The organism is Iningainema tapete BLCC-T55, from assembly GCF_014698965.1.
Classification (GTDB): Bacteria; Cyanobacteriota; Cyanobacteriia; order Cyanobacteriales; family Nostocaceae; genus Iningainema; species Iningainema tapete.
This window is the reverse complement of sequence record NZ_JACXAE010000104.1, coordinates 1-55,861: the sequence shown is the minus strand read 5'-3', so window position 1 is coordinate 55,861 and position 55,861 is coordinate 1. Positions and strand designations below refer to the sequence as shown.

At 40.6% G+C, this 55,861-nt stretch carries 65 protein-coding genes and 1 tRNA gene (1 of these 66 cut by a window edge); 27 read left to right on the top strand and 39 right to left on the bottom strand.

Annotated features, from left to right (window positions below; all coding sequences use genetic code 11):
* Together ICL16_RS34670 and ICL16_RS34665 are read right to left on the bottom strand one after the other, a co-directional pair.
* Window positions 1–226 carry the 5' end (the start) of a globin family protein gene (locus ICL16_RS34670; protein WP_190836119.1) on the bottom strand. Its footprint begins 260 nt before the window's first position, so the window shows 226 of its 486 coding nt (coding positions 1–226); the start codon lies at window positions 224–226; its stop codon lies off the left edge, out of view.
* Window positions 227–407: 181 nt separating this feature from the next.
* Window positions 408–656, bottom strand: coding sequence for a hypothetical protein (locus tag ICL16_RS34665; RefSeq protein ID WP_190836118.1), 249 nt, complete (start codon window positions 654–656; stop codon window positions 408–410).
* A 481-nt stretch (window positions 657–1,137) separates the two neighbouring features.
* On the opposite strand from ICL16_RS34665, the gene ICL16_RS34660 reads away from it, so the two are divergent.
* A complete protein-coding gene (locus tag ICL16_RS34660; protein ID WP_190836117.1) occupies window positions 1,138–2,727 on the top strand; it encodes a B12-binding domain-containing radical SAM protein in 1,590 nt (529 codons plus the stop codon).
* 38 nt (window positions 2,728–2,765) lie between these two features.
* Here the strand turns inward: ICL16_RS34660 and ICL16_RS34655 are convergent, their stop codons facing one another.
* From ICL16_RS34655 to ICL16_RS34640, 5 genes are all read right to left on the bottom strand, one after another.
* Window positions 2,766–3,197, bottom strand: coding sequence for a response regulator (locus tag ICL16_RS34655; protein ID WP_190836116.1), 432 nt, complete (start codon window positions 3,195–3,197; stop codon window positions 2,766–2,768).
* 118 nt (window positions 3,198–3,315) lie between these two features.
* A complete protein-coding gene (locus ICL16_RS34650; protein ID WP_190836115.1) occupies window positions 3,316–3,579 on the bottom strand; it encodes an RNA recognition motif domain-containing protein in 264 nt (87 codons plus the stop codon).
* Between the two features lie 1,213 nt (window positions 3,580–4,792).
* Window positions 4,793–4,945: a hypothetical protein gene (locus tag ICL16_RS46325; protein ID WP_238361087.1), complete on the bottom strand. Its 153-nt coding sequence runs from the start codon at window positions 4,943–4,945 to the stop codon at window positions 4,793–4,795.
* Window positions 4,946–5,011: 66 nt separating this feature from the next.
* Window positions 5,012–5,398, bottom strand: a complete 387-nt coding sequence (locus tag ICL16_RS45045) for a PIN domain-containing protein (RefSeq protein ID WP_202895870.1) — start codon at window positions 5,396–5,398, stop codon at window positions 5,012–5,014.
* 422 nt (window positions 5,399–5,820) lie between these two features.
* On the bottom strand, window positions 5,821–6,147 hold the full coding sequence (locus ICL16_RS34640) for a DUF4351 domain-containing protein (RefSeq protein WP_190836114.1): 327 nt from the start codon (window positions 6,145–6,147) through the stop codon (window positions 5,821–5,823).
* 149 nt (window positions 6,148–6,296) lie between these two features.
* Here ICL16_RS34640 and ICL16_RS34635 point away from each other — a divergent pair, with 149 nt between their 5' ends.
* The 3 genes from ICL16_RS34635 (at window position 6,297) to ICL16_RS34625 (ending at window position 7,411) form a co-directional block, all read left to right on the top strand.
* Entirely contained in the window at window positions 6,297–6,521 is a 225-nt protein-coding gene (locus ICL16_RS34635) for a hypothetical protein (protein WP_190836113.1), read from the top strand.
* An 86-nt stretch (window positions 6,522–6,607) separates the two neighbouring features.
* Entirely contained in the window at window positions 6,608–7,135 is a 528-nt protein-coding gene (locus ICL16_RS34630; RefSeq protein ID WP_190836112.1) for a GNAT family N-acetyltransferase, read from the top strand.
* Window positions 7,136–7,189: 54 nt separating this feature from the next.
* Entirely contained in the window at window positions 7,190–7,411 is a 222-nt protein-coding gene (locus ICL16_RS34625) for a hypothetical protein (RefSeq protein WP_190836111.1), read from the top strand.
* On the opposite strand, the gene ICL16_RS34620 is transcribed toward ICL16_RS34625, so the two are convergent.
* Window positions 7,368–7,670 carry a DUF4351 domain-containing protein gene (locus ICL16_RS34620; protein ID WP_337907187.1) on the bottom strand — a complete coding sequence of 101 codons (303 nt, stop codon included), beginning with the start codon at window positions 7,668–7,670 and terminating at the stop codon, window positions 7,368–7,370. The two genes, ICL16_RS34625 and ICL16_RS34620, sit on opposite strands and share 44 nt — an antisense overlap.
* A 44-nt stretch (window positions 7,671–7,714) precedes the next feature.
* Between ICL16_RS34620 and ICL16_RS34615 the strand changes: the two genes are divergently transcribed.
* The 3 genes from ICL16_RS34615 (at window position 7,715) to ICL16_RS46320 (ending at window position 9,216) form a co-directional block, all read left to right on the top strand.
* Window positions 7,715–7,903, top strand: a complete 189-nt coding sequence (locus ICL16_RS34615; RefSeq protein WP_190836110.1) for a hypothetical protein — start codon at window positions 7,715–7,717, stop codon at window positions 7,901–7,903.
* Between the two features lie 461 nt (window positions 7,904–8,364).
* The gene (locus tag ICL16_RS34610; protein WP_190836109.1) at window positions 8,365–8,844 is read left to right on the top strand and encodes a type II toxin-antitoxin system antitoxin SocA domain-containing protein; all 480 of its coding nucleotides are present in this window, start codon (window positions 8,365–8,367) and stop codon (window positions 8,842–8,844) included.
* A gap of 183 nt (window positions 8,845–9,027) precedes the next feature.
* Window positions 9,028–9,216, top strand: a complete 189-nt coding sequence (locus ICL16_RS46320) for a hypothetical protein (RefSeq protein ID WP_238361086.1) — start codon at window positions 9,028–9,030, stop codon at window positions 9,214–9,216.
* Between the two features lie 14 nt (window positions 9,217–9,230).
* Here the strand turns inward: ICL16_RS46320 and ICL16_RS34600 are convergent.
* The 3 genes from ICL16_RS34600 to ICL16_RS34590 all read right to left on the bottom strand — a co-directional run bounded on the left by ICL16_RS34600 (window position 9,231) and on the right by ICL16_RS34590 (window position 14,165).
* Window positions 9,231–9,302, bottom strand: a tRNA-Gly gene (locus ICL16_RS34600).
* Between the two features lie 40 nt (window positions 9,303–9,342).
* On the bottom strand, window positions 9,343–12,537 hold the full coding sequence (locus ICL16_RS34595; protein ID WP_190836108.1) for an efflux RND transporter permease subunit: 3,195 nt from the start codon (window positions 12,535–12,537) through the stop codon (window positions 9,343–9,345).
* Window positions 12,538–12,644: 107 nt separating this feature from the next.
* Complete coding sequence (locus ICL16_RS34590; RefSeq protein ID WP_190836107.1) at window positions 12,645–14,165, bottom strand: efflux RND transporter periplasmic adaptor subunit; 1,521 nt, start codon at window positions 14,163–14,165, stop codon at window positions 12,645–12,647.
* Between the two features lie 395 nt (window positions 14,166–14,560).
* On the opposite strand from ICL16_RS34590, the gene ICL16_RS34585 reads away from it, so the two are divergent.
* The 3 genes from ICL16_RS34585 to ICL16_RS34575 all read left to right on the top strand — a co-directional run bounded on the left by ICL16_RS34585 (window position 14,561) and on the right by ICL16_RS34575 (window position 17,584).
* The gene (locus ICL16_RS34585; protein WP_190836106.1) at window positions 14,561–15,433 is read left to right on the top strand and encodes an Npun_R2479 family HD domain-containing metalloprotein; all 873 of its coding nucleotides are present in this window, start codon (window positions 14,561–14,563) and stop codon (window positions 15,431–15,433) included.
* A gap of 129 nt (window positions 15,434–15,562) precedes the next feature.
* A complete protein-coding gene (locus tag ICL16_RS34580) occupies window positions 15,563–16,678 on the top strand; it encodes an ABC transporter permease (protein WP_190836105.1) in 1,116 nt (371 codons plus the stop codon).
* Window positions 16,679–16,963: 285 nt separating this feature from the next.
* The gene (locus ICL16_RS34575) at window positions 16,964–17,584 is read left to right on the top strand and encodes a pentapeptide repeat-containing protein (RefSeq protein ID WP_190836135.1); all 621 of its coding nucleotides are present in this window, start codon (window positions 16,964–16,966) and stop codon (window positions 17,582–17,584) included.
* Here ICL16_RS34575 and ICL16_RS34570 read toward each other — a convergent pair.
* From ICL16_RS34570 to ICL16_RS34550, 5 genes are read right to left on the bottom strand one after another with little or no spacing between them, the layout of a single operon-like run.
* A complete protein-coding gene (locus tag ICL16_RS34570; protein ID WP_190836104.1) occupies window positions 17,569–18,492 on the bottom strand; it encodes a DNA polymerase III subunit delta' in 924 nt (307 codons plus the stop codon). The two genes, ICL16_RS34575 and ICL16_RS34570, sit on opposite strands and share 16 nt — an antisense overlap.
* A gap of 20 nt (window positions 18,493–18,512) precedes the next feature.
* On the bottom strand, window positions 18,513–19,040 hold the full coding sequence (locus ICL16_RS34565) for a HEAT repeat domain-containing protein (RefSeq protein ID WP_190836103.1): 528 nt from the start codon (window positions 19,038–19,040) through the stop codon (window positions 18,513–18,515).
* Window positions 19,041–19,061: 21 nt separating this feature from the next.
* Window positions 19,062–19,280 (bottom strand): hypothetical protein, encoded by a 219-nt coding sequence (locus ICL16_RS34560; protein WP_190836102.1) that lies wholly within the window; start codon window positions 19,278–19,280, stop codon window positions 19,062–19,064.
* Entirely contained in the window at window positions 19,273–19,926 is a 654-nt protein-coding gene (gene tmk, locus ICL16_RS34555) for a dTMP kinase (protein WP_190836101.1), read from the bottom strand. The genes ICL16_RS34560 and tmk overlap by 8 nt, the downstream gene beginning before the upstream one ends.
* A gap of 53 nt (window positions 19,927–19,979) precedes the next feature.
* On the bottom strand, window positions 19,980–21,227 hold the full coding sequence (locus ICL16_RS34550; RefSeq protein ID WP_190836100.1) for a vWA domain-containing protein: 1,248 nt from the start codon (window positions 21,225–21,227) through the stop codon (window positions 19,980–19,982).
* Between the two features lie 318 nt (window positions 21,228–21,545).
* Between ICL16_RS34550 and ICL16_RS34545 the strand changes: the two genes are divergently transcribed.
* The 7 genes from ICL16_RS34545 (at window position 21,546) to ICL16_RS34515 (ending at window position 28,429) form a co-directional block, all read left to right on the top strand.
* Window positions 21,546–22,208: an ATP-dependent Clp protease proteolytic subunit gene (locus ICL16_RS34545; protein ID WP_190836099.1), complete on the top strand. Its 663-nt coding sequence runs from the start codon at window positions 21,546–21,548 to the stop codon at window positions 22,206–22,208.
* 37 nt (window positions 22,209–22,245) lie between these two features.
* Window positions 22,246–22,839 (top strand): ATP-dependent Clp protease proteolytic subunit, encoded by a 594-nt coding sequence (locus ICL16_RS34540; protein WP_190836098.1) that lies wholly within the window; start codon window positions 22,246–22,248, stop codon window positions 22,837–22,839.
* Window positions 22,840–22,977: 138 nt separating this feature from the next.
* Entirely contained in the window at window positions 22,978–23,586 is a 609-nt protein-coding gene (locus ICL16_RS34535) for a J domain-containing protein (RefSeq protein ID WP_190836097.1), read from the top strand.
* A gap of 161 nt (window positions 23,587–23,747) precedes the next feature.
* Complete coding sequence (locus tag ICL16_RS34530) at window positions 23,748–24,227, top strand: hypothetical protein (RefSeq protein WP_190836096.1); 480 nt, start codon at window positions 23,748–23,750, stop codon at window positions 24,225–24,227.
* A gap of 46 nt (window positions 24,228–24,273) precedes the next feature.
* Window positions 24,274–24,771 carry a hypothetical protein gene (locus tag ICL16_RS34525; protein ID WP_190836095.1) on the top strand — a complete coding sequence of 166 codons (498 nt, stop codon included), beginning with the start codon at window positions 24,274–24,276 and terminating at the stop codon, window positions 24,769–24,771.
* 15 nt (window positions 24,772–24,786) lie between these two features.
* Window positions 24,787–25,650 (top strand): fimbrial biogenesis chaperone, encoded by an 864-nt coding sequence (locus ICL16_RS34520; RefSeq protein ID WP_420485323.1) that lies wholly within the window; start codon window positions 24,787–24,789, stop codon window positions 25,648–25,650.
* A complete protein-coding gene (locus tag ICL16_RS34515) occupies window positions 25,607–28,429 on the top strand; it encodes a carboxypeptidase-like regulatory domain-containing protein (protein ID WP_238361085.1) in 2,823 nt (940 codons plus the stop codon). The genes ICL16_RS34520 and ICL16_RS34515 overlap by 44 nt, the downstream gene beginning before the upstream one ends.
* Before the next feature lie 132 nt (window positions 28,430–28,561).
* Here ICL16_RS34515 and tumE read toward each other — a convergent pair whose 3' ends face one another.
* The 3 genes from tumE to ICL16_RS34500 form a co-directional block, all read right to left on the bottom strand.
* Window positions 28,562–28,957, bottom strand: coding sequence for a toxin TumE (gene tumE, locus ICL16_RS34510; RefSeq protein ID WP_238361084.1), 396 nt, complete (start codon window positions 28,955–28,957; stop codon window positions 28,562–28,564).
* The gene (gene tumA, locus ICL16_RS34505; RefSeq protein ID WP_190836094.1) at window positions 28,944–29,174 is read right to left on the bottom strand and encodes an antitoxin TumA; all 231 of its coding nucleotides are present in this window, start codon (window positions 29,172–29,174) and stop codon (window positions 28,944–28,946) included. The genes tumE and tumA overlap by 14 nt, the downstream gene beginning before the upstream one ends.
* 228 nt (window positions 29,175–29,402) lie before the next feature.
* Window positions 29,403–29,666, bottom strand: a complete 264-nt coding sequence (locus tag ICL16_RS34500; protein ID WP_190836093.1) for a hypothetical protein — start codon at window positions 29,664–29,666, stop codon at window positions 29,403–29,405.
* Window positions 29,667–29,863: 197 nt separating this feature from the next.
* Here ICL16_RS34500 and ICL16_RS47885 point away from each other — a divergent pair, with 197 nt between their 5' ends.
* The 3 genes from ICL16_RS47885 (at window position 29,864) to ICL16_RS47480 (ending at window position 32,551) form a co-directional block, all read left to right on the top strand.
* Window positions 29,864–29,944, top strand: coding sequence for a hypothetical protein (locus ICL16_RS47885; RefSeq protein WP_238361090.1), 81 nt, complete (start codon window positions 29,864–29,866; stop codon window positions 29,942–29,944).
* 74 nt (window positions 29,945–30,018) lie between these two features.
* On the top strand, window positions 30,019–30,405 hold the full coding sequence (locus ICL16_RS34490) for a Pepco domain-containing protein (protein ID WP_190836092.1): 387 nt from the start codon (window positions 30,019–30,021) through the stop codon (window positions 30,403–30,405).
* Window position 30,406: 1 nt separating this feature from the next.
* Window positions 30,407–32,551 (top strand): GUN4 domain-containing protein, encoded by a 2,145-nt coding sequence (locus ICL16_RS47480; protein WP_337907186.1) that lies wholly within the window; start codon window positions 30,407–30,409, stop codon window positions 32,549–32,551.
* Window positions 32,552–33,133: 582 nt separating this feature from the next.
* On the opposite strand, the gene ICL16_RS45040 is transcribed toward ICL16_RS47480, so the two are convergent.
* The 3 genes from ICL16_RS45040 to ICL16_RS34465 form a co-directional block, all read right to left on the bottom strand.
* Window positions 33,134–33,460, bottom strand: a complete 327-nt coding sequence (locus ICL16_RS45040) for an AAA family ATPase (protein ID WP_202895868.1) — start codon at window positions 33,458–33,460, stop codon at window positions 33,134–33,136.
* Between the two features lie 96 nt (window positions 33,461–33,556).
* A complete protein-coding gene (locus ICL16_RS34470) occupies window positions 33,557–33,742 on the bottom strand; it encodes a hypothetical protein (RefSeq protein WP_190836091.1) in 186 nt (61 codons plus the stop codon).
* 259 nt (window positions 33,743–34,001) lie between these two features.
* Entirely contained in the window at window positions 34,002–36,257 is a 2,256-nt protein-coding gene (locus tag ICL16_RS34465; RefSeq protein WP_202895867.1) for a RelA/SpoT family protein, read from the bottom strand.
* A 342-nt stretch (window positions 36,258–36,599) separates the two neighbouring features.
* On the opposite strand from ICL16_RS34465, the gene patD reads away from it, so the two are divergent.
* Entirely contained in the window at window positions 36,600–36,983 is a 384-nt protein-coding gene (gene patD / locus ICL16_RS34460; protein ID WP_190836090.1) for a heterocyst frequency control protein PatD, read from the top strand.
* Window positions 36,984–37,044: 61 nt separating this feature from the next.
* Window positions 37,045–38,703 (top strand): dipeptide ABC transporter ATP-binding protein, encoded by a 1,659-nt coding sequence (locus ICL16_RS34455; RefSeq protein WP_190836089.1) that lies wholly within the window; start codon window positions 37,045–37,047, stop codon window positions 38,701–38,703.
* 7 nt (window positions 38,704–38,710) lie between these two features.
* Here the strand turns inward: ICL16_RS34455 and ICL16_RS34450 are convergent, their stop codons facing one another.
* The 4 genes from ICL16_RS34450 to ICL16_RS34435 all read right to left on the bottom strand — a co-directional run bounded on the left by ICL16_RS34450 (window position 38,711) and on the right by ICL16_RS34435 (window position 40,818).
* A complete protein-coding gene (locus ICL16_RS34450) occupies window positions 38,711–38,974 on the bottom strand; it encodes a hypothetical protein (protein WP_190836088.1) in 264 nt (87 codons plus the stop codon).
* A 114-nt stretch (window positions 38,975–39,088) separates the two neighbouring features.
* Complete coding sequence (locus tag ICL16_RS34445; RefSeq protein ID WP_190836129.1) at window positions 39,089–39,301, bottom strand: type II toxin-antitoxin system HicB family antitoxin; 213 nt, start codon at window positions 39,299–39,301, stop codon at window positions 39,089–39,091.
* 1 nt (window position 39,302) lies between these two features.
* A complete protein-coding gene (locus ICL16_RS34440; RefSeq protein WP_190836087.1) occupies window positions 39,303–39,551 on the bottom strand; it encodes a type II toxin-antitoxin system HicA family toxin in 249 nt (82 codons plus the stop codon).
* A gap of 349 nt (window positions 39,552–39,900) precedes the next feature.
* Window positions 39,901–40,818, bottom strand: coding sequence for a LysR family transcriptional regulator (locus tag ICL16_RS34435; protein ID WP_190836086.1), 918 nt, complete (start codon window positions 40,816–40,818; stop codon window positions 39,901–39,903).
* A gap of 89 nt (window positions 40,819–40,907) precedes the next feature.
* Here ICL16_RS34435 and ICL16_RS34430 point away from each other — a divergent pair, with 89 nt between their 5' ends.
* From ICL16_RS34430 to ICL16_RS34415, 4 genes are all read left to right on the top strand, one after another.
* Window positions 40,908–41,558, top strand: a complete 651-nt coding sequence (locus ICL16_RS34430; protein ID WP_190836085.1) for an SDR family NAD(P)-dependent oxidoreductase — start codon at window positions 40,908–40,910, stop codon at window positions 41,556–41,558.
* Window positions 41,559–41,580: 22 nt separating this feature from the next.
* Complete coding sequence (locus tag ICL16_RS34425; RefSeq protein ID WP_190836084.1) at window positions 41,581–42,033, top strand: ester cyclase; 453 nt, start codon at window positions 41,581–41,583, stop codon at window positions 42,031–42,033.
* A gap of 174 nt (window positions 42,034–42,207) precedes the next feature.
* Window positions 42,208–42,414 (top strand): HepT-like ribonuclease domain-containing protein, encoded by a 207-nt coding sequence (locus ICL16_RS34420; RefSeq protein ID WP_190836083.1) that lies wholly within the window; start codon window positions 42,208–42,210, stop codon window positions 42,412–42,414.
* 62 nt (window positions 42,415–42,476) lie between these two features.
* Window positions 42,477–42,773 (top strand): antibiotic biosynthesis monooxygenase, encoded by a 297-nt coding sequence (locus ICL16_RS34415; protein ID WP_190836082.1) that lies wholly within the window; start codon window positions 42,477–42,479, stop codon window positions 42,771–42,773.
* A gap of 1 nt (window position 42,774) precedes the next feature.
* Here the strand turns inward: ICL16_RS34415 and ICL16_RS34410 are convergent, their stop codons facing one another.
* The 10 genes from ICL16_RS34410 to ICL16_RS34370 all read right to left on the bottom strand — a co-directional run bounded on the left by ICL16_RS34410 (window position 42,775) and on the right by ICL16_RS34370 (window position 48,727).
* On the bottom strand, window positions 42,775–43,203 hold the full coding sequence (locus ICL16_RS34410) for a hypothetical protein (RefSeq protein ID WP_337907185.1): 429 nt from the start codon (window positions 43,201–43,203) through the stop codon (window positions 42,775–42,777).
* Window positions 43,193–43,540 (bottom strand): hypothetical protein, encoded by a 348-nt coding sequence (locus ICL16_RS34405; protein ID WP_190836081.1) that lies wholly within the window; start codon window positions 43,538–43,540, stop codon window positions 43,193–43,195. Before ICL16_RS34405 ends, ICL16_RS34410 begins: the two co-directional genes overlap by 11 nt.
* Window positions 43,541–43,678: 138 nt before the next feature.
* The gene (locus ICL16_RS34400) at window positions 43,679–44,149 is read right to left on the bottom strand and encodes a hypothetical protein (protein WP_190836080.1); all 471 of its coding nucleotides are present in this window, start codon (window positions 44,147–44,149) and stop codon (window positions 43,679–43,681) included.
* Window positions 44,150–44,153: 4 nt separating this feature from the next.
* Window positions 44,154–44,498 (bottom strand): hypothetical protein, encoded by a 345-nt coding sequence (locus tag ICL16_RS34395; protein ID WP_190836079.1) that lies wholly within the window; start codon window positions 44,496–44,498, stop codon window positions 44,154–44,156.
* A gap of 47 nt (window positions 44,499–44,545) precedes the next feature.
* A complete protein-coding gene (locus ICL16_RS34390; protein WP_190836078.1) occupies window positions 44,546–44,827 on the bottom strand; it encodes a hypothetical protein in 282 nt (93 codons plus the stop codon).
* A gap of 184 nt (window positions 44,828–45,011) precedes the next feature.
* A complete protein-coding gene (locus ICL16_RS47015) occupies window positions 45,012–45,134 on the bottom strand; it encodes a hypothetical protein (RefSeq protein ID WP_273039896.1) in 123 nt (40 codons plus the stop codon).
* Window positions 45,135–45,177: 43 nt separating this feature from the next.
* Window positions 45,178–45,333 carry a hypothetical protein gene (locus ICL16_RS34385; protein ID WP_190836077.1) on the bottom strand — a complete coding sequence of 52 codons (156 nt, stop codon included), beginning with the start codon at window positions 45,331–45,333 and terminating at the stop codon, window positions 45,178–45,180.
* Between the two features lie 54 nt (window positions 45,334–45,387).
* On the bottom strand, window positions 45,388–47,016 hold the full coding sequence (locus ICL16_RS34380) for a cyclic peptide export ABC transporter (RefSeq protein ID WP_190836076.1): 1,629 nt from the start codon (window positions 47,014–47,016) through the stop codon (window positions 45,388–45,390).
* An 18-nt stretch (window positions 47,017–47,034) separates the two neighbouring features.
* Window positions 47,035–47,658 (bottom strand): DNA-3-methyladenine glycosylase 2 family protein, encoded by a 624-nt coding sequence (locus tag ICL16_RS34375; protein WP_190836127.1) that lies wholly within the window; start codon window positions 47,656–47,658, stop codon window positions 47,035–47,037.
* Window positions 47,659–47,686: 28 nt separating this feature from the next.
* Complete coding sequence (locus ICL16_RS34370) at window positions 47,687–48,727, bottom strand: hypothetical protein (protein ID WP_190836075.1); 1,041 nt, start codon at window positions 48,725–48,727, stop codon at window positions 47,687–47,689.
* A 342-nt stretch (window positions 48,728–49,069) separates the two neighbouring features.
* On the opposite strand from ICL16_RS34370, the gene ICL16_RS34365 reads away from it, so the two are divergent.
* A complete protein-coding gene (locus ICL16_RS34365) occupies window positions 49,070–49,585 on the top strand; it encodes a hypothetical protein (protein ID WP_190836074.1) in 516 nt (171 codons plus the stop codon).
* Between the two features lie 75 nt (window positions 49,586–49,660).
* On the opposite strand, the gene ICL16_RS34360 is transcribed toward ICL16_RS34365, so the two are convergent.
* The 3 genes from ICL16_RS34360 to ICL16_RS34350 all read right to left on the bottom strand — a co-directional run bounded on the left by ICL16_RS34360 (window position 49,661) and on the right by ICL16_RS34350 (window position 55,695).
* Entirely contained in the window at window positions 49,661–53,437 is a 3,777-nt protein-coding gene (locus ICL16_RS34360; RefSeq protein WP_190836073.1) for a CHAT domain-containing protein, read from the bottom strand.
* Window positions 53,438–53,577: 140 nt separating this feature from the next.
* On the bottom strand, window positions 53,578–54,372 hold the full coding sequence (gene ssuC, locus ICL16_RS34355) for an aliphatic sulfonate ABC transporter permease SsuC (RefSeq protein WP_190836072.1): 795 nt from the start codon (window positions 54,370–54,372) through the stop codon (window positions 53,578–53,580).
* A 243-nt stretch (window positions 54,373–54,615) separates the two neighbouring features.
* Window positions 54,616–55,695 carry an aliphatic sulfonate ABC transporter substrate-binding protein gene (locus ICL16_RS34350; RefSeq protein ID WP_190836071.1) on the bottom strand — a complete coding sequence of 360 codons (1,080 nt, stop codon included), beginning with the start codon at window positions 55,693–55,695 and terminating at the stop codon, window positions 54,616–54,618.
* Window positions 55,696–55,861: the final 166 nt, after the last annotated feature.

The window sequence follows — 55,861 nt, the reverse complement described above, 5'->3', positions numbered from 1 at the left end:
CTTGCCCAAAGGCGTTGCCACCGGGCGAAACAATATCTGGACGCTTCTGAAATAGCTGGTTTCCAGATTGCCTAACAATGCGCTCCCGATTTTCTGTCAAAATCTGAACAATGCGCAAACGGCGCTCACCACTTTTAGCAAAGCTCTTAATTTGCTCAATCTCACCTATGGTAAGATAGCGGGCTTGAGCGTCCGCATTTAAAATCGACTCTATAATCAGACTCATTAACAAACTCCTTCAAAAAATGAAATCAATTTGATCTAAAGCTGTAGCGACTCATTAAATATGGTGGTATTATGTGCAATTCAATTTAATTCGCTTATAGATTAAGCTAAGAATTAATCTCAGTAATAGATGCCTCGCTACGAGTAGTGTTGTCAACGATATTCCTATTACTTCTATTTGTTTAAGGTGACTCACTTTCCACTTGCTCTACTCCGGCATCTAGGGCTTGCGCTGGTGTGCCGTAGCACCCAAACAGGCACGAGTCAAAGTCAGCAATGGGATCTGGGTTACGCTCTAAGACGTAATAGATGGCGATCAAGTATGAGTATTTTTGTTTGAGTAGAGGGTGGGGATGCACCGCCACGTACCACGGTGTATGAGTCCCAGACTCAGATTTAGTACCAATTTTTTCCAGGATTGGTTTGTTCATGTCGTCAGGGCGTAAAGGTTAGGCTCAATTGGCATATTTAATACTTACACCCACCAAAGATATCTTTAAACTATAACCCGATTTTTCTGTTGTTTTAACCATCTCAAGAGAGAGAAGTAGTTAAAAGTAGTTATAAGATGTAGCCAGATTTACACATAAACTTCATATTTATTACTTCTTTTAGTAGATGTTGAAGGGAGTAAAAAAAGATTAACCTTTTGAAGTAATAAATTGTAAATAATAAATAATATTCAATTACAAAATAATCCAGATTTTTTAAAATTGCATAATAATTTGATTGAAATATATAGAAAGTTTCTATACCACCTCGTTAGTCTGGTCAGAATACCTCTTTCATCAATACTGGATTTGGATTTGAATAGTTAATTTTTGCGTTGCACTCAACTAAAGCAAAAAGTTTTATGCATTTGGTTGTACCAGCGACCAAAACTGCACTTAGCTTCTTATGGAGTTGGCTTCTATGAAAACACTGTTGCTCTACCCCCAATTTCCCCAGTCCTTTTGGTCTTACGATCGCGCTATGGAAATGGTAGGAATAAAAGCAGTCATTCCGCCCTTGGGAATTATTACGGTTGCAGCACTTCTACCTGAAGATTGGGAAATCAGATTTTATGACCGCAATGTTAGCCTTGAGACAAAGGCAGATTGGGAGTGGTGTGACCTGGTTATTCTCTCTGCCATGCTAGTGCAGAAACCGGATTTCCATGCTCTAATTCAAAAAGCCGTGCAGTTAGGCAAGAAGGTGGCAGTAGGCGGTCCCTACCCTACGTCTGTACCGCAAGATGCCCTTGACTCTGGAGCGCATTACCTAATTCTAGATGAAGGAGAGATGACGGTTCCACAGTTCCTGGAAGCGATCTGTGTTGGCAAAACTCAAGGAATCTTCCGCTCCACCGAGAAGCCAGATGTTACTACTAGCCCTATGCCCCGCTTTGACTTGCTGAAGCGGGATGCTTACTTCATGATGGCGATTCAGTTTTCTCGCGGTTGTCCCTTCAATTGCGAATTTTGTGATATAATCTCCCTCTACGGTCGCAAACCGCGCACAAAAGAACCGAATCAAACCTTAGCAGAGTTGCAAATGCTTTATGATTTGGGCTGGCGCGGGTCGCTGTTCATAGTCGATGACAATTTTATTGGGAATCAGCGCAATGTCAAACGCCTCTTACGAGAATTGATTCCTTGGATGAAACAACACAATCATCCCTTCACCTTCATGACCGAAGCCTCTGTGAATTTAGCAGAAGATGATGAATTGCTAGAGCTGATGGTAGAAGCAGGATTCTATGCTGTTTTTCTCGGCATTGAAACTCCTGACCAAGACAGTCTCGTAGTGACGCGCAAAATGCAAAATACGCGCAACCCCCTAGTAGAAGCCTGTCGCAAGATAAACGAAGCGGGACTGCTGATTTATGCAGGGTTCATCCTTGGCTTTGATGGAGAACGCTCCGGTGCGGGTGAACGGATTCAAGCCTTTGTTGAACAAACCAGTATTCCTCAACCCATGCTGGGCATCCTCCAAGCTTTGCCGAACACTGCCCTCTGGAACAGACTCCAAACAGAGCAGCGTTTAATTGAGGGCGTCGGCGTTACAGCTACGGGGGACCAGAATACCTTGATGAATTTCGTCCCAACCCGCCCCATTGCCGAAATTGCTAAAGAGTATGTGGAAGGCTTCTGGACGTTGTACGAACCCGCGAATTATCTCAGGCGATGTTTTCAGCAGTGCCTCAATATTGTTCCTCCAGATCGGCGATCGCAGACCATGCAACTTCCTTTGGGTAAGGAGTTGCGGCTATTTGCCCAGTTAATCTGGCATCAGGGCTTACGACGACCTTCCATTCGAGTGCAGTTTTGGCGACAACTGTGGACGCTTTTACTGAAAAAGCCCCAAGTTATCAATATGTACTTGGGGTTATGCGCTATGGGAGAGCATTTTTGGGAGTACCGAGTTTTAGCCAGAGAACGGATGACTCAACAGCTAGGCTACGATCCATTAGAAGTCTCTAAGCTAAGAGAGCTTGAACCAATGGTTCTTAGGAACATCTGAAGTCGGATGTTTCAGAGATCTCGAATGCCTATCGCCATTTAGCGGTTTTGTCTGGCGAGATAATCAATAGATGCTAATAATGCATCAAGGTTAAAAGGTTTTTCTACGTACATAGAGAACCCACAGTCAAGAGCTTGTATACATGCTTTTTCTGTAATCAAAGTTGTGATGGCGATCGCGGCAAGAGGTTTAGCCTGTTGACTTTCTTCAAGAATTCTTATCTGCCTCATCAATGAGTAACCATCCTCACCTGGCAAGGCGATACTGCTAATCAAAATATCTGGTTGCCATTGTCCCAAGACGAGCAGAGCCTCTTGAACTGATGTTGCTATCTTGACGACCACAAAAAACTCTTCAAGAAGAAACTTTAGCAAATCTCGGCAATCAGCATTATCATCTACTACAAGCACTTGCAAACCATTGAGATTTGAAAAATTATTCTGTTCCGTAAAGCTAGTGGTTGCCGTCATAAGAAGTTTTTTAAAAAAAATAAAAACTGAATCTACTCCACTTAGGTCTGCATTATATACATCTGCCCCATGTAGTTTGACCACATGAAAGGCAAACGCTCGTTTTTTTACAGTCTTGTCAAGATGATGAACTTGTGTCTAACCTAGTAATAGCTTTATTCACTTTGAGGCTACGACCCATCCACTCAGTACCCAAGAGCGCCTGAATCGCCGCTGCTTCTTCAGCATCTGTTTCCATTTCTACGAAAGCAAATCCTCTCTTCTCACCTGTTTTCTTGTCGATAGGCAATCGAACTCTTTTCACAGATCCATATTCTGAAAATATCTGTTTGAGATCTAATTCTTTAACTTCATTAGATAGATTGCTGACATAAACTGACATATAAAACCTCTCGAATTATTTACAAATTATCTAGACGCGGTACTGCAGCATTTGCCTAACCTGCATATATTAAGTCTGAGCATCAGCTGCTGTGGCTCCAACAACTTAGGCTTGTTGATTAAATCCTGAGACTGGTTAATTATCTGTTGGAGTTCTCGGCTGTGAATAGTGTTTTTTTCCCGCTTAAGATTTATCTCTATTGTAATAGTTAATAAACTGGCATTTCTTGGTAACAGTGACTACAACGCCAATAAATTCCTTTCAAGTCTATATGACGAAGCAAAGTGTATGAGCAGCAAGGACAAAAAGATTTACCGAGCATGGTTTGCCGGGTATGTATGGCTATATTTTTCTGGCTGCGCCGAGTTATAGAAAGAGATAGCGCTGGAAGAGATTTATTTAAAAGTAATTGCATTTTTTAACCTAATTTGTGTTAATATAAGGAGCAATCCCTATAGACACCAACAATTTGTATTTAGAGTTATGGTAATTTTGATTAAATAATCGTAGGGGCAACCCTGCGGAAAGTCAAAATTCATGTCGCTTTGCGACTGGTGGGGTTACTTTTGAATGCGTGAATGCGTGATTTTTGAGAACCAGAAGGGACGTGACTTTAACTCTAACTCTAAAGCCACAAAACAAGCTTTTATAAGATGAGATAACTATAGGGATTAAAGCAAAATTCATCTAAACGGTAAGGGAGGATTGAACCCGCTCACCTAAACATGGCAATTGTATAATTAAACGTCGTACTATCGATTACCTAAATAAACTGACATACAGCACCTCTCGAACCTAATAGGGTGTAGAGATTTAGATCCGGAAAGGCTTCTATGACAATGTGTCTATGGCGTAGTCACGTAGCCGAAAATATTTCTCTTTGCTTTAATCATAACATGGAATATTTGATTACAGTGCCAGTCCCCAAAAGTCGAAAGCCTTAATCACAGAATATTCCTGTCCAGTTTGTCAAAAACCTATAGAAAAGTGTTAGCTCAATAGGGGCGTTTGGCTATGTGCCCCTACAAAAAGTTGGGGTTTTACTGACTTTTTGTTGCCGATGCTACCTTAGTGTTAGAAACGGGAAGAAGTGCGTTACCTGTTTCATTTAAATTTGCCAAGACTAGATCGTTAAAAACTGCCTGTCTTCTTGCGATCGCCACATCGTAAAGGCGTTGAAGTTCAGCTTGACGAGTTGCTTGGTTGCTTTTATTCAGTTTTTGAGCGATAGTGTTTCTATAAACTTGAATCCGACTTTTAGTATTTGTAGAGGATTGTTGCTCTTAAGAATCGTGAGGAATTCACCTGCTGTTGAATTATTTGGTGGATTTGCTTGGATAATAGCTGCAATGACTTTTCGGGTCAAATCATCTGGATACAGTTTGAGATTAACGGAGTATTGACCGGAATTTTGCGGCTGAAAGCTAAATTTTTATGGAATAAACTGCAACAATTTTTGTCTTTTTGATGAGAAGACTGGCGTTTCCAAATCAATATTTAAGACAGTTATGACCTTGATAAATTCAGTAGTTTCCCAGAGCTTAGTATAAATTTGGGTAAGATTTTTTGCTTGGACTGGGTTATTCAATCTCCCAACCCAACCGTTAAATAGTTCTTGAACAGTAATTACTGTAATTGCCACATCCGTAGAATATTTGGCAACAGCAGTAATTATTGATTTATTTCCAGCTAAAAACAGTGACGCATGGTCAGTATCAAGAATCCATGTCATATATCGCCCAAATCTCTCTGGTGCTCTTATTTCTTTCATGATTTCCATAAAATCTGGGTCGTCCTGAAAAATTCCCGCAAACTTCATGAGAGGGCTTTGGGAAGTAGCTGGTTGTATCGGCACTGGAATCTGAATTATTTCAGCTTTAGCTAGACGCTTCTGTAACAACTGCTGAACTTTTTCGACTGCACCAAGTTTAGTTTCGTCACTTATTTGGCAATCAGGAACTTCTAAGACGGTGGCTGTAGTAAAGCCATCGGCTCTACTTTCTAATAAAATATTCTAATTATCCACTTTTATTTACCTAGCGCAAGTTTAACAAGTTAAATTTATATTGCATTCTAATTATACCTGATTTTTTGGGAAATTAATTCTCAGCTTGTTCATAGGTGTAATACCAAGCATCGCTCAAGGACAATGTGAGACGATCTGGTTCATGGCGTTCAGATAGACTTAATTGGATGAGAAACATCCCATCTTCTTTGATAGGTAAGCTATTCTCGCATAGTTCACGATATTCCTTCTCTGTTATCCGCCATTATATGAAACTTAGTTTCGAGCCGCTTTAAATTAATGTACTTGCGATTATTCATAATTTTCTCACTGATCGCTTCAGTTTCTGCACTAGTGCGATCGCGCTCCAACCAGTTCACCAAATCAGACATCTCTCTAAAGTCTAGTATATCATCGCACAAAGCTTCGAGCCTGACTAATAGTAATTCAAGAATACGTTTCGCGACATGTGGTTCAATCCCTACGCGACGATTTAATTGTCGCAGCACCAGCCTTTGAGCCGCCCGCAGCATAGCAGTCTCCATCCAACTTGTGACTTGCATAACTTGTTCCTATTCCCTCCATCTGATCGTATAGCTATTTAACAACCGCAGTACCAGCTTTTGTACTTCCTAAGCGATCGTCTAAAATGAAGATAAAAAGCCTGATAAATACAGAGCATAAAACTTCTGAATAAGTTGGTAAGTGAAAAATGGGACAGTATTACAAGTTTATAAATACTACAAAAAAAGTTGAATCAACTGTTTCACTTCCATTTAATTTTGGACTGCCTTGGGCAAAAAACTTAGAATCTTACTCACAAGAAGAACTTAAAGAGAAATTTGATTATGTTAAAAAAAATAACAATTGGAGTGAAAATGATGAAGTTATAGCTATAGGTGATTATGGAAATATTTTATACTACCCAAATAAATAAAATAGCTCGTCTCTAAGGAGTATTTGAACACAAACATTTGTAAATGAGGAATATTTCACAAATAGTTCAATGTTGAGGTCAAAGTAATGAGAATTCTAGAAACCCATCGACTTATCCTGAGACACCAAATGCGGGAAGATTTAGACAGTCTTTACGCGCTTTACTGCGATACAGAAGTGAAACGATACATTCCTGATGCTCCCCGAACTTACCAAGAAGCGAAGGAAGAACTGGAGTGGTTTCTCCACGGCCATCCGAAGCACACTCAATTAGGTTTGTGGGCAACCATTCACAAAGAAACAAATCGGTTTATTGGACGCTGTGGACTTCTACCCTGGACGATTGATGGACGCGAGGAAGTGGAGGTAGCTTATTTACTGGCTAGAGAATATTGGGGGCAAGGATTGGGGACAGAGGTAGCGCAGGCGATCGCCCAATATGCTTTCGATCAATTACATCTAACACGGTTGATTTGTCTAATTGAACCTGAAAATGTGGCATCGCTTCAAGTAGCACGCAAGCTTGGTATGGAATTTGAGAAAGAACACGAAGATGATTATGGACGGTGTTTAGTGTACGCAACTTCATTGCTGATGCAGCCCTGCTGGGATTGAGCAACACTGATTTGATCACCCTCAGTGCAGTTTTACCAGAACCTGAAACAAGGTATGAGCAAGGGTGAAGCGTTACGCCAAGCTAAGCTAAGCCAGATTAATAGTCATCCTTTCTTCTGGTCACATCCTTTGTCCTCATCGGTGATGCCCAGTAGGTGGTTTTGGGCAGATGCAATGCACGTCGAACCATTCTGCATCAATGCGATCGCTAACCACCTCTGTGCGAATCTGATTAAGCCTGCTCCAACCAGTTCACCAAATCAGACATCTCGCTAAAGTCTAGTATATCCTCGCCTAAAGCTTCCAAACGCTCCAATGGTAATTCACGCACACGCTGCTCCAAGGGTGGCTCAATCGCGCCCAACCGACGATTTAACAACCGCAGCACAAACTTTTGTGCCTCCTGCTGCATCCCAGTTTCCATCCAACTTGTGACTATTTGCATAACTTGTTCCTCCTCCTTCAATCCCATCGTATCAAGTTCACGCTGAAAAACCTGCTCCTCTGTGGCATTTAACCGTAGGTACGTATCCACAATCAATAATTTGTACACCTTATGAGCTAATGGGAGATTAAGCTATGTGGCAAGATGAAATTCTAGAGGAAATTCATAGAATTCGTGAAGAACATGCTAAGTCTTTTAACTATGACTTAGATGCTATGTTTGAAGATTGGCAGAAGAAGCAAGCTACAAGTGGTAGAGAAATTGTCACGTTGTCGCCAAAACAATTATCCAAAAACTCTTTAGGACAAATGGAGCAGAAATAGTGGGTGAGTTGCCAATCAGTGTAAGTAAAAAACGCCAAACTCTGATATGTGCTAGGATTCTGTATTAAATAGGACATAGTGCGAGTCAAGTTATGGAACGAGTTACATTACCATTCTGAAGTTGATGAGTCATTGGAACGTAAATGTACTTGCTTGATACTGGTACTCTAACCTACCTCTATGCTGGAAATACAAATGTTATTGCCAGATTAAACGCTGTTGAATGGTAATTGAAGGTGACACAAATCGCCTTTTATAGTACAATAGTACTGTAAAGGTTGTGTGGTACTAGCGAGTCAGCCAACAAATTGTCAAGTAATGGACAAAAAAACTATAATTAAGCGATATAAACTTAGAAAACATCTCTGGAAAGTTTTACCTAAAAATGATTATGAATACTTATAACCATTTATATTTGTTAATTAATTTAGCCTATTTTACTAATAGTAGAGAGAAGGGTTATGTTGGATAAACTCATCAAATATTTTGTCTACGCGACCAAGGGGTATATTACAAAAACACAGCTAATTAAATTTTTGTATTTAGCTGATCTTTACTCTGTTAAGTGGACAGGAAAGCATCTGACTGAGCTAGATTGGTGTTATTATCAATTTGGACCTTGGAATGAGGGTATAGATACTGCTTTAAATCAAATGAATGGAAAAGAGATTATTCAAGAATCTCTTGATAATGCAACATATATTAGACCTGTCAATGAAGCTACTCAGGGTGATGATTTGCAAATACCTCTAAGTATTAAGTTGGTGCTGGATAATATTAGGAGGGAATGGGCTGGCGCAGATAAACTGAATCAGTTACTAGATTACGTATATAACACTGCTCCAATGCTGGAAGTAAAAAATGCCTATCAACCAGAAGAAAAAGTTAAACTTAACTTACAGGCAGAAAGAGAAAAATTAGTTGGTGAATTAGGATTGTAAAGTGGGTGGACAAAGACCTAGACAAGGTTGGATTTATTCCATAAATCCCTACAGGGTTTCTCTTCGTTGTAAACTGGGTCATGTTCATATTTATAATTTAGATGAGCCAGGTGAAGTAGAAGTACTGTTGATGCTAATTGCTTTAAAGACTCATCAGAAAATTGGTTAAATCGAATTGGACAATTGGATAAAGCAGATAAAGAAGCTATAGAGTTACGTTTAAAATATTATTTAAATATTACAGAAAATCCTAGTGAAGACTGGTTTCTTCAAAATGCGTCTCCAGAACTTTTAAAAAAAGTCTTTGATTATCTACCTGAAGATACAAAGAATTTAGCAATAGAAGAATTAATCAACAATTTAGACTCTTAATACATTTTTTTGAAAGCGGGCGATGGGACTCGAACCCACGACGGTCTGCATGGGAAGCAGAAATTCTACCACTGAATTACACCCGCGAAAATGTTAGCCAAAATAAGGCTAACATTTATTATAGCACTATTTCCTCACTGAGTAAGATGGTGGTTCTTCTGTTGCAGATGGCATAACCACGACTTCTTCAACAACCTTGTGCCGCTTGTCGCCATCGGGGCGGAATAGCTTGAGAATCCAATTTTGCAAGTTGTCAAAGAAGCTGAAAATTACGGGTACTACCACCAGAGTCAGTAGAGTGGAAGTTGTAAAACCTCCGAGAATTGCCACACCCATTGGTTGGCGAACTTCTGCACCAGCACCAATCCCTAAAGCTAGGGGAATGATCCCAGCAATTGTTGCCAAAGAAGTCATCATAATTGGGCGCAGTCGCGAAACACCAGCTTCTAGTAGGGCATCTCTTTGGGATTTGCCTTCTTCCAAACCAATAATTGCATGATCTACCAACAGAATTGAGTTTTTCGTCACAATACCCATTAATAGCACTATACCAATCAATGCATATATCCCTAAAGCTTTTTGTGCCACCATCAAGGCTACAAGTGCGCCACCTAAACAGAAGGGCAATGCCGCCATAATCGAGAGGGGATGGAGGAAGTTGTTATAGAGTAAGACGAGGATGGCGTAGATAGACATTACTGCCAGCCCTAATGCTCCACCAAACCGACCAAAAATTTCTCCCAGAATTTTGGCATCACCAGAGTTGCGCTGTGCTACTCCATCTGGCAATTTTAACAGTGCAGGTAGCTGGTTGACTTTATTGAGTGCCTCTCCCAAAGAAGTACCTTGGAGGTTTGCTTCTACAGAAACTTGACGGGCGCGATCGTAACGGTTAATTGTAGCAGGACCACTACCAAACTTGATATCTGCTACTGCTACAAGGGGAACCAAGTTGCCATTCTGACTGGGAACTTGAAGATCCTTAATTGTATTGATGTCCTCACGGGCTTTAGGATCGATTTGGACACGAATAGGGATTTGGCGATCAGGAAGATTGTATTTTGCCAAATTCGCATCGTTATCTCCGATAGTCGCAAGGGAGGCAGTACGGGCAATAGATTGTACTGTCACGCCCAAATCTCCAGCCCTTTGCGGATCGGGAATTACCAAAATCTCTGGTTTCACCAAACTGGCACTAGAAGAAACTTCCACCAATCCAGGTATGGTGCGCATTTGTGTTTCTAGTGCATTCGCAGCTTGATTTAATGCTTCGGGATTTTCACTTTGTAATAGTATAGTTAAATCCTTTCTACCGCCAACCGCTCCGGCACTCTCGAAACTGATTCTTGCTCCGGGAATTTGCTCGAACAGAGGACGTACTTTGCGCTCAAACTCTAGTTGGGAAATGTCTCGTTGTTCTTTAGGTTTAAGCTGGATTGTCAGAGTTGCAGTATTAACCTGTTCTGCTGCCAATACACTAATGACATTTGGGTTCTGCCGGATCAGATTGGTTGCCTGTGTTACTACTTTGTTGGTATCTGCGATTGTGGAACCAGGGGCTAGTTCTATAGAAACAGTCGAAATTCCCAGATCCCCACCATCAACTAACCCTTTGGGAATGTAGGGAACTAACATCACACTGGCAATAAAGAAAGCAATGGCAATACCCAAAGTTGTAAATCTATACCGGATTGCCCACCTGAGCAAAGAGGCGTAAGGTTGAAAGCGCCGACGCTTGTGAGTTTTATGTTTTGTTTTTTCTTGGTTCCCACCAGGGAGTGTAAATTGGAAATTAAAGAATTTAATTACTCTTTTCCTTCCCTGTTCCTTTTCCCCATGCTTATCCTTTAGTAGATATGCGCCCATCATTGGTGTTACCATCCGGGCGACTAAAGTTGAGAAAATGGTGGAAGCGGCAACTGTAACACCAAAAGGTTGGAAAAATTGACCGGGAACGCCACCCATAAAAGCAACAGGCAGAAATACGGCAATAATTGTCGCCGCACTGGCGATTACTGCCAAACCTACCTCTTCAGATGAGTCAAAAGCAGCTTCCCTAGCTGTTTTGCCCATTGCCATATGCGTTTCCATGTTTTCAATTTCTACCACGGCATCATCCACCAAGTTACCCACTGCTAAGGCTAATGCCAACAAAGTCATGTTGTTCAGGGTGTAGCCCAACGCTGACTGTACGGCAAAGGTGGGAAGCATCGATAGTGGCAGTGCTAATGCTGTAATTAATGTTGCCCGCCAATCTCGTAAAAACACTTGAATGACGACAACTGCTAATATCGAAGCTTGGATTAATTCGTCAATTGTGCTTTGATAAGATTCACGGACAAAAGTAGCTCTGGTAAAAATTAAATCTAATTTGACATCTGGTGGTAGTGTTTTTTGCAGTTGTGCTACTGCCTCTTTCACTCCTTCTTCCACTGTCACCAAGACGCTTCCAGTGCTGCGTAACACCTGGAAAGCTACCACTGGTTTGTTGTTTAAACGTGCATTTTGTCGCACCTCGCCAAAGCTATCTTCTACCGTTCCCAAACTAGACAAGGGAACGGAACCGCCATTGGGCAAGATGATTTCGTAGTTTTTCATGGCATCGATACTTTTAGCGTTACCCAAAGTACGTATACTTTGTTCGCTACCACCGATTTCAGCACGTCCACCAGGTAAGTTAATGTTTAAAGCACGAATTTGGTCGTTTACCTGAGTGGCAGTGATGCCTAGTGATTGTAATCGATTTGGATCGAGGTTGACACGAACTTCCCTGTCAAGCCCTCCCACACGCTTAATTTCTGCTACTCCTTTGACAGCTAGCACAGCGCGGCTGATGGTTTGATCGACGAGGTTACTTAGTTCTTCTACTGAAAGCCGATCAGATCTCACCGCGTAAGTCATAATCGGACCACCAGAAAATTCTACACGTTGTACAATTGGGTCGTTGATATCTTGAGGAAGGTTTTGGCGAATTTGTGCTACCGCATTACGAACGTCATTGGTAGCACGGTCAGTATTTGTCCCTAGTACAAACGCGATTGTAGTTGTAGAATTGCCATCGGTGACTGTCGATCGCATTTCATCGATGTTCCCTAACCCAGCCACAGCATCTTCAATTTTTTTCGTTACCTGGAATTCTAGTTCCGCAGGTCCTGCTCCCGGTTGTGTTACTATAACTGATACTGTAGGTACATCTATATTTGGGTTGATATCAATTCCTAAGGTAGTAAAAGAGAACCAACCTACTAAAGTCAAGATTAAGAATATAACTATCGTGGGAACAGGTTTTTTAATCGACCAAGCTGAAATATTGAAAGACATGAAAATAGTTGTTAGTTGCTAATTGCTAATTGCTAATTGGGGGCTAATTGGGGAATTGCTATTGGCTATTAGCTATTAGCTATTAACCATTAACCATTAACCATTAACTATGGACTGTTGAGTTGGGGCTGTTGATTGTTGACGACTCGTACTCTGTCACCATCTTTGACATAACCAGCACCATCAACCACCACGCGATCGCCCAATTTTAATCCACGTTTAATTTCCACTCTGCCACCAATAAGGATTTCCCCTACTTCTACTTTCATCGCACGCACCGTGTCTTCACCCGATAGCATGAAAACGATTACACCACCATCTGCTTGAGGCAACACTGCTTTTTGGGGAATTGCCATACCCGTCGTGGTGGTAGTAGTAATTGCCGCACGAGCAAACATACCTGGTTTTAGCGGCGAATTAGGTGGCAAATCTATCTTCACCGTCGCCTCACGCCTTTGCTGATTAACCACTGGTTCGATACTTTTTACTTGTCCCTGCAAGCGCACACGGCTATCAGCATCAAGAGTAACCTGCGTAGTAGCACCTATTTTCACCTGTGGCAATTGCACCTCCGGAACAAGCGCCTGTAATTCTAGCTGCCCATCTTGAATAATCGAAAACAGCTTTTGCGAGCCACCAACCACAGTAGCTACTTGAGTTTGTGGCGGCACACCCGTCACATCCCCCACTCTTGCCAGTTTCTCCGCCACAATTCCTGCCACAGGGGCGCGAACTAAAGTTTGTCCCAGTTGAGTTTTTAATTGCTCTACCTTCGCCGCACTACTCCTAACAGCAGCTTGAGCGCTATTCACATTCGCAACCGCAATCCGAACATTCGCTTGAGCGCTACCAATATTCGCTGTAGCACTGCTAACATTAGCTTCTGCACTCCTAATATTTGCCTCCGCAAGACGTACCCCTTCAGTTGCCGTGTCCAAAGTTGTCACCGCAGTATCTAATTGTTGACGGCTAAGCGCACCTTGATTCACAAGTTGTTGAGTACGTTTAAAATTAATTTGGGCATCTTTTAACCTTGCATTAGCTTGACCCAAATCGGCTTGTTTTTGCTGTACAACTGCCTCATTTGATTTCACAGCTGCCTCAACTGAAGTAACTGCTGCTTGCTTTGACACCAAATCCGCTTGCTTGGATGCTACATCCGCCTGCTTTGATTCCACATCAGCTTTTGCTTGGCGAATTTGCTCTTGCAAAATAGAGTCATCAAGCACTGCCATCACTTGACCTGCTTGCACAGAGTTTCCCACATTGACTAAAATCTGTTTAATTTGCAAGCCGTTTACCTGAGGTAAAATTGGAGTCAAATCACGCGCTGCGACAGTTCCAGTAGTATTGAGAACACGGGCAACACGAGTAGTTTCCACAGACGCAACAGTAACGGTCATTGTTGGCGCTGCTTGTGTTACTTTATTCGTTGTCGGTGATTGTGTCGTAGGACGATTACTGAGTAGACGTAACCCTCCGATCCCAACAGCTACCCCCAACCCAATCCCGACAAACAACGGTAAGAGCCAAGGCTTTCGCTGACGACGTACTTTTTTGCGCTGCCAGCTAGACTCCTCAACTACTGGTTCTTCCACTTCAAGTTCTGAATAACTTTCCTCTCCCACAGTCACCCTCCACAACAGCCCAACCATACTACGCAGTTTTGCTTAAGAAAGATTGAATTTATTTACTGTATATCAACTATGACTTATTTTCTCAATTTATGGTTGTATAATCTCACGGATTCTACCTAAAAAAAAGTCACTTTCTTTCCCTACTAGGTAATTCCTCTCATCGACTGGTTCACATCACTCAGTTTTCCTCTGTAGATCACAGACAAAGAAGCATTACTTGTGTAAAACTTAGGAAATATTACCTAATACTAAGACTTGAAGAAATTTTCTCGCTTATTGTCATCCAAGCTCTTATAGTCTTAATTTGCGCCTTACCAAGTTCCACGACAAATATCTATTTTTGAGCTAAACTCGTTGATCATTTTTATTTTACAGATTTAGCCAGTATGTTCAATGCTACTGAAATTTTAATTGATGCTTTTGTCAATCAAATTAGAGACGGTTATCACCGCACTTATGGATGCTTAAAGACTGATTACCAGGATATTATAGCTTGGGCTGGTAATATGGCTTTGGAAAATATTGCCAATAGCGATGCCCTATATCATAACGTTGAACACACAATCCTAGTTACCCTTGTTGGTCAAGAAATTTTGCGTGGCAAACACATTCGTGAAGGCGGGGTTTCCAGCGAAGACTGGTTACATTGTGCCATCTCCTTGCTATGCCATGACATCGGTTATGTCAAGGGAGTTTGCCGTCTAGACATTGAGGAGCAAAATTTGTATGCTACAGGTCAAGATGAAAATATGGTTTTACTTGCACCAGGGGCATCAGATGCTAGTCTCACGCCTTATCACGTTGATAGAGCCAAGCTTTTCATTGATGAGCGTTTTGGTGGTCATAAATTGATCGATTCTGAGGTAGTAAAGAGTAATATTGAATTAACTCGATTTCCAGTACCAGCCGCTGATGATCATCAAGATACAAAAAGTTTTGCTGGCTTAGTACGTGCAGCAGATTTAATAGGACAATTAAGCGATCCACGCTATTTGAAGAAAATTACTTCTTTGTTCTATGAGTTTGAGGAAACTGGTATTAATAAAGTTCTTGGTTATTACTCTCCTGCTGATTTACGCAAAAATTACTCTAAGTTTTACTGGAATGGTGTTTATCCATATATCCAAGATGCACTGCGTTACCTATCTTTGACACAACAAGGAAAACAAATTATTGCTAACCTTTACTCGAATGTGTTTGTGGTGGAACACGAGAAACTTCATGAAGAACATTTATTTTTAGAGAAGGTGAGGAGTTAGAGACGCTCCGCCGGAGCGTCTGTACAGGTATTAAGAATTATAAATTAAATTTGGTAATTTATAATTTATAATTAAATATTTACAATCAGACGCGATAAATCGCGGATCTACACATAACACAAAATTATTATGAACTGGTGGCAACGACTGAAAAAAAATCCGTTAGCTAGATTTGGGGCAATTATACTATTAATTTTCTACATATCAGTAATTGCAGCTGATTTTGTTGCGCCTTACAATCCGTTAGCCTCACAACCAAATGGTTCACTATTACCACCTACTCGGATTTACTGGAATTCTCCATCGGGACAATTTATTGGTCCCCATATTTATCCGACAACTCAGGGAAACACAAATTTAGAAACAGGCGATCGCCAAATCATTGTAGACTTCAAAAAGCCCACTCCTCTACGACTATTTGTCAAAGGTTCAGAATACCAACTATTTAAACTCAGCTTACCCCTACCACCCAAATGGGACGAACAAGAAATATTTAGCGGTATTACCTTCAACAGGCACTTATTTGGTACAGTTGGAGAAGCAAAATTCAACCTTCTTGGTACAGATGACCAAGCTCGCGACCAATTCAGCCGTTTAGTACATGGTGGTAGAATCAGCATGTTTATCGGTATTTTTGGCGTAGCTGTTTCCTTTCCCCTGGGTATGCTACTTGGTGGAATTTCCGGCTACTTGGGAGGTTGGACTGATAGCATCATCATGCGCTTGGCAGAAGTGCTGATGACTTTCCCCGGTATCTATCTTTTGGTGACATTAAGCTCAGTTTTACCTCCAGGCTTAACCAGTACTGAACGCTTTTTGCTCATTGTCGTTATTACCGCATTTATTAACTGGGCTGGATTAGCACGAGTAGTTCGGGGACAAGTACTCTCCATCAAAGAGCGGGAATTTGTCCAAGCAGCAAGAGCAATGGGTGGCAAGCCACTTTATATTATTCTGCGCCACGTTTTACCACAGACTGCTACTTACATAATCATCTCCGCCACTCTTGCCGTTCCGGGCTTTATCGGCGCAGAAGCAGTACTAAGTCTCATCGGCTTAGGAATTCAACAGCCAGATCCCTCTTGGGGGAACATGCTCTCTCTTGCGACTAATGCTTCAATTCTAGTACTACAACCATGGCTAATTTGGCCCCCTGCTGCGCTGATTATCCTCACAGTGTTAGCTTTTAACCTACTTGGTGATGGGCTAAGAGATGCCCTCGATCCCCGTAGTTTGCAAAGGTAGATAGAAGACGGGAGAAGGTATCTAATGTAGAGACAGTACAGTACTGTCTCTACATTTATTTGTCGCTCGAAAACTTTTTGCTCACATTTCGTAATATTTTGTTATAATTATTTACATAAAGTTCAATCAAAATCTAGCAGCGCTATGCTTCAGTGAAGCAGTGAGCAGCTGCTAGCTAGTCTGTGATTGTTAATTGCCGATAAAGCTGTTTCCTGCAATTGTCAGATGAATACTATAATTTCTCAGTCACATTCACACAGTTCCATTGGTGACAACATCACGACAATGGATACTGATGAACTTCTCACTAGCTATGCAGCAGGTAACAGAGATTTTTCACTTGTTAGCCTGAAGCAAGTGCACTTAAGTGAATTATGTTTAACTGATATTAATTTGAATCGGGCTAACTTGAGCGGTGCAGTTTTGTTATGGACAAATTTACATAGAGCTAATTTAACTGGCGCTAATTTAACGGATGCGATTTTATGGAGAACTAACTTAAGCGCAACCGTGATGATTTGGGCTAATTTGAGCAAGGCGAATTTAATTCGCGCAAATCTCACTAGAGCAGATTTGCAGAAAGCTTCCCTAACTGGCGCAGATTTGCGCTTAGCCAATTTAGGCTATGCCGATCTCAGAGGAGCCGATCTGGCAGGTGCTGACTTGCGTTATGCTGACCTTAGTGGAGCAAATCTGGCAGGTGCTGACTTGAGCAAAGCTAACTTGACTGGGGCAAACCTGAGTAAAGTAAACTTACATCAAGTTAACTTCACTAAAGCTATTTTATCCAGAACTGATCTGCGCTATACAGATCTAAGCTGCATAAATCTAGATGCAGTTGACTTATCTGAAGCTCTGATTGGTGCTAATTTAGCTGAAACTATCAAAAATCATAAATTGACTTGACACAGAGATAAAAATGTGCATTCCCAAGTGAGTCGTGGTTGAGCGTAACAAAGCAGAGATTTGCGGGTTTGTTCTAACTGCTGAATGATACTAGGTTGATGCCACTGTAGCCAGTAAAACTGCTGTAAATAATCAACTAACCATAGCTGTGCCTCTGTATCTAAAGTTTTATCAATTTCTTTGCCTAATTCCAGAGCATTACGGTAGTTTTTTGGTAATTGTGTTAGTTTTTGCAGTAACTCAGCCGGAATTGTTTGGAGTAGCTCGTAAGATGCGATCGCCTCCCCCGGACTACCAGATGCCATACTCAACACAGTAGAATGCTGTAAAATCTCCTCATGCCCCGTTTGCTGCAACACCTGAGTCATTGCTGCGGTATCCAATCGATAAAAAGGAATCCGTTGACAGCGTGAAACCAAAGTTGATAACAAATAGTCAGGTGAAGGAGCAATTAAAATCAACGTCGCCTTTCCTGGTTCTTCCAAAGTTTTCAGCAAAGCGTTAGCAGCAGCTTCCGCCATCGTCTGTGCCTGCTCTATTATCACTACATTTCTTGGTGCTACCAACGGCGAACGACTAAGAAACTCAGTAATTTCCCGAATTTGTTCTAAGCGAATAGCCGGCGGTGCTTTGCGTTTGAGTCCTTTTTCTGCTGCTTGTGCTGGCGTTAGTCGTTGCCCTTGATGTAAGTAGGTTGGCTGTACCGTTAATAAATCGGGGTGATTCCCTTGTCGCACACGCTTATCATCTACGCCAAATAGTAACTCTACAAAACATTTTGCAGCTAAACTGCGCCCCACACCATCAGGTCCGGCAAATAAATACGCTGGCGCTAACCGATTTTTCATTACTGCTTGCGTCAGTAAATCTACTGCTTGTGGTTGTCCTGTCAGTTCTGTAAATGGCATCTTTTGATCCAATTTACAAATTAATTTACAATACTCAACTTCATTTCAGTCAATAACTCAACAAGATCTTTAAGCAATTCAACTTTATCGTCATCAGACTTTGGTATGGCATCCTGAACTTTTTGAACACAAAAATCCAATATTTCTAAGTTAACCTCTGAATCAATTAACTCAATGACTTGAAATGCTTGATGACTAACTTCAAAATTACCTGTAATCACCAGATCCACTAGCAAAGTTATCACAGAGGAACAATCAAATCCTTCCAGCGCATAAACCAAAGTCCCTCGATACCCCTCTGTTTTTGGATCTTTAAGCAATGATACTATGGGATATAGCGCCCTTTCATCCCCTAGCTCCCGTAGCCCCACAGCAGCGGCGTTGCGAATAACAGGGTTAGTGGTTGTTTGAAGCAGATCTATTAAAATGGGAACAGCTCGCCTATCGCCTAGATCCCCAAGTGTATGAGCAGCTTCAACTACTAAATCTGGATTATTGGAATCAAGTTTATCTACGTAATCTTGATATTTTGTATAGCTTTCTGTCATGCTATCCCTCTGTTCTTCATACTACTTTACTTTCGGCTTGCCCCTCGAAACCCAATCTTCATAAGCTTGTCTTGCCTCCTCTGCATTATCAAGATCCCTGCCGCCATATTCAGCCTTTCCTTGGCGATGCCACCATCTCTGAAAATCTTGATCGTCGTATCCGTACCACTTGTCCCGTTTGCGTTTTTTCCCTCCTCTAAAGCTCTCGCCCTTTTTACCTTTGTTTGTGTAGTCATCCATCTCCTATTATTGATAAATATCCCCAAGCTTTAAATAAATGAGACAAAATTGCTTGTATTTGAGCAAAGACTGCATCTCTATCCAAGCTAGCATCTACACGTATCATTTGTTCTGGGTAGGATGTATAAAGATGAGCATACCCTTGCTGTACGCGACGATGAAAGGCTATGGTTTCTTTTTCCATACGATCGCCTAATACACCACTTCCTTTTTTACGTACAAGTCCCACTTCAACATCAACATCTAACCATAGAGTCAGGTCACTTTTTAACCCAGATGTGGCAATGGTGTTAAGTTGATTAATTAAATTCATGTCTAAACCGCGTCCCCATCCTTGGTAAGCAATGGTGGAGTCTGTGTAGCGATCGCACAAAATAATCTTACCCTGAGCAAGATTTGGTTTGAGCTTTTGTTCGACGTGTTGCGCTCTATCGGCAGCAAATAAAAGTAATTCTGTTCTGTCGGCGATTGATTGAGATGCTTCTAGTAACAAATGCCGCAAATCTTTGCCTAAGTCTGTTCCCCCAGGTTCACGAGTGATAATTGAGGGAATGTTGAGGCTTTGTAGCCATTGAAGACAAAATTGCATCTGGGTAGTTTTACCGGAACCCTCCACTCCTTCAAAGACGATTAATTTACCATTCATGTTTTTGTGTTGTGATTAAATGGTGGGGGAGACGCCCCGATGGGGCGTCTCTACTAGGAATCTTGTAATACGGTTTTGGAAACGATTCTGGTTTTTTTGCGATCTGCTTCTGTTAGTTCTTCTCCTGATTGTAGGCGAGTGGCGGATGTTTGTAGTACTGTTGCGGCGCTGGTGTCTCCCATTTGGAGAGCTGTTTTGGCAGCTGTTTGTAGCATTGTAGCTGCACCTGCGCGATCTCCTTGTTGTAATTTTGCTTCTGCTAGTTGGGTTTGCCGATACTTCGCTAATGCTAAAATATGTTTTTGTACTTCAGGGTCAGGAGAAGATTGGTAAATTTGAGCTACATTTGCTTCTACTGGAATGTTTTCGGAAAGTAAACCTGTCAGATCTTGAGATGGGTCATCGTAACGGACTTGCACTCTGGCAATAGTTTGTCTACCTTCTGGTAATTTTCCTATATAAAGGTTTGCCAAAACCACCCGTTGAACATCTTTCATCAAGTCTCCTAGACGTACTGCAAAACGTCCATCTGCTTCTTGTTGTAGTGGCAATTCAATTGTGTCTGGCGCAACTTGAGCGATAGGTTTTAATTCAGCTATTCTGATATTAGGCATCAAGGAGAACAGTAGATATGCATTAGTCAAGCCTACAGTTTGAATCCGCTTAAATAGCCGACCAAACTCATCAACTACTTGCTCTGCTTGTTGAATGTAAGATAACGTACCACCACCTGCATCGGCAATTTTTTCCAGTACATCTTGGTTCCAGTTATCACCAAATCCTAAAGTGTTCAAGGTTAAATTATAGCCAGTAGCTAGTTGAGCAAACTTTAAACAACGATTATTATCGCCGTGTTCATTTTCTCCATCAGTTAATAAAAAAGCTTGAGAAACAGTTTCTTTTTTTCCCTTCGCTAGTTCTTCAATACCCAAACGTAAACCTTCATCAATAGCAGTTCCACCATCAGCAGAAAGGCGATTTATTTGTTGTTTAATCCGTTCTGGATTTTCAATCACTTGATTAGGAACTAAGACTTTGGCACGGTGATCAAAAACTACTACACTGAGGCGATCGCCAGGATTTAATTTATCCACAATACGGGTTGCCGCTTTCTTGACAATTTCTAGTGGACGCCCACCCATCGAACCACTATGATCGAGAATTAGGCACAAATTTAGTGGCACATTACGATCTGTATACTCTGCTAGTGCGGAAATAGACATAGCCAATTGACGTTGACTACTTGGTTGATTAGCGTCTAAATTGGCATCATTGAGAGATGACTGTAAACTAACCTTCATAAACCCAAATTCCTATCCAAGAAACACATATTCATTAATAACTTCAAAGCGGAACATTCGCGCTACGGAAAATAAATTTAGTTTTCAGTCTTAGGAGTGTGAGAATTGTCAATGTTAAGTTATAAAAATTTACTTAAGAAAGTTTTAATTCCCAACTTACAACTTAAGACTCGATACTACTTAAAATATCTTAGTAGCCTAGCACGAAGAGTGGCAAAGCACTTTTACGCTCATAGCGAGAAATCCGCACCTCTAGGCGCACTGGCGAAGCGCTAGGATGTATTACAGTTAACGGCATCAAATCAAGCAACAGTTACTATGGACATTTCCCCCATCAAGGCTGTTCAAGCCCCTTACTACGGCGATAACTTCTACCGCACACCACCGCCAGATTTACCCTCCTTGTTATTAAAGGAGCGAATTGTCTATTTGGGAACTCCACTGGTTCCAGAAGTAACTAAGCTGATCATCGCTGAACTACTTTATTTGCAGTCAGACGATCCAGAAAAACCAATTAAAATTTACATCAACTCTACTGGCACATCCGGTTATAGTGGCGATCCCGTGGGCTTTGAAACTGAAGCCTTCGCTATATATGATACAATAAAGTATATTAAGCCTCCTATCCATACGATTTGTATCGGTTCAGCGATGGGGATGGCAGCTATGCTCCTGAGTGCAGGCACAAAGGGTTGTCGTGCCAGTTTGCCCAACGCTTCTATTATTCTCCACCAGCCGAAGAGCTATGCTCAAGGTCAAGCAACTGATATTCAGATCCGGGCTAAAGAAGTATTAGCAAATAAGGCGACAATGGTAGAAATCCTCGCTCTTAATACTGGGCAAACTAAAGAAAGAATTGAGAAGGATATGGATCGCCTATTCTACATCACACCTAAGCTAGCTGTGGAATATGGTTTGATTGACAGAGTTTTTGAGAAAGAAGAACTCGCCCATCCTCCAGTACCCTCTGGAGTTCTTTAAATATTATTTTTTCCTACAGCTACAACGGAGTATCAAAATGCCTATTGGCTATCCCAGTGTCCCCTACCGCTTGCCAGGGGAACAGTATACACAATGGATTCATATTTACAGCCGTCTGGCACGCGATCGCATCATCTTTCTTGGCGAAGAAGTAGATGATAAAGTTGCCAACGAAATCATCGCCATCATGCTATATCTCGATTCTGAAGATCCAGGAAAGGATATTTTTCTATACATTAACTCTCCTGGTGGGATGGTCACATCTGGCTTGGCAATTTATGATACAATGCAGCACATCAAATCAGATGTGGTCACCATTTGTGTCGGTTTAGCAGCTTCGATGGGATCGTTCCTGTTAGCTGGTGGAACCAAAGGTAAACGACTGGCTTTGCCTCATTCACGGATTATGATTCACCAGCCTTCTGGTGGTACTCGGGGACAAGCAACCGATATTGAAATTGAGGCAAGAGAAATTATCCGCATTCGTCACCAGTTGAACAACATTTACGCTAACAATACTGGTCAGGCTTTGTCTAAAATTGAGAAAGACATGGATCGTGACTTTTTCATGTCCGCTCAAGAAGCGAAGGAATACGGTTTAGTTGATCGCGTGATTGAAGAGCGCGTTTAAAATTCGTAGAGACGTTCCGGCGGAACGTCTCTACAGGTAATGGGGCAAAAACTGTAATGAGTGAACTTTACATTCCAAATTGAGTCATTATGATTAAAATAGCTGATAGCTAATATTTAGGCTTGATAAAAGTTCAAGATGGATCTTGGAGATTACTACCGTTTATTGGGTTTAAGGTCGGGAGCTTCTTTTACCGACATCAAAACTTCTTACCGTCGATTGGCACATCGGTATCATCCCGATATTAACCCAGGTGACAACAAAGCTAAAGAAAAGTTTATTGCCCTAACCGAGGCATACAAGGTGCTGTTGCAGGTAGTACCAAAAGAAGAAATATCTCCAGCAAGGCAGACGTTAGTCACTGAATCTCAACAAGCAAAGACAACGCAACGGCAAGCAGCGACAAAAACACCAGAAAAGCCCAAACCAAAACCGCCTAATATAGTAGAAATAGAACAGCGGTTAAAGTGGAAAACTTATGAACAGTTGCAGCGGTTTTTGAAAGAAAAAAGGTATCATCAGGCGATCGCACTATCTGAAGCATTAGCAGATCGTTTACCAGAAGATGCGGAAGTGCGCCAGTGGCAAGCAATTGTTTATCAACGTTGGGGAAGAATATTAATCGCTAATAAACAACTGCACAAAGCCAGAATTTACCTCAAAAAAGCTTTGAAAACAGATCCTCACAATAAAACTTTATTTAATGAGGTGCAATGTGATTTTCAGCGCTTAGAGCAAATGGTTTAGGGGTAGGGGCAAAGGCTAGCCGTGTCCCTACGGTTCTTGCCGGGATTGATTTTACCCAAATTTATTTACGTATTATTACTATAGCCATATCATAGTTTGGTAGCTATTCTGAAAGTATGGTACTGATGTAGGACTAAGCTGAGCAATAAGGCAATTTCCTCATGTTTTACCGTTTCGCTTTCACCTCTAGCTTGTTAATAACAAGCTCGATTATTTTCGATCAAGCAGCACTAGCTCAAAGTGTAGACGTTCCCTTTAACGGAACAGTTCCCGCTCAAGCTACTTTTAGCATTCCTATATTCAGTACCGCAGAACCAACATCTTCTGGCGATTCTGGTAGTAACGGGAAAACCTTTAAGTCAGTAGCTCCAACTACAATTAGCGTTCAGTCTAGCACACCTGCCAAAATCACTATTTCACCTCCCCACTTAGTATCTGGACCTACCCCCGATCCTGTTGGAACCACCCATATAGGATTTCTCCAGTTTGGTTCAACTAGCGTTAGGAGTGATGTTGCTGGAGGAACCGCAGCTTTACCTACAGGTAACACCAATTTACAGGTAGATTTTTTGGTAGAGCGACCTGAAGAGTTTGCCCCAGGAACCTATACTTACGGCCTTACCTTAACTATCACTCCATAACCATTTAACCGTATTCACGATTTATTTACTCAAGGAGAGTTTTTATATGATTCGCCGTTTACTTTCCTGTGCTTTGGTAATTGCAAGTACTGCCGCTATTGCACCCAAAGCCTTTGCACAAAGTGTTGATATTAACTTTTCCGGAACTGTGCAAGGTAAATGCAACTTTGGCACTCCTACTGGTGGTGTGTTAGCAGCTGACGGTGGATTTGGTAATGGACAAGGTGCTTCTAAAATAAGTTCCTTAGTTCCAGGAGGCTCTCCAGGTCAAGTTATTGTCAGTTGCAACGAACCAGCTAACCTGATGATATCTGCTCCAATTCAAACAGGAGGACCTTCCGGAGGTTTATCAGGGGCGATAGTTGAGTCACCTTTTGGTAGTACAGGAACCGGCTTTGGTTCTTTTAGTGGTCCTACTGGTCCTTTGTTTCTCCCTTCTGGTGCAACACCACTAACTGTTCACATGGGAGTAGAAAGCGCTTCTAATAGTTATTTACCGCCTGGTAACTACGCATATAAAGTTACTTTAACAATCACACCGTAGTAATTTTTCTACAAGATGAGGGAACCATATGTAGGTCGTGATGAATATAATCGTACCGTAAATATGGTTCGCAACTATAGGATTTTACTGGTAGTGGGGGCTTGCTTATCTAGCTTGCTTCTTTGTGGTAAAGCTTCTGCACAAGTCAGTGTTTCTCCACTAGTGATTGAAGCTAAAGCCGATCGCGGGCAAGCCCAAGGCATGATTACAATCACAAATACCAGCAACACTCCGAATCGCGTGCGCGTTTACGCTGAACCTTTCACCTATAACCGCGATACCGGGTTTCAAAGCTTACCTGCCAATAGTCCCAACAACCTCACACCATATCTACAATTCTCCCCCCGTGAATTAACTATTCAGCCAGGGGAAAGTCGGCGGGTACGCCTCATCAGTCAGTTAGCGCCTAGTCTAGCAGATGGCGAATATCGAGCTGTGGTGTTTAATGAAACTCTTAGCGATGCAAAGGATAATGCTGGCAATAACGTTAGTTTAGTTGCGCGGATTGGCGTAACGTTCTATGTCAGAAAAGGTAATTTTTCTCCTAACTTAGCCGTAGATAGTGCTAGCTTCAACACACAGCAAAAGCAAATTCAGCTACTAGTTCGCAATAGTGGTAAAGCAACTGCCCGCCCAAGTTTAAATTGGACGCTACGCCGTGGGGAAACTGTTGTTAAAACTGGGCAGGTAGATGCAAATGCTGTTGTTGCACAAAGCGATCGCCACTTCTTATTAAATTTCCCAGGCAAAGAACAAGCCCTTGCCTCCGGTACATATCAGCTAAGTGGTGAGTTGGTATGGGGTGAAGATAAGGAAAAAACTAAGCTGCCATTCAATGTCAATTTTACCATCCCTGCTCAGAATGCGGTTACTAAATAGCCCATTACGGCGGTTTCCGGTAAATAGCTCATCCCACCAGGGAATAAATAATACCATTTCACCAAAAGCTGGCTACACACGATTCCTTCTTGCCCCCCTTTATAAGGGGGGTTGGGTGGTAAAAATCTGTTGCCCACTAAAGTGGACTAATTATACATTCCTCTTCAGAGGACTTCGGCTATTAGCCATTGATTTAAATCAATGGCGAACGTGGTTTTTACCTTTCACCTTTTGGCTTCTTATTGTCACCCCAGCAGTTGCTAATCCATCCATAACGCCTATCCCAGCAGATGAAATCACAAACAACATAAATGAATTAACTATAATTCCGGTGGGTGTAACTGTGGGTAAACGTAATGTGAATCCCAGCGTTTTAGTGCGGGGGAAAGAAGATGGTTCCCGTGCAATTAACTTTGAAAATTGGCTTTTGCCTTACGATGCTGTAATTCAAGCGTTAAAACTCAATGTTACAACATTACCAGATGGTCAGTTAGAAGTGCGATCGCCTGGTATTGTCACTCGTATCGATCCGAAAAAACTGTATACCGATCCCGAAATAGGACTAGTTTTTTCCATTCAAGACTTACAAACTTTGTTTGGTGTTCAAGCTGAATTTAACATCAACGAGTATGCAATTGTCCTAGAAGTACCTTGGATAAATAAATCTAATACCCCATTGGCGGAAACAGAGACTCCTATTATATTAGAAGGATTGCCACACTTCCAACCAGGAAGATTTAATGTGGCAGCAGTTGAGCAAAAGGTAAATGGTAGCGGTACTGCAACTACATCACCAAGCTTCAGTGGTGATTTGCTTGCTGTTGGTACAGCTTTTGGCGGTTCATGGTTCATCCATGCCTCCCAACCAACCTTGCAAAATCAGCAAACTTGGAATATTGCTGAAGCGCAGTTTTTGCGACAAACTAATCAAGCTGATTATGTTTTTGGTTCTCAACCGACTTTTTGGTATCAAGGAGGCGGGGATTATTGGGGCTTTACTTTAATTCAACGACAGGGGTTTACTCCTCAACAATCTTTCGGTGGTAGTTCTTTTGATCCCCGCCAACGGTTGCAAGCAGCGCAAATTGGACGCACGATCGCAGGTAGGGCAGAACCTGGTACTTTAGTAAGATTAGCAGAAGCTTTTGGCGATCGCGTGATTGCTGAGGTGTTAGTTGATTCTTCTGGTATTTACCGCTTTGAAAATATCAAAAGTAAAGATCAATCTTTTGGTAGCAACTACCGCGTCTTACTTTATCCTGAAGGACGACTGACAGCACAACCAGAAATTCGCCAAGCCACCTATACTACAGTACCAGGGCAGATTCCTGGTGGTGCTTCGGCTTGGGTTGCTTCTGGTGGGTGGCGACGGGATATTTCTCACCCCGGTTTGTTGGGATTTGCGGATTTTAGAGGTGGAATTGCCGGAAGATGGGGTTTATCAGAAAATTTAACGGTAGGTGTGGGGGGAGTTTATGACGAGTCGATCAAAGGAATGGCGGAATTATTCTATCGTCCCGCAAATTTTCCGTTACAAGTAGCAGTCTCAGCACTTGCTGGTGGTAACTTGGATGTCATAGCAGATATTCGCTACGATCCATCCTCTCAGTTTAGTGCTGCATTGACAAGCGATCGCATTTCCAGTCGTTTGAATGTTAATTGGAATGTCGCTCCTAGCTTCAGTTTATTCGCTACTACTGACACTCGCGATGCTACTGGTGGGGGGGTGCAAATTAACTTGAGTGGTAGAAACGCCTTTACTTTTGCCCGTGTCAGTCTCGATACTGAAAACCGTTTGCGGTGGAATTTGCTACAACGTCTGGGTAGCTTGGAACTAACACAACGGGGTAATGAAATTGGTACTTTCTCCGAACTTACCTACAATTTGTCTCCAGGCAGCTTTTTCAATTCAGGACATTTGTTACTTCTCAACTATGAAACCCGCAGCCAAAATCGTAGTGATAGTTTGCTTACTTTAGGTTGGCGGTATCGTTCTGAACAACGAGCAATAGATGGTAATTATCTTTTTGAAGCACAGCTTGGTTGTGGGATGGGTTCTCAGGGTACAGGAATAATTGCCACAGTAGGAACCACCGTGCTACCAGGTTTGATGTTGCGGGGACGTTATCAAGGTGTTTCTGTGACTTCTGATGAAGCCACTTTCAGTGTAGATTTAGTTTCTAGCTTGGGTTTGCAAGCAGGTATTAATCCTGGCGATCGTCTTTTAGAATACTTTCGCACTCAAGGTGGTTTGTTGATTCAGCCTTTCTTTGACCGTAATAATAACGGTAGACGAGACTTTGGTGAAAAATTTTATACAAAAAATTCTGAGTTGCTGCTCACGATTAATAATAGATCAATTAAGTCCTGGCAACATGAAATTAGAGGCGATCGCATTAGCATACGTCTCCAACCTGGAACTTATCGCCTCGATCTTGATCCTGCGGGTTTTCCGAACGACTGGCAAGCTACAACTGATGCGTTGGCGATTGATGTTGTTGCTGGGAGCTACACACCTGTAATGATACCACTAATTCGCTCCTACACGCGATCAGGAGTTGTCAGCGATTCCCAAGGAAATGCTGTTGTTGGCGCAAGAGTAGAAGCCATAAAACCTGAGGGAAAACGGAAATTTTCCGTCACCAACGGTGCTGGAGTATATTACTTGGATTTACAACAAGGTGACTACACGCTACAAGTAAACGGTAAATCTGTTGGCAATTTAAAATTAGAAGAGTCTTCCGAGGCTTTTCAAGAACTTAATCTCAAACAACCCTAAAAAAATCGGCATGATGCCGTACTCCTAGTTAACACACCCGAAGAAATCTGCCCCCCAATTTATCGGGGGGTTGGGGGGATCAATCGTCAAAAGTCATGCCAGCGGTTGTGTATTCTGGCTCAGTAATGCTACTCAAACTTCGGATCTCAATAACTCTGTTACTTCTTTTAGTACTTGAGTAATTTCAGGTTTATCAGAACTGACGACATCATATGGTAAATGCTTGTGATGTGGAAAAGTAGGGAGATTGGGAAAGTGAGGTGTACTATCATAACGAAAAACCAGGCAATTTCGTTCATCTTGAAAATGGTAACGATAATCGAGAAATTTCAACTGATTTCCCGTGACTGATATAGCTTCGTTTATTTCCAATAAATATTTTTGATTGAAGCGCAATCTAATTCTTAAATTAGCTCGTTGTGATGTTAAAATTTCTTCTTCGTAACGTTCTACATAAACATTTTCACATTGAATAATTCCTTGTTCCACTTGCTCAAGGTAATCAGACAGTATGTTAGGCAGCATCATTCAATCTCTGTTCTATTTCTTGACGCAAAGCTAAGTAATGACGGTAATCATTTGCCCATTCTATAAATAGAATATCATCTGATAACATTCCTTGATTGTATTTATGAAAAAAATCTTCAGAGTTCATTTTTTGCTGATTCTCATATACACTAAGTCGCTTGGTAACTGCAACCAGAGCATCTAATGATGACGTATATTGAATAGTTTGCTTACGCATTTTCTCTTGACTCCAAAATAATGACATTTTAATTATAAGCAATGATGAAGGCATGGAGGGTAGTTCAACGTACAGATAACCATGAAACGGACACAAACACTGTTGTTGTTAGTTTATTAGCATAAACAACAGAAGTTGGCGTCCAAAAAGAGGACAACTCAAAAAGCAGCCATTACAGCACAATTCCTTTAGAAGTACTACAGGCGTTAGAAGAAGCAGGGATTCATCTTAATCTTGGTGTAGCCGATCGCCTCTGGTTAAAATACTCGCTACCGATTTGACGAGGCGCTCGCCTACACAGTAGCCCAGCCCGTCGCTGTTCCATTGCTCTCCTTGAACTATGCGTAAACCCAGAGTGGCAAATTGTTGAAGACATCGCCCTCGGCACTCCAAATCAAATGAACCCTTTAAGAACCAAATGCTGTGTGTGGCGCTCTGGTTGAGTGAGTGTAGGGACGGCGATTGCAAGGGGCGGATAATTGCGATCGCCAATCAACGAGCGTCTCACCTGACTATCAAAAATCTGCTTGAATTGCTAATATTTATCTGGAATCGTATCTTGTCCATTTGTAGCAATGTTTATGGATACTGTTTCAAAGCAGCATATTATCTGTAATAACTATGCACATTAGTATCGCAGACGACACGAAAAAAGGTTTCATGCAGCCTGTGCTATACGTGGGCTGAAGATGAGCCAAGTGGTAGCAGAAATGATTGAGCAATGGTTAAAGGCTAATGAAGTACCTCCTTTAAAGGAAACAAAAGTATAAATACTTACTATATTAATAACTTTGCTACTTATAAATCAAGTTAACTAAAAGCTTACCATATACCTCAAGTACTTATGTCAGAAAGACCAGAAGATACTATTTGGATTGTGACTGATGATACTCCTCAAATAACTATCCCTGATGGTACTAAGGGCGGGATTAGCAGAGGAGGAGATTGGGGAGATGAAACAGAACCTAGTGGCTCAAAAGGAGTAGGAGATGCAGTTAAGGTTAGCGTTGAAAAGTTAGAACAAGAAATGTCTCATTTTGTACAAGTTGTAGGACGGATATTTGCTCGTGCTGAGCGTCAAGCTAATGCTAACTCTCTTGTGCAGTTAGACGAAATTGAATTATCGGTAGAAATTAGCGGTGAAGGGCAAGTTAAGTTAATTGGTAATGGTGTAAAAGCAGGCGGCAAAGGGGCAATAAAGTTGAAATTCAAGCGAGTAGAACTAAAATAAAATGGCAAAGAATTGGGCGCTTGTTATTGGGATTAATCAGTACGATTTCTTGCAACCGCTGAACTATGCTAAACGTGATGCACAGTTAATGCAGGAATTTCTTGACAAGGAAATCGGCTTTGAGAAGGTTTTCTTCTTCTCTGATGACTCGCCTCCTGTTAATGGTAAATTAACTTGTCCTAATCGTTCTAATTTGCGACAAGTACTATTAGGGCTATTTGAAAAAACTGATCCACCTAAAATGGGAGCAGGAGATAACTTTTGGTTTTTCTTCAGCGGACATGGGATACGCTACAATGACCGTGATTATCTTATGCCTTCTGATGGTAATCCAAGAGACATTGAAGATACTGCAATTTCAATTAACTTTATTACTGACCGCCTACGTCGTTGTGGTGCTGATAACGTTGTCCTAATTCTAGATGCTTGTCGCAATCAAGGTACACGGGGCGAAGGAATTGGGCGACAAACGGAAGAAATGGCACGTACTACAGGGGTGATCAGCATTTTTTCTTGTAGTCCTAATGAATATTCTTATGAAATCGATGCACTACAACAAGGTGCTTTTACCCGTGCATTACTGGATGGTTTAGGGATTCAAGGTCAATGTGCTACAGTTGAGCGATTGAACCAATATCTTAGCCATAGAGTGCCAGAATTGGTTCGTCAGCATAAAAATGCTCGACAAACACCTTACATGATTGTTGAGCCTATAAACAAATCTCACTTAATTCTTGTACCAAAATACGCAACGTTAGCAGATATCGCTACCCTCAAAATAGATGCTTACCGTGCGAAAGAAGAAAATGACATCGATTTAGCAGAACAGTTATGGATTCGAGTGCTGGCGGCGGCTTATGGTCAAGATATGGAAGCAATAAGAGCGCTTCAAAGAATTCATCAGTTTCGCCATTCTCAGCCTCCATTGAGTTCTGCTAATCTTTCCCAAACAGTAGAGAGTGGGGATAAATCTAAGTCAATCACTTCTGCATCTACAAGTCAGCTAGAGAATGTTCAGTCGTCGCAAATAGAAGAAGAATTTAGAAAACAGGTCGAAGAATCTCGTACTCAACATTTATATACTGAGCTTGAATACTTTTTGAAGGTTAAAAACTGGCGAGAAGCTGATATTAAAACAACCCAACTCATGCTTAATATCGCTAAAAGAGAAGAACAAGGATATTTAGATTATGACAGCATTAATAGTTTTTCTTGTCCGCACCTGACAAGAATAGACCAACTTTGGGTTAGCAATTCAAACCAACGTTTCGGTTTTAGTGTGCAAAAGGAAATATGGATACAAACAGGAAATAGGCTGGGTATAAGACCAGAAAAGTGGGATAACAAAGATTTTGAAAACTATAAAAGGTTTTCTCGTGCAGTTGGATGGTATGATGACCAGGTAGGAGTCAATGAAACAGGGTCGAGCAGTGGCTTTGTGAGTTACGAGGGACTTTTATCGCGGATAAAAAAAGACCCGTTATTATCTCCCAGAGGGAGCCTCCCAAAAAATTTGGCGCATGACTACAGCGTTTCAAATCAAGGGGTTCTTTTCTCGGACTGCGATTTGCTTGCAGCCCAGGAGTGGAAAGACGATAAGCCAGATACAATAGCGTTGGTAGTCCCACAACCATCTGATGACCTCAGTTCCGAAAAAAACATAGACTACACTCGACTACGCGACTTGTTAGCTGCTAGAAATTGGAAAGATGCCGACTATGAAACTTATTTAGTCATGCTCAAAGTTGTAGGTCGTAAGGAAGGTGATTGGATTAGGGATGAAGAACTGTTAAATTTTCCTTGCACCGACCTACGCACCATAGACAATTTGTGGGTAAAATACAGCAATGGACGTTTTGGCTTTAGCGTTCAGAAGAAAATTTACCTTGAAATCGGCGGTGTACCCGACGGCAAACGGGACGAAGAAGCCTGGGAAAAGTTTGGCGATCACGTTGGATGGAGAATGAACGGAAGCTGGATTAACTACAGACAAGTAACTTTTGATACCATATCCCTAGTGGGACACCTCCCCATTCCAGGCATCGATGTCGGATATTCACATATTATCCGTATTGTTGGAAGCTCGTATGTGGTGCGTAGTGGATTCTCTTCTCTCGCGTCCAGACTTGTAAAGTGTAACCTGTAGTGCGATTCGTTGGCTAGAAACCATTTATAGTAAGGATTTGGAGATTAGCCGCTTAGGGAAAGGGAAAAATCCCCACAACCAAGACAACTGTACAATCATATAGGTGAGGCAATTTTAGCCAAGTACACAACCGCTTCTTTCAGCGGTGACACCGTATCCCCCAGCCCACCAGACTAGTTATCAAAGAGTTGGAGCAGGGCTAAAAGGAGGTAATTCGGAACCGAACCGAAAATCCCTTCAAGCATGAGTTTATGGGTAAGAATAGTGAACCATCCTTAACTGGAAAAATGCAGTTGAACACAGCCACGCCAAATATACCCCATCCTTGCAGTTGCTCTCGACTGACGAGAGCAACTGCACGTTCAAAGTTGCCCTATGAAGAGCGATTGCACTTCCCTCTCCTAACCCGACTCTTCTTGCTCAGGGTTTCGAGATAAGGATTGTGCTGTTGATTCACTTTGGTTTGATATAAGCTGTTCTAAAGTGACATTGGTTAACCATTCTGGTAAACTTTCAGATTGTTGTGTAATTTTTCTGTTTTCAATAGTTAGTTTTCTTTGATGTCCAAGATTTGTTGAGTTGTCAAATATAATAGCATGATCTGCTAGTTGAAGTGCAATTGGTAGATTTGTCAGACTGCATCATTTTGATATATGTATTACCGGATAATGTTGTTTCAACAGCAAAGCTCTGATTGTTTTTCAGGTAGTCACGTGCAAGTCGAAGTGCTTGTTTACCTGCTGCTACTGCCACAGATTCTGGACTGGAAGGGTTAATTTTTCCAGCTTCGGCATCTGGATCAATTATCGGTGCATCTAAATTTGATTGAATATAACGTGTTAGCGTGCTTTTACCTGAACCATTGGGACCTGCAATAATAGTTAGTTTAGGTGCTGATTGACTATTCATTTTTATGATTTTTCTAGGAAAAAGAAAACAAGAATCTGATTTCTTTTTCTAACTTATATACTTATTTTATTCTAGTTTATTAATAATTTCTATTCCTTAATTCGTGTATTTATACTCAAAACGTTCTCCAAGGCTTGTTTCCATGATTAACTTATTGTCTTCTTCATAGAAAACAGGATTCCCTTTTGCTTTATGTTCACTAATTTCTCGTTGAACTCCTGCTTGAGCATTTGCTTCTATCAGCTTTGCCCAATTAGTCCAGGAGTGATTCAATTTTGACATAGGAGAATTCTCGTGGCTCATCTCTATTTCATAGAACAATTCTACTTTTATTATCTAGTGTTAACATTGTGATGTGTGCAAGTGCAAGAATTTTTTTTGCGCAGCAACAAGCAACAAATATTCCTTTAAACCAATAGAAGAGTGGCGAAGAGAGAGATATAGTCTAGGCAAAAAAAGTTTATTTATCTAAAAATGGTGTCGTACACCTGGTTAACGCACCCGAAGAAATCTGCCCCCCGATATTCGGGGGGTTGGGGGGTTAATCGTCAAGTTGCCCCAAGCGACGAATATTGAGAATGTCGCTTAATTTTTTGATTTGGGTGAAAACTTGTTCTAATTGCGCACGATCGCGTAAATCTATGCCCAATTCCATCAAAGCTGGTTGACCAATAGCCGTTTTGACGTTAGCATGGCGGACATTAATGCCTTGGTCACTTAAACGTGATAGAATATCTTTAAGTATGCCTACGCGATCCAAAGCCTCTATTTGGATATTCACTGGGTAAGTCTGGGGATGACTACTACTTTCGCTAGTGGGATTCCACATCACCGGTACTAGGCGATCGCACTCCACACTTTCCAGATTATGACACCCTTGGCGGTGAATAGAAATCCCCCTACCTCTAGTCACTACACCAATAATTCCTTCTCCGGGGATCGGGGTACAACACCCCGCCAGATGATACAGTAACCCTTCTACACCAAAAATCGGCGAATCGCTAGAGCGTGAAGGAAAGGGAATTACCTTACCTGTAGATTGCTCTTTTGTCGGTATTTGCGGCGTGGCAGCAGGTTGCTCTACCTTAACTACTTCTCGCCAACGGTTAATTACTAAATTCAGCGTTACCTCACCATAACCCAAAGCGGCAAGCAAATCTTCCACAGAATGATAATTACATCGTTCTGCTACAGACTGCATCGGTTCCGATTTGAGCAAACTTTCAAAACCTGTTTTTCCAAGTTCTTTTTCCAATAACTCCCGCCCACGTGCCACATTTTCTTCGCGACGACTTCGCTTGTACCACTGTTTAATCCTGTTTTTTGCCGCTGAAGTTTTGACAAAATTTAACCAATCTAGACTCGGATGGCTATTTTTGTGCCGAATAATCTCAACAATATCGCCATTTTGTAGTCGTGTTGACAGCGGTACCATCCTTCCATTTACCCGCGCACCCGCACATTGGTTTCCTACTTCCGTATGAATACGGTAAGCAAAATCCACAGTTGTTGAACCGGGACTCAAGGCAACTAAATCCCCCTTAGGGGTGAAGATATAAACATCATCTTCAAATAAATTATCTTTAATACTCTCTAAGTATTCCTGAGCGTCCTTAAGATCGTTTTGCCACTCTAGTAACTGTCGTAACCACGAAAACTTTTCATCTGCCGTATTGAAATGAACAATCTGAGAACCCCCAGATTCTTTATATTTCCAGTGTGCCGCAATGCCATACTCGGCAACGTGGTGCATTTCGACAGTACGAATTTGTACTTCTAAAGGACGTCCCCAAGGTCCAATTACGCCTGTGTGTAAAGATTGGTAACGATTAGGCTTTGGTAATCCAATATAATCTTTAAATCTACCAGGAATTGGACGGAAAGCATCATGAACCAATGCCAAAGCGCGATAACACTCTTCATTAGTTTTAACCAAAATCCTTAGAGCCGCCAAATCATAAATTTCGTGAAACTCTTTATTTTGCCGTTGCATCTTTTGGTAAATACTGTAAAGATGCTTGGGACGCCCACTAATTTCTAGGCATTGAATACCCGATTCTACCAGTCTTGAGTGCAAACTTTCGGAAACTTTAGTTAATCTCTCTTCTCGCGAAGTTCTTTTTTCGGCAACATAATGCTGAATTTGACGGTAAGCTTCTGGTTCTAGGTACTTAAAAGCTAGATCTTCCAATTCCCACTTAATCCGCCAGATCCCTAACCGATTAGCCAAGGGAGCAAAAATTTCTCTTGTTTCCAAAGCAATGCTACGACGTTTGTGTTCTGGCAGATGTTCGAGAGTGCGCATATTGTGCAAGCGATCTGCTAATTTGACTACAATTACGCGAATATCTTGCGCCATCGCCAGAAACATCCGGCGGAAGTTTTCTGCTTGGCTTTCAGTTTTGCTTTTAAAATTAATTTTGGAAAGTTTAGTAACACCTTCCACCAGCAGCCGTACTTCTTTGCCAAAGAGCCGCTCTATTTCTTCAATTGTAATATCTGTATCTTCAACTACATCGTGGAGAAATCCAGCTGCTATCATAGCTGGACTGCCACCTAAATCTCGCAGCATCCCGGCGACTGCTACAGGATGGCAAATGTATGGTTCTCCTGATTTACGATACTGACCTTTATGCAACTGGTAGGCAAACTGAAATGCCTTTAGAATTAAAGTTGTGTCATTATGCCTTCGCTCATCTTGTGGTGCAACGCTAGAAGCTGAAGCATTAAAGCAATTTTGCAGCCATTCCGGAAGGTTAATATCAATTGAAGAATCTATAACAGTGGTGCTTATCATAGAACTGGGGCTGGAGGTGATCGGTCGAGTGGTTTAGGAAGTAGAGGACATCGGCAGGTAAACAATTTTCTAGCAGTTGTAGTGTCCGTGATGGATATTACCATCGCCGCCAACAGAGGCTGTTGTTGACACAAGCTAGGATTTGTCGTGTGAAGGTCATTCCCAAAAAACTATGCTTAGAATCAACCTATGTTGGTTTTAAACATCATCATGCTGGAAAATGACGTCAGACAAACACATCCTCAAGTTGGATTTGAGGAGTGTAAATCTAAAAAAAAGTTGAAAATACTCTATTAAGATCGAAAATTTTCTTGACATACATAGTATCTTAATCAGCACTGAATGTCTCTAAGTAGCGAAAATTATCACGTATTTGCAATATTAATTGACGAATTACGTGAATATGTCAACAAAAGCACACATAATGCAGCAGAACTGCGACAGCGTTTGGCGTCATTACAACAGTTCTTTCAGCAACAAATTGTGCCTTTGAACAATGAAGCTGACAGCTATCCTCAGAGTAGGATACAGTCTTATCAAACAGAGATCAGCAAGCAACTACGGTTATTGGAAATAGACGTTATGTTTTTCCAAGGAGCGCGGCAAGCTTCTACTGCTCAACATCGACTTAATGCCATCAGCGATCGCTTGACAACTCTTACTGAATACTGTAAGGCAATAATGCCACAGGATTCACAAGATAATGAAAATCTGGCTAATGGCTAATGGCTAATGGTAAAAAATCACAATTAACAATTAACAATTAGCAATTTACCACTCCCCAATTATGAGTGACCCTTTACTTTGTATAGAAAATTTAAGAGTTGCATATTCTCATCATAGCGATGAAGAAGACCAATGGGCAGTAAATAATGTGTCTTTTACCCTGCATAGAGGTGAAAGAATGGGATTGGTAGGAGAGTCAGGCTGCGGTAAATCGACATTGGGAAGAGCCGCAATGCGTTTACTACCATCTTCTACTCGCATTGAAGGAAGGGTGACATTTCAAGGACAATCAGTATTTGAGATGATCCCCAGTCAGTTGCGTTCGTTTCGTGGAGAAGCAGTGGCGCTGATATTTCAAGATCCCATGACACGCCTCGATCCCCTCATGACGATTGGCAACCACTGTTTAGAAACTCTCAAGGCGCATTCACCAGAGTTATCAACACGCAAAGCAAAAGAAAAAGCAATTGCCACTTTAGAAAAAGTTAAAATTCCTGCTACTCGCTGGAATCAGTATCCCCATGAATTTAGCGGTGGAATGCGGCAAAGGGTAGCAATTGCCCTAGCTTTGCTACTCAACCCCAAGCTAATTGTTGCTGATGAACCTACCACTAGCTTAGATGTCACCGTTTCCGCTCAGATTTTGCAGGAATTAACACGCCTTTGTAGTGCAGAAAATATGGCGCTGCTACTGATTTCTCACGATTTGGCAATGGTGGGGGAGTATTGCGATCGCATTGGTGTAATGTACTCTGGCAAGATGGTAGAAACTGGTTTATCCCAAACAGTATTCCAGCAACCCCAACATGAATACACTCGCTCCCTGCTGCAAGCCGCGTTACATATTCAAGCTTCGGGAGCAGGGCAATCCCCAATCTCCAATCCCCAATCCCCAATCCCCAATCCCCAATCCCCAATTCTGCGTGTTACAGACTTAAAGCAGTACTACACAATCGAACCCAACTTAGTACAGCGACTCTTAAAACAGCAAACAGAAACAGTTAAAGCTGTCGATGGCATTAACTTGGAACTTTATCAAGGGGAAATTCTGGGATTAGTTGGGGAATCTGGTTGCGGTAAGAGTACACTATCACGCACAATATTGCAACTAATTCGTCCGACAGGCGGCAAGGTTGAGTTTTTGGGTAAGGATTTAACTACGCTTTCTCACCCAGAAATACGTGCTTCAAGAAGGCAAATGCAAATGGTGTTTCAAGATCCCCATGCGTGTCTCAATCCAGCTATGACAGTAGGGCAGAGTATCGCCGATCCCCTACTTATACATCACTTGGCAGATGCAGCTAAGGCAAAGCAAGAGGTGCTGTGGATGCTGGAAAAAGTGGGGTTAAATCCACCATTAGTTTATTATCAACGTTATCCATCAGATTTGTCGGGAGGGCAGCAGCAAAGAGTGGCGATCGCTCGTGCTTTGATTACTCGTCCCAAACTGGTAATATGTGATGAACCTGTAAGTATGTTAGACGCTAGCGTACAGTCACAGGTATTAGATTTGATGTTGGCTTTAAAAGCGGAGTTTGATTTAACGTACTTATTTATTACTCACGATCTTTGGTTGGCGAGGTTTTTGTGCGATCGTATTGCCGTCATGAATGGTGGTAAGATAGTTGAGATAGGTGTGACAAAAGAGATTTTTGCCAATCCTCAACACCCTTACACTCAAACCCTATTATCAGCTGCACCGCTGTTAGCTAGAGCATAAATTAGTGCTAACGCAGCGGAGTTGCAGTAAGTGTAGGTTGCGGCTGTGATTGCTTATTTTGCTGTGTCAACACCGGGTGTCTAAATTGAAACCACCAAGCGAAGAAAGCTAAGACAACAATTGCAAAAACTAAACTTCCCGAACCATCTTTGTTACTTTCTTCTGATTTGGATAAGCTACACTTGAACCCACAAGATAGACACTCGTAGTTGCCATCTCCATGCTCAACTATTGTTCGTTTGCCGCATTTGGGACAATCTGGTGCTTCCATAATAAGTTTCTCATTAAAAACAAGAGTACTTCTACGGATAACAACAGAAGCGTTTGTTTAAATTCCACAAAGAATGACAAAGTTTTTGTCTATTTATATCTGAAGATAGATAATTCAGATCAACTTTGAGCGCACCTTAGGTTCGGGAATTGAACGCCCTAGCTCTTTTGCCGTCTCCACCCAATGCTGCATCACGACTTCTGCGTTTTGTATTGCTTCAAGATAAGTCTCCCCATCAGCAACACACCCAGGTAATTCTGGTACTTGAGCAATAAACGCTTGGTCTTCTTCGCTCCAATAGAGAATTATCTCATAGTGAAGCATGATATTAACCTCCTATCTTGTATTTGAGCAGCACTGTACGGACAAGTTTTACTTGATAGCTTTTAGCTTTTCCTTTCTTGGGTTGTAGATTCAAGATTTCCTCAACACCTTTTTTGGTAAAGATGTAGTATCCGGCAACCAGCCGTTCATCAAAACCCAAATTACATAGAAGTTGCCATACTTGAGCAAAGGGTATGTCGGTATCAGATGCTCCCGACAAGATTTTAGCAAGGAGTTTGTCTTGCTGATTCACGATTTATAAGTAACATTCTTTAACTGTGCTACCTTATCCTACCAAAATCAAAATTTTTTTCTTGTAAAATACATACCATAATACTTAAATATTATCAAATTAATTATTAAGTTAAGATAAATTAGGCTAATTCCGTCATCCTATAGCAGTCCTAAATAATTCACGATCACCGAGAAACCCGGTTTCTTTAAGAAACCGGGTTTCTGATAGTGTTTGTGATTTATAATTTATAATTAATATTATGATTAAACTTCACTAGTTAAGTATATAGTTTTTGAATTTTACCATTAACTAATTAAATTGTTATTTGTTATATTTTGTCTAAAAAACATCCACTTTTGCATATAGATCATAGCCCTTCACAAATCGTTTTCAACGTTTGACGCAACCAACTATTTGCGGGATCTTTATCAGCTAGTTTACTCCACAACATTGAAACTGCCCAAGGTTCTGTTTGAACTGGAAGTTCAAATATTTCCAGACAATGCAAACTCGCAAACCGTGCAGCTACACGATAGGGGATTGCGGCAATTAAGTCATTTTTGGCAATGATGGCTGGAAGCACGAGCATATGCGGAATTGTAATGGCGATGCGACGCTGCAAATCGAGTCGAGCTAAAGCTTTATCAATTTCACCAGTTGCGTCTCGTCGCAGCGTTACTAGTGCATGGGGTAGACTGGCAAAGGTTTCTACAAACATTGAGCCATTGATAATTGCAGGATGTCCTTTACGCGCAATTCCAACGAAGTGTTCTTGAAATAGAGGAGTATTGTTTGTATGTAGGGGTGGATTGGGAAACACTCCAAGTGCAATATCAATTGTACCTCGCTCTAACAATTCCCCTACACTGTCTTTCTCATACCCAATTAAACGAAAATTTAACCCTGATGCCTTCTGACTACAAAACTCAAGCATTGGTGGAATTACCACGTAGCTCGTGTAGTCTGGACTACCCATCGTAAAACTACGTTGTGAAGAAACTGGATCAAATACCTGGCTGGACTTAATCGTATGCCTAATCAGCTCAAGAGCGGCAAGAATTTCTGAGGCAATTTCTAATGCTTTGCTTGTTGGTTGCATTTCTTTGCCAATCCGAATAAATAACTCATCTTCAAACACTGTTCTCAGCCTTCCCAGTGCTGCACTCATTGCAGGCTGCCCAAGATGAAGCCGTTTGGCTGCACCAGTAACGCTGCGTTCCTCAAATAAGGCTTCAAACGCGACGAGCAAATTGAGATCGATCGCGCTCATATCAATCGATTTCATTGATGTTTAATATCTATATAATCAATTTGATTAATTACTAGTATATTGTTAGACTGCTAGTGAAAATACACTACTTGTAAAAATCGGCTATGCCAAAGCTGTTTGTAATTGTAGGAATGGGAGAGGGCGTTGGATTGGCAGTTTCCCGTCGATTTGCTCGAGAGGGATTTGCGATCGCTATGATTGCCCGTAACGAAGTCAAATTAAAGGATTTTAAAGATACCTTACGCGCCGAAGGGTATGAAGCTGAGTATTTCATCGCCGATGCTGGAAGCGAAGAATCTTCTCGTTTGGCAATCGCATCCATTCAGAAACAGTTGGGCGCTCCAGAGGTACTCGTTTACAACGCAGCGATTCCCAAAATGGAAAACGTACTCAATGAAACTGTAGAAAGCTTGACAAATGACTTTAAAGTTAATGTTGCGGGAGCGCTAGTGGCAACTAAGGAAGTATTGCCTGCCATGAAAGCCCAAGGTAAAGGAACAATTTTGTTCACAGGTGGTGGGTTTTCGATGTATCCCAGTCCTGACTTTGCTTCCCTCTCAATTGGTAAAGCAGGCATTAGAAGTCTAGCTAAAATGCTGGCTGATGCACTCAAGAGTGATGGTATTCGCGTTGGAACTGTTACTATCTGTGGGACTGTAAGTTCTTTTGATCCAAAATACAATCCCGAAAGCATTGCGGAAAACTATTGGGCTTTTCATACAGCCAAAGAGTCTGATTCAGAAATTGTTTACTGATACTAGTGGAGGAATAAGCATCATGACTGAACTTGAAAACCAAAACTTAGCGATCGCTCGCACTTTTGTAGAACAATTTTTGGGCAAAGGCGACATGAGCGTTGCTGAACAAGTGTTAGATGAAAATGTACAAGCAATTACCGGATTGAAGCCGACAGGACCTATAGATGGACTAAATGAGTACAAGCAAGTGTTCAGTGCGTTTTATGATGCATTTCCACCCATTCCTGATTCGGAGATAATGGTTGAAGATATTTTTGCTGCAGGCGATCGCGTTGTTGTTAGGTTTCGATCACTTCAGAAGCATACAAAAGAGTTTTTTGGTGTTGCTGCAACTAATCGAGTAATTACACTGATTGAGACTCATGTGATGCGGTTGCGCGAGCAAAAGATTGTTGAAAATGTAGTTAGTGCAACGAATCTAGAGTTTGAGATGTTAATGGCTCCAGTTCTCACACCATTAATTCTCAAATAGATAACTAATGCTAGTCCTACAAAATACCACAAAATACGATCTGTCGGGTTGCCACTCGTTACACCATTAATTAGTGCAATCAACCTAGCACTAGACACTCATAGTTGCCAGATGTTCCCGAAAAGATTTTAGCAAGGAGTTTGTCTTGCTAAATCTTGCCAATTGCGGCAAAACATGATTATTGGGGAAGCTACCAAACGATTATCTACTGATTTGAGAGCAATATATCCTGATGTTCCTTGGCAACAAATAGTAGGGTTTCGTGATGTACTAATTCACGATTATTTGAAAGTAAATCTGAATCAAGTATGGGGAGTCATTGAGCTAAGCTTACCAGAACTAAAGGCAACTGTTGAAGAAATTTTGCAGGGTATGGGGTAATGTGCAACGCTAGGTTTTGTGCGTTTCACTTGCACGCATTCATAAGAATTTAGGAGAAACTTGTGATTCTAGAAGTTGCCATTTTAAACGTTAGAGAAGGAATGTGTGATGAGTTTGAAATAGCCTTCAAACGTGCTTCAGGTATCATCGCTTCAATGCCAGGTTACTGTTCACATGAATTACAAAGATGTGTGGAAGTTAGTACACGTTACATTTTACTTGTGCGTTGGCAAACTTTAGAAGATCATACTGTAGGATTTCGGCAGTCACAAGAGTATCAAGAATGGAAGCAACTACTGCATCACTTCTACGATCCGTTTCCAGAAGTAGAACATTATTATTTAGTTTCCTCAATTTGAACTAGCTTTGCTCGGATTCTTGTTGTAAGCTTTGGTACGATCGCAAATATTCAAGAATCAGCAACCGTAAGTAATCTAGCATTTGAATATAAGCTTTCATTTGCCCGTATTCACCATCGGTTCCGAAGTAAAATTGGGCAATAGTAGGAACATCAAAGACTTGCATAGTTTGCAATCTTTCAATTGCCTCCTGTTCATTTTCAATCCTATTCCGTGCTTGAATTTGACTTGCATAGCCTCTGATATCGACCGTTAACAGTTCGATTTCCTCTAAAACAGTAAATTCTTCATCAACAGTATGAAATAGAGAAGCAATTTTTTTGCGCTCTTCTTTGGTGTTTTTATAATCTACAGTTAACTGCTGTAACAGATGAGCGATGTAGTTTCTCGTGACTTCATTGTGAGTATTAAGCGTCGCTTTAGTCATCATTATTAACCCCATAAGTGACTATTTTTTCAATACCAAGTTTATCTGATCTTACAATTAAATATTCATTTCCTTTTCGATAGACTGCTGAACCATCTTGACGATATCCAGTTTTTGGAACTCGTACTGCTCTCTTTTTATTAAAGTTATGGGCTTTACGTAAGTATTTCAATGGGTCAAATTCTTTTCTTAAAGCATGGTCTAAAATATTATGAGCCACACTAATGTATGTAGAAGCACCCCACTCAGCAATGTGTAGTTCTATCTCTCTAACTTCTTCCTTAGTGTATCCTTCACATAGTTGGGCTAAAAAGGGATCTACAGGAGGCTCTTCCGACATTAGTTTTTCACTCCAGTTGGCTAAGTAGTTATTACAGGTAATTGAGAAATGCTATAGTATAGTTTTTAACTTTTGGATTGTTTTATCTAACTAAATCTTCAACACAAATCTCAGAGATACTTTATTCTCAAATATTACTTATTGAATATTCACAAACAACAAATTTTTATTATATAGTTCTTCTAAAATTTTGTATTCTATCATAATTAAAAAATTATTTTGTTGACATAATTCGTTAAGCTGTTCATCAATATTACTATCACTTTTATACTTGACTGTCTGATTAGTCTCAATTGTGCTATAAAGACAAAATATTTCTTTTTTAATAGCTTTCCACATTTTTTCATTCATCATAAAAAATCTTGAATGTTGATTTATAAAGTTAATTTCCTTAGTTAATAACTTATCAATTTCTTCACTGTAAGCACTTATTTGAACTAACTTTAAATCCACTTCTTCAAATAGCTTTTTCCGAAGTTTACTGTCTTTCTCCAAATCTTTCTTTGCTAGTAATGATTTTACGGCTTCATAAACTTCTTCTCGTGAAAAAAGTTGAGATATTTTTTCAGGTAATACTTTTTGTCTATAGAAAAATACATCCTGTGTCATATGTTTATTTCCCTGTTACTTGCTTGATGTAATTAACTAATGACTGCAAATCACCAACTTTTTCTAGGCTTATCAAAAGTTTATTAACTTGCTCACAGTCATAATATTTTATATCTATGCTTGGAAAATTATTCTGTAAGTCCTTGAGAATCTTTATAGATTCAGTGTCAATATAATTAACAGGGAATACATAACGATAACCACTTGGAAGATTTCCTCTCTCCCAACGCTGTTTCAGTTTTTTAATTGATTGTTTTAAATAAGATGCATCAAAATATCCTCCTATATTATTAGGAGAAGTTTTGCACTCATATATGTAATTGCCTTTTTCAAAAAACTTGGATTCCATATTGTCAAACTTACTTTCTGGTTTATCATCTGTATACTACATATAATTTAAGCTGCTAACTTGCGGCGGAAGTGTGCTTTCACTTCATATTCTTTACCTAACTTACTCTTAGCAACATACCCCTTAATAGCAATAATCTTACCTTCCATCAAACCTGTAATCAATTCATCTGCCTTATTAGATAAAGCCACAAAATCAGTTGCCGGTTCATTATCGTTCAAATTATCTACGTAATCTATACCCGGCTTCATTCCAAACTGATTCATTAAATCCTTCAATATAGATTTAAAAGTTATATCAATAACTTTTCCTTTTTGAAAAGGATTCATCTTACTAAAATCAGGTAAATAGTTAAGAGCTGTACCTAGTGCATTTTTATTTCGCTAATTGAAAAAGATAACATGCTGATTAACGCTTGAAATGAGGAAATATTTTGATACAAACAAATATTAGCATCATTAGTAAAAAAACAAACTAAGCAATATTGCTTAATTTGTAAATTACAATATTTATCTAATTTTCAGTGACAATCCTCACTGCACCGCCTCTGATACCGATAACCGTAAACCCAGGCGGATGCTGTTGTAAACCTTCTACCAACGGGTAAACTTGCAAAAACACGTTCAATTGTTTCATTTATACCTCAAAATTTTATCTGTATTTCTTTTTAAGAATGATATTAAGTCCGCAAAGACTTAGTAGACAATTGCACTTCGTAGCGGTATGCTTGTCCCAAGCTGAATGCAGCGAAGCGGAGTGTTCGCGATCGCAAAGCGTCTTGTTCGCGCAGCGTCTCCAACTGGAGTTGAGAAGAATCCCAGATGCTTCGCTTCAAAGGGGGTTACGCTCAGCATGACACATTACGTTACGAATTTATGCAATTCAGTACTTAGTTGTTCCTGTCATATTCCACCTTGCCGTAATCTAGTTTAATTATTCTGTCTGCTAGATGAAAATAGCGATCGTCATGGCTAATAGCCAGCACAGTTTTGCCTCTTTGTCTAAGTTCTGGTAATATTTGTTTGTAAAAGATATCCCGAAAAACAGGATCTTGATCGGATGCCCATTCATCAAAAAGATAAATTGGGCGATCTTCTAAATACGCTGTTAATAAAGCAAGACGTTTGCGCTGTCCTTGAGATAATGCAGTGGTAGAAAGTATACCATCTTTAACTTGAACTTTGCGCTCTAAATGCAACTTTTGTAGATATTCCTGTGCTTGGGTATCTAAGTTCTGATTACCAACACCTAAAAGGCGCTCAAATAGGTAAAAATCAGAGAAAACCACTGAGAAATGTTGGCGATACCACTCGCGATTTTCATCGGTAATCTGCTTGCTATGTAAGCGAATTTCCCCTACTTCGGGAACGTACAACCCTGTAATAAGTTTGGCGAAGGTAGATTTACCACTACCGTTACCGCCAACGATAAATATTAGTTGCCCTGGATGAAATGTTAAATTTATTTCCCCCAAAGTAAAGGTGCTGTCTTCTTGTTCACCTTTGTACGTATAAAGGACTTGGTTAAGCTCTAATGCAGTCCACTCGATAGAAGTGAACGGCTGTTCGTCCTTATAGGTAATAGGGGAATATTCTTTTTGACTAGCTAAAGCTAATCCCATTCTTTCTATTTTTTCCAATGCAACACTGGCTCTAAATAACTGTGGCAGTCTAACTAAAATATTTCTAAAAGGGGTTAATAAATAAGCAATAGTCAAAATATAGGCTGATAGCAGTGATGGTGTCACTGATACCAATTGCGGTAGTGCAAACAATAAAAAGCCGACAATGGTGAAAAATAGTAATTGCCCCCATCCATCACCGATCGCAAAAGTTCTCAAGGCAGCAGTATTATATTGACGAGACGCAGCCGCACTCACTTGTAATTCCTCAGCAAAAAAAGCCTCGCGACGTTCCGCATGTAATTTAAGTTCCTTGATCCCATCAGTAATAGTACGAAAATGCTTGAATAATTGATCTTCTTGTTCACGAGCTAAGGAAAGAAATTGTTTAGCTTTGTTAAGTAAAAATTGAATACTGGCGATCGCCACAATCATAAACACTAGACTAAAAACAAACGCTAAACCAGACAACCAACAAAGATAAACCAAGCATCCCAAAATAATCGCAATGTCAATACAAAGGCTGGGAAGTACGAAGATAGCACCAGACAGCGCCTGTACATCCTCTGTCAAAGTTGCCAACAGACGGTTTGTGCCAAGTTCTTCCAAATGTTGTAAGGGAGAAGACAAAATCCCTCTGCTTAAGCGTAACCGCAAGTTGTAAACAGCATCCTGAACAAGGTTAATCAAAAAAAATTGGGAGATGATGATAGTAACCAGCGCAATTAATGCCAGTCCCACAAAGTACCACAAAAGATGATCTGTTGAATTACCACTTGTTACACCATTAATTAGTGCAATCAATCTAGCACTAGCAGCACCACTGACTAATCCTGTCAACACAGCAATAGCAACAGTTTTCCCCGAAGCTCGCAACAGCAGCCAGATTAAATTCATACCAATCCTATGGAATCATTACTTACTAAGATAGTAATGCCATAACAATCTTGTAGCCAGTGCTCTCCAAGGACGCCAGATTTGTGCGATCGCTTCAAGTTCCGCAGGCTTTGGTCTATATTCTAATTGTTTCACCTTTTGTACTGCCACCGCAAGTCCCAAATCACCTTTCGGGAAACTATCTGGACGCCTTAATGCCATTAATAAGTATATATCTACCGTCCAGTCTCCAATCCCCTTCATTTTTTTGAGGGTAGTACGCACATCCTCATCATCCATACTACTCAAGCTAGCCAAATCAAGCTGCCCCACCACAATTGACTGTGCCAGCAAACTTGTATAAAGAGCTTTCTGCCGACTAAATCCTATAGCCCTCAACTGTACATCATCAAGAGTGAGAAATTGCTCTGGCGTAATTGGTGATATCACAGCTTGTAGACGAGCAAAAACTGCTTTCGCTGAAGCAAGAGAAACTTGTTGTTCCAAAATGATTTGTAGCAGTGTCGCAAAACCCGGTTCACGCACCCACAAAGGAGGAGAACCATAAGCCTCTAAAATTTTAGCAAGGTCAGAATCTTGTGCAGCAAGAAAACTCAAACCGTCAGCAAGACTCTCCTGTGTCAATTGTTGTAACACTGCTATCAATTGGGTAATAATTACGAATTACGAATTATTTTGACTGTTCCCTTAACAACACCTTAAGCCGTTGATTATCCTCAGCAGCAATCGTCTCACCATAATGATGGAGTTGAAAAAGCTGGCAATAACGGTTTTGTTTACCACAAAGCAAACAGCCATAAGCATGATTACCATTAGTACCACACAACCGATGACCCATCACAGGACCAAGAGAAATATTTTGCTCCGCAGCGACAGTGTTGAGAATTGAACGTACTCGTGACTCAAACTCAAATGATAAAGGTTGCTTAACTCCGGGTTGGGAAGGATTCCATGTCGGAACAATTAATTCTTGCTTTAACAAAATTGCTTCAATTTCAAAAGACATAACCAACCCAGACAGAATGACATGATGCGACACATGAGGCAATAATGTCCTAGTTAATTCCCACATTAACGCTTCATCAAACCACTCTTCAACTAGTGGGCGTAAATACCAACAGCACGGAATGTTCAGTTCAACCAAATCTTTAAGTAATTGTACTCTTCCTTGAATGGAGGCTTGTTCATAACCAGCTTTTAGCGGTGCTAGACTGACAAATACTGTGGGGCGCAGTGAATGCTCCCGCTCCAAAGTGGCTTTCAATCGCTCCAAAAAGGATTTACCAGGATGAACTTTAGTGGTAATGTAAACCATATTGGTAGCTTTACGCTCAATTAGTGCGTCCAAGATCGACAGCACACGTTCTTTATGCGCCTTGATGAAAGGATCTGAGTAGTCGCATAAAGAAATCGGAAAGCCGCTTTGTCCCTCTTTCGTGGCAAATATGTAGTCAAGCAAAATCTCAAGCAAGTCAGTCGGCGTATTTGCGGATTTAAACTTTTCTGGATAATGATGCCACTCGCTATCTTGGTGACAAACACAATAGGCACATTCGATTGGACAACGGTTTTGCTCATCTGGTAAAAATGGGTTGAGGCTGAAGTACTTAACCGCACGCTCTTCATCTGGCATCCCCAGTACTGGAAAGCCATTCAACATATACTGGCTAGAGAGTAAAGTAATTTGATGAGAAGTAGTTTGATTTTTCATACTTAATATAAGTAATTTTAAATACAGCTTTTTGTGAGCGCCAATGTGCTGTATCTAACATGACTTATGTTGAACGTGAGTTACAATGAGGAATATACTACAGTTATTTTACGTTTATTTACTTAAAAGTTTGTTAATATTTAGACAATTTATCAGAAATTAATGAGTGTATGTAATGGAAAGTGCTGTATGGGCGTGGCTGATAACTAAATTTAATTAATTTATTCAGTGAATTTCCCTAACAAAATCTGGTAGATTAGTGGCGTGCTGTTTTGTCTTATGTTCTGACTTTCAAATTTCCAAAAACCGAGTTTATAGTCGTCAAGAGGCAGTAAGGGCGTAATGGACATCTTGTTTTTACACGGTGAAGAGAGTCAAAACATCATCGGATGTTATGCTGATATCGAAGGTTTTGCGGCGGTTGTACTCAAAGTATTTCACGATAATAGTAGATATGAAATCATTGATTGCTTCTTGAGACGCCGACTTGAGTTACAGTCAATAGCTGAGGATTTGATAGAGCTAGCCAATATTCATCAAATAAAATATTGGTTGGGAAATGCGATCGCATCTTCTGTCTATAATGGCGGTACACTCAAGAAGAATTATGAAATTCCTGTTGAGATTCAATGGGAGACTAATGAAATTAAGGTTGAGAAACTTTTGTTTTTAACCGAGTGTTATCTCAACGAAGATAGGTTGAAGATATCTGTTGATGTTGATGATGTCATAGATAAGGAATTACGATATTTCGATTTACAGCGATATTTGGAAAACGGTAGAGCTAGTCACAGATTGTTCGCATTTTTTCATGCGATTAATGGTGCTAATCCCATTACTCCATCTTGGGCTAATTAACTTACACTAAATCTGTGTTCTCTACCTATATATCTTGTAGAGAGGTTACATGTAACGTCTCTACATTAAACCTAACTACCCTTTACCTACAATAGTGAATGCTGCCCAGTAGTATGGGTGATTGTAGGGCTTTTGCTCTGGTGGCATTTTACTACTTCTATACAATTCAGTTGCTAAATGTGCTTTGATTCTTGATCCTTCGTAGGGAAGTTGATTTAGTAAATCTTCATACCATTGTTTAAGTTCACTCGCTGTCACTTCTCTTAACCAATTGGTTGCTTCATGTAAAGCAGATGCTGGTGATTGACTTTGTTTGAGGTGTTGGTAAAATTTTATCACTACTAATGCACTAGCAACTGATTCTACATACCATAAGGTACTGAGTACAGTGGGCGTTCCATGTAAGAGAAAACCATGAACTAAACTTACGTATTCTGTAGCGATCGCTCCGCTATATGATATAGCATTTGTACAGGCAGAGAGTGTAACTAAGTCATAATTTGTAATTTGTTGTGCGCAGATTTCTGCTAGTGTTAGTTTGTCTTCACCTGCTAATGCTAGCTTTGATTGTTGAGGATAATTTAAATAGTTAATTACATGTCCAGTGAAGTGAAATATATTGTAAGTACTACATAAAGCATTTTCTATCTGTTTTTTAGTGGCTTGTGTTCCTTGAATACGTTTAGTATTTTTGAACATTTGACTGATGGCAACGGATTCCAGTTTAGCAAACTTTAATGTCGGATAAGCTGTACTGTGAGGGTTTTCAACAGTTAGTAGTGCTGAGGTATCAATTTGCAGCTTTTTGTGAGATTTTAGAGATAGTCCAATTGTCGCACTTGGTAAATAGGTAATTTTGAAACTATGGTTGCTATGTGCAGTTGAGAGATGAAAAAGGGCATGGAGTGGTAATCTATGTAAGTCGCGATGGGGTATTACAATCAGTTCTGTAATGTCTTCTAATTCCTGGATAATTACGGGAATGTTGAGGATATTTTTTAGGTTTAATAATCTTTGCTCCATGTGTATTTGCCAGGAATGACTACTTTTATTTTGTTTATCTTCAGAGAGATTGCTGTATTCCTGGTATTGTTGATTCCACTCTTCTAGCCAATCTTCAAATACTACTAAGCGTTCGACTGCTTCAGGTAGAGGTGTTTCTTCAATTGTTGCTACATTTAACACAGGTGTAAAGATGGGAATTGGTTCTGGAGAATTGTGCTTGAGAATAAATGTACGTAGGGCGTAAGGGCTGATATGCCAATATACAATCGCAGTTGTGGGCGTAAGTAGTTTTTGAATTGAGGTATAACTAGGTATGTAAATTTCTTCCCAATTAAAAAGAAGCCAAGTTAAACAAGCATTTTTACTTTGCTCGGCAATTTCTAAGGAATGTGCTATTTCTCCTGTTTGCACTGCTATGTCAACTGCTAATTGCCCAAAACCTGCAAATTTCAAAGCCAGTTGTTTTTTGCTTTCTTCAGAGTGATTTACCTCATTTAATAAACTATTTAATAAGTTTGTGGCAGATGTTTGTGAGGTGATTGCTTTGTTTGTTTGCCCTAAACCTAAGTATACTTTGATCAGGTTTTGCAAAACCTCAAGGTGTAAAATTGGAAAATCTTTAGATGTCAGGGTTGTAAGTGCCTGATGATATTCAGCTATTGCTTGATGCCAGTAATGGTAAGGTGTAGGATGTCTTTTGCCGCTATCATAGTAGATATTACCTATTGCTAAATGTAATCTACCCCAACCTTCTGGCTGAGTGTCTTGAGAAACATATTTTAATCCTTCTTCATAGCTTATCTGCTTCCCATAATAGCCGCGTTCATCTAAAGCTGGATTGGTTGCTGTATTGTTTGTTAAATAAGTTAAATTTGTATCATATGCAATTGCTTTTTCTGCTGCATTACCTCTGGCTATCCAAGCTTCCCAGTAATCTAGTTTGAGAGACAAAGCTTGATCGTAAGAGGCAATTGCTTCTTCAAATCTTTCTAAATAAAATAGGGCAACACCTCGATTGTACCAAGCTAAGTGAAATTCGGGATTGATTTCTACAGCTTTATCATAGCAGGCGATCGCTTCTTCACGTCGTCCCAAGTTTTCTAGTGCTACTGCTGAGTTGAACCAACCTAAGTATAATTCTGGGTTGATTAAAAGTGCTGAGTTCCAAGATACAATTGCTTCTTCCCAAAGTCCTAAATTTGCTTGTAATACACCTATATCTATCCATACTTCATGATAATCTGGTTTGATTTCTATGGCTTGGGTATAACATTGAATTGCTTCTTCATTCCGTCCTAATTTTTCTAGCGTACTTCCTGTTGTATACCAAATTTCGTAGTTACTAGGGTTAATTTCTAATGCTTGATTTAAAGACGCTATTCCATCTTCAAATCTTCCTAAATTGCATAGTTCTACACCTCTATTGTACCAAGCTAAGTCAAAGTCTGGTAATATTTCTATTGCTCTATCGTAAGAAGCGATCGCGTCGTCTATTTCTCCGATACTAGCTAGTACTATTCCTCGCTGATACCAGTTTTCCTGATCTTCTGGTTGGATGAGCAGAGCTTGTTCGTAACTAGATATTGCTGCTAATGGACTGCCGGCATTTAACAATGCCCAACCTCGTATTGACCAAGCTTCATGGTAATTAAACTTAATTTCTATTGCTTGGTCGAAGCAATATATGGCATCTTCAAACTGCTTTGATTCTAAGAGCGCTGCGCCTCGATTATACCATGCTTTGTAAAAGTCCGGTTTAATATTAATGGCTCTGTCGTAGGAAGCGATCGCTTCTGGCAAATTACCTAAATAAAATAGTGTTAAGCCTCGATTAAACCAGTATTCGTATTGTTCAGGATTTATTTCTATAGCTTTGTTATATGATACTATTGCTCCTAATAAATTGCCAGTTTTAGCTTGTTGAAGACCTTGGTAAAACCATGTTTGTGCTTGTTCAAGCGGAGAAAGTATTTGATTGGGAGTGGGCTTCACCAATTCAGTAGCAAGCTGCTGAGCTAAACTGGTACTTTGTTCTAACCTGACTAACAACTCATCTATCCGCTCAGCTACATGTGGATGCAAGTCCAACAATTCAGTGTTTACCTGATCAGATACTTGTTCTATACTTGCTTCACCCACTACCCACGTCTGCTCATCACTTGTATATTCTACTACATCATCTGTAGTGTTCTCTAGTTCTATACTTTGATTTACTAGAGTGGTGTGCGCGTCAGAAGGGGTATATTCGATGGAAGTTGCAGGAGCAGTAATTGTTTGATGTTCCTGCTGTACTGGTTCGTCTAAATTATCGATTCCCTTTGCTTGTGCAGGAGCAAGCGATTTCGTTTCTATTTCTGGTTGCGCTGATTCTGGTGGTGTCAATTCCAACACTTTTGTCGTAGTTGTAGTTACAGCGTTGAGACGTTCTTGTTCCCAACCAGGTTCGCCTAAATTCCGAGTTAATAATCCTGTGCCAATTTCATAGGCAAGTTCTCCAATTGTCCCAATACCCAGTTCACCTAGCTGTACCATCCGTGTTGCTAACTGATTATTAGGTGCAGGGGAAAGTAATAATTTCTCGCCAAAGTCTAGAAGCCATTCTATCCACCGCTGATTGTTAATCCGGTTTTCCATGCGTTCTAGGTACTTTTGCGCCCACTGTTGTCCTCGTCCCTGATGCACGCCTTCTAGAAGTTGAGTAAATAAAAATTCCAGATCTGCGTTTGTCAGCTCGGGTAGCGATTGTACAACTTGATTGGACGCTACACGGTGGTAGGACTGTTTCCGCTTCCTACCAAAGAAGCGCTTAAATAACCATTTAAGGCAATGTACTAGCCACTTGAGCATTTTGGACACTCTTGGATGTTGTTCATCCTAAATTTTAGGGGTATAGCGATCGTTGTGTTAAAATATTATCAATTACGTAATACTAGTTGATTGATATTAGCTGGTTTTGACGCTCATTAACTGGCTCTGTTGGCTGCTCTTTAAATTTTTTGATAATTGGGATGCCATTGCAAGCAGTAATTTTCTAAGATTCTAGCTACAGTATCCGCTAGTTTGCCAAAGGCAGCATATAACAATATGCTCAGCACTACTACATCTGTTTGCAAAAATTCTCTGGCGTTCATTGCCATGTAACCAATTCCAGAATCAGCCCCAATTGTCTCCGCTACAATGAGCGTCAACCACATAATCCCTAAAGAATAGCGCACACCAACCAGAATAGAAGACAATGCCCCAGGAAGAACGATTTGCCAAAACAACCCCCAAGTGTTTAATCCGTAGACTTTTCCCATCTCAATTAATCCAGAGTCAACATTACGAATGCCATGAAAAGTATTTAAATAGATGGGAAACATCACACCTAGAGATATCAAGAATATACGAGAAGTATCTCCAATGCCAAACCATAAAATAACTAGTGGTATCAAAGCTAAATTGGGAATATTACGCAGCATTTGAATAGAAGTATCGAACAACTTTTCGGCTAGGGTAGAAATACCATTGAGCAAACCTAACGCAAAGCCAATACTTCCCCCAATCAAGAAACCTGCGATCGCTCTTGCCGCGCTAATGCCAATATTGCGTCCAAGTGCACCACTATTGGCTAATTTTAGCGCTGCATTTATCACTTCCAATGGCGCAGGCAAGATTCTATTGGGAATCCAACCCATAGAAGAAAATAACTGCCATAACAGAACTATTAGCAGAGGTACAGCCCAGGGAAGCAACGACTGAATGTAGCGCTCCTTGATATTTAATTTTAATTTGTGCTTCATATAACATTTTTTAAGTGATTTTATCAAATTTTTCCACTGATTGATTCATTATTGTATATAAAAAATACTAAAATTAAGCTAACCTTGATTCTGGGTTCTCAAATTGGAGTACAGAGCTTGTGGGGTGGGTATCCTTGCCCGCCCTTGAAATGGAAGGGAGCTTAGCAGCCCATTCCCACAAGAAAAAAGTATTACCTCATTGAAACGAAAATTACTATAGCTAAAATGCGGTAAAATCTTTAATCAAGGTTTTGCCGTCAACTTTTTCGGAGTAAAAGTTGCATATTCTTGTGGTGTTAACACAGCTTGTTTAATATCTACTCGCTGAGGTAACATACCAATCTCATAATACATATCAGCAATTTTCTGCTGTCTAGCAATAACGTCATCAGTAATTGGCAGTATTCCTGGGTCGTATTTACTAATAATCTTTTCTAAATTAGGAATATCTATGATTAGTTCGTCGGCAATTAATTCAGCAAATTTTCGGGGATTTTCTCTAGACCAAGCTTCAGCTTTTTGCACTTCTTCTAAAAAAAGTTTAATAAATTCTCGACGTTGCTGAGCAAATTTTCGAGAAGTCATATAAAAATTTCCAATATCTTTTAGCCCTTCACCATCTTTGAGAATACGACCATTTTTTTTTGCTTCTGTTAGGGTGATAAATGGCTCCCAAATTACCCAAGCATCTACTTGCTCCCGACTAAAAGCTATGTTTGCATCTGCTGGTGCAAGATAAACAGGTATAACGTCACTCAACTTTAGTCCTGCTTGAGCCAATCCTTTAACTAAAGTGTATTGAACTGCTGACGCTTTTGGTAAAGTTATTTTCTTACCTTTTAACTCAGGTATATTTTTGATAGAAGAATTATAAGGAACTAAAAAGGCAACAGATTTAGGATTAGGGTTTGTGGTTGCCAGGTAAACTACAGGAATGCCAGCAGCTTGAGCAAAGATTGAAGGTGACTCGCCGGCAAAAGTTATATCAAGATTTCCTGTATTTACGGCTTCCATTTGTTGTGGTCCGCCGGGAAACTCCAGCCATTTTACAGAATAACCTTTAGCTGCCATGTTCTGTGCGAAAGTGCTTTGCTTTCTCAAAACAGCTAAAGGTCCAATTTTTGAAGAAATAACTCGTACTTCTATTTTTGAATTGTTATCTTTTCCACTACAACTTAACAAAGTAAGAAGGCAGAGGATAAGGAAGGTAAAGCGGAGATGACCAAATACAGAAGGATAAAACTTTCTATGTTTTTTAAAAATAGAAACCATTTTGCCTTCTACCGCATCTCTGATTGCAAGTAAATCTTTTAATCTATGCATAATACTTTATTCACAAGTTTATGCAGAGATTACCATAGATTTAAGCAAATTACCTCTATCGCTTTACCACCTTAACTTGAAATTCTAGTCCTGGCACTGAGCTATTTTGGCAGTCGGCAACCCGACAACTATCGTGGCCGCTGCAGCGTTTCACCTCTGAGTTCGG

Excerpts from the sequence above, each read along its gene's own strand:
- ICL16_RS45045 (WP_202895870.1), bottom strand. The coding sequence starts at position 5,398 with ATGAAGTTTGCGGGAATTTTTCAGGACGACCCAGATTTTATGGAAATC.
- ICL16_RS47480 (WP_337907186.1), top strand. The coding sequence starts at position 30,407 with ATGGCAAAGAATTGGGCGCTTGTTATTGGGATTAATCAGTACGATTTC.
- ICL16_RS34520 (WP_420485323.1), top strand. The coding sequence starts at position 24,787 with ATGAGGGAACCATATGTAGGTCGTGATGAATATAATCGTACCGTAAAT.
- ICL16_RS34405 (WP_190836081.1), bottom strand. The coding sequence starts at position 43,540 with ATGTCGGAAGAGCCTCCTGTAGATCCCTTTTTAGCCCAACTATGTGAA.
- ICL16_RS34630 (WP_190836112.1), top strand. The coding sequence starts at position 6,608 with ATGAGAATTCTAGAAACCCATCGACTTATCCTGAGACACCAAATGCGG.
- ICL16_RS34525 (WP_190836095.1), top strand. The coding sequence starts at position 24,274 with ATGATTCGCCGTTTACTTTCCTGTGCTTTGGTAATTGCAAGTACTGCC.
- ICL16_RS34400 (WP_190836080.1), bottom strand. The coding sequence starts at position 44,149 with ATGACACAGGATGTATTTTTCTATAGACAAAAAGTATTACCTGAAAAA.
- ICL16_RS34560 (WP_190836102.1), bottom strand. The coding sequence starts at position 19,280 with ATGGATGACTACACAAACAAAGGTAAAAAGGGCGAGAGCTTTAGAGGA.
- ICL16_RS34610 (WP_190836109.1), top strand. The coding sequence starts at position 8,365 with ATGTTGGATAAACTCATCAAATATTTTGTCTACGCGACCAAGGGGTAT.
- ICL16_RS34585 (WP_190836106.1), top strand. The coding sequence starts at position 14,561 with ATGTTCAATGCTACTGAAATTTTAATTGATGCTTTTGTCAATCAAATT.
- ICL16_RS34595 (WP_190836108.1), bottom strand. The coding sequence starts at position 12,537 with ATGTCTTTCAATATTTCAGCTTGGTCGATTAAAAAACCTGTTCCCACG.
- ICL16_RS34625 (WP_190836111.1), top strand. The coding sequence starts at position 7,190 with ATGAGCAAGGGTGAAGCGTTACGCCAAGCTAAGCTAAGCCAGATTAAT.
- ICL16_RS34435 (WP_190836086.1), bottom strand. The coding sequence starts at position 40,818 with ATGAAATCGATTGATATGAGCGCGATCGATCTCAATTTGCTCGTCGCG.
- ICL16_RS34490 (WP_190836092.1), top strand. The coding sequence starts at position 30,019 with ATGTCAGAAAGACCAGAAGATACTATTTGGATTGTGACTGATGATACT.
- ICL16_RS34350 (WP_190836071.1), bottom strand. The coding sequence starts at position 55,695 with ATGCATAGATTAAAAGATTTACTTGCAATCAGAGATGCGGTAGAAGGC.
- ICL16_RS34535 (WP_190836097.1), top strand. The coding sequence starts at position 22,978 with ATGGATCTTGGAGATTACTACCGTTTATTGGGTTTAAGGTCGGGAGCT.
- ICL16_RS34615 (WP_190836110.1), top strand. The coding sequence starts at position 7,715 with ATGTGGCAAGATGAAATTCTAGAGGAAATTCATAGAATTCGTGAAGAA.
- ICL16_RS34410 (WP_337907185.1), bottom strand. The coding sequence starts at position 43,203 with ATGATGACTAAAGCGACGCTTAATACTCACAATGAAGTCACGAGAAAC.
- ICL16_RS34650 (WP_190836115.1), bottom strand. The coding sequence starts at position 3,579 with ATGTCAGTTTATGTCAGCAATCTATCTAATGAAGTTAAAGAATTAGAT.
- ICL16_RS34450 (WP_190836088.1), bottom strand. The coding sequence starts at position 38,974 with ATGGAAGCACCAGATTGTCCCAAATGCGGCAAACGAACAATAGTTGAG.
- ICL16_RS34655 (WP_190836116.1), bottom strand. The coding sequence starts at position 3,197 with ATGACGGCAACCACTAGCTTTACGGAACAGAATAATTTTTCAAATCTC.
- ICL16_RS34425 (WP_190836084.1), top strand. The coding sequence starts at position 41,581 with ATGACTGAACTTGAAAACCAAAACTTAGCGATCGCTCGCACTTTTGTA.
- ICL16_RS34380 (WP_190836076.1), bottom strand. The coding sequence starts at position 47,016 with ATGAATTTAATCTGGCTGCTGTTGCGAGCTTCGGGGAAAACTGTTGCT.
- ICL16_RS34640 (WP_190836114.1), bottom strand. The coding sequence starts at position 6,147 with ATGCAAGTCACAAGTTGGATGGAGACTGCTATGCTGCGGGCGGCTCAA.
- ICL16_RS34430 (WP_190836085.1), top strand. The coding sequence starts at position 40,908 with ATGCCAAAGCTGTTTGTAATTGTAGGAATGGGAGAGGGCGTTGGATTG.
- ICL16_RS34470 (WP_190836091.1), bottom strand. The coding sequence starts at position 33,742 with ATGTCAAAATTGAATCACTCCTGGACTAATTGGGCAAAGCTGATAGAA.
- ICL16_RS34465 (WP_202895867.1), bottom strand. The coding sequence starts at position 36,257 with ATGATAAGCACCACTGTTATAGATTCTTCAATTGATATTAACCTTCCG.
- ICL16_RS34390 (WP_190836078.1), bottom strand. The coding sequence starts at position 44,827 with ATGAATCCTTTTCAAAAAGGAAAAGTTATTGATATAACTTTTAAATCT.
- ICL16_RS34660 (WP_190836117.1), top strand. The coding sequence starts at position 1,138 with ATGAAAACACTGTTGCTCTACCCCCAATTTCCCCAGTCCTTTTGGTCT.
- patD (WP_190836090.1), top strand. The coding sequence starts at position 36,600 with ATGTCTCTAAGTAGCGAAAATTATCACGTATTTGCAATATTAATTGAC.
- ICL16_RS34370 (WP_190836075.1), bottom strand. The coding sequence starts at position 48,727 with ATGAAAAATCAAACTACTTCTCATCAAATTACTTTACTCTCTAGCCAG.
- ssuC (WP_190836072.1), bottom strand. The coding sequence starts at position 54,372 with ATGAAGCACAAATTAAAATTAAATATCAAGGAGCGCTACATTCAGTCG.
- ICL16_RS34545 (WP_190836099.1), top strand. The coding sequence starts at position 21,546 with ATGGACATTTCCCCCATCAAGGCTGTTCAAGCCCCTTACTACGGCGAT.
- ICL16_RS34540 (WP_190836098.1), top strand. The coding sequence starts at position 22,246 with ATGCCTATTGGCTATCCCAGTGTCCCCTACCGCTTGCCAGGGGAACAG.
- tmk (WP_190836101.1), bottom strand. The coding sequence starts at position 19,926 with ATGAATGGTAAATTAATCGTCTTTGAAGGAGTGGAGGGTTCCGGTAAA.
- ICL16_RS34565 (WP_190836103.1), bottom strand. The coding sequence starts at position 19,040 with ATGACAGAAAGCTATACAAAATATCAAGATTACGTAGATAAACTTGAT.
- ICL16_RS34395 (WP_190836079.1), bottom strand. The coding sequence starts at position 44,498 with ATGGAATCCAAGTTTTTTGAAAAAGGCAATTACATATATGAGTGCAAA.
- ICL16_RS34580 (WP_190836105.1), top strand. The coding sequence starts at position 15,563 with ATGAACTGGTGGCAACGACTGAAAAAAAATCCGTTAGCTAGATTTGGG.
- tumA (WP_190836094.1), bottom strand. The coding sequence starts at position 29,174 with ATGCGTAAGCAAACTATTCAATATACGTCATCATTAGATGCTCTGGTT.
- ICL16_RS34575 (WP_190836135.1), top strand. The coding sequence starts at position 16,964 with ATGGATACTGATGAACTTCTCACTAGCTATGCAGCAGGTAACAGAGAT.
- ICL16_RS34360 (WP_190836073.1), bottom strand. The coding sequence starts at position 53,437 with ATGCTCAAGTGGCTAGTACATTGCCTTAAATGGTTATTTAAGCGCTTC.
- ICL16_RS34665 (WP_190836118.1), bottom strand. The coding sequence starts at position 656 with ATGAACAAACCAATCCTGGAAAAAATTGGTACTAAATCTGAGTCTGGG.
- ICL16_RS34550 (WP_190836100.1), bottom strand. The coding sequence starts at position 21,227 with ATGAAGGTTAGTTTACAGTCATCTCTCAATGATGCCAATTTAGACGCT.
- ICL16_RS47885 (WP_238361090.1), top strand. The coding sequence starts at position 29,864 with ATGAGCCAAGTGGTAGCAGAAATGATTGAGCAATGGTTAAAGGCTAAT.
- ICL16_RS34365 (WP_190836074.1), top strand. The coding sequence starts at position 49,070 with ATGGACATCTTGTTTTTACACGGTGAAGAGAGTCAAAACATCATCGGA.
- ICL16_RS45040 (WP_202895868.1), bottom strand. The coding sequence starts at position 33,460 with ATGAATAGTCAATCAGCACCTAAACTAACTATTATTGCAGGTCCCAAT.
- ICL16_RS34570 (WP_190836104.1), bottom strand. The coding sequence starts at position 18,492 with ATGCCATTTACAGAACTGACAGGACAACCACAAGCAGTAGATTTACTG.
- ICL16_RS34515 (WP_238361085.1), top strand. The coding sequence starts at position 25,607 with ATGTCAATTTTACCATCCCTGCTCAGAATGCGGTTACTAAATAGCCCA.
- ICL16_RS34420 (WP_190836083.1), top strand. The coding sequence starts at position 42,208 with ATGATTATTGGGGAAGCTACCAAACGATTATCTACTGATTTGAGAGCA.
- ICL16_RS47015 (WP_273039896.1), bottom strand. The coding sequence starts at position 45,134 with ATGAAACAATTGAACGTGTTTTTGCAAGTTTACCCGTTGGTAGAAGGT.
- ICL16_RS34455 (WP_190836089.1), top strand. The coding sequence starts at position 37,045 with ATGAGTGACCCTTTACTTTGTATAGAAAATTTAAGAGTTGCATATTCT.
- ICL16_RS34530 (WP_190836096.1), top strand. The coding sequence starts at position 23,748 with ATGTTTTACCGTTTCGCTTTCACCTCTAGCTTGTTAATAACAAGCTCG.
- ICL16_RS34635 (WP_190836113.1), top strand. The coding sequence starts at position 6,297 with ATGGGACAGTATTACAAGTTTATAAATACTACAAAAAAAGTTGAATCA.
- tumE (WP_238361084.1), bottom strand. The coding sequence starts at position 28,957 with ATGATGCTGCCTAACATACTGTCTGATTACCTTGAGCAAGTGGAACAA.